The 57671-nt window shown below is 70.1% G+C and carries 43 protein-coding genes and 1 pseudogene (1 of these 44 running past the window's edge); 21 read left to right on the top strand and 23 right to left on the bottom strand.

Annotated elements, in window-relative coordinates; all coding sequences use genetic code 11:
* A partial coding sequence (locus tag KY572_RS37065) for a hypothetical protein (protein WP_224248436.1) occupies positions 1-363 on the bottom strand: 363 nt, incomplete at its 3' end.
* Positions 364-779: 416 nt separating this feature from the next.
* Between KY572_RS37065 and KY572_RS37070 the strand changes: the two genes are divergently transcribed.
* Entirely contained in the window at positions 780-2648 is a 1869-nt protein-coding gene (locus KY572_RS37070) for a cytochrome c3 family protein (protein ID WP_224248437.1), read from the top strand.
* 1 nt (position 2649) lies between these two features.
* Positions 2650-3102 (top strand): hypothetical protein, encoded by a 453-nt coding sequence (locus tag KY572_RS37075; protein WP_224248438.1) that lies wholly within the window; start codon positions 2650-2652, stop codon positions 3100-3102.
* Between the two features lie 6 nt (positions 3103-3108).
* On the opposite strand, the gene KY572_RS37080 is transcribed toward KY572_RS37075, so the two are convergent.
* The 3 genes from KY572_RS37080 to KY572_RS37090 form a co-directional block, all read right to left on the bottom strand.
* Positions 3109-3897: an amino acid ABC transporter ATP-binding protein gene (locus KY572_RS37080; protein WP_224248545.1), complete on the bottom strand. Its 789-nt coding sequence runs from the start codon at positions 3895-3897 to the stop codon at positions 3109-3111.
* Between the two features lie 2 nt (positions 3898-3899).
* Complete coding sequence (locus KY572_RS37085) at positions 3900-5387, bottom strand: ABC transporter substrate-binding protein/permease (RefSeq protein ID WP_224248439.1); 1488 nt, start codon at positions 5385-5387, stop codon at positions 3900-3902.
* 97 nt (positions 5388-5484) lie between these two features.
* Positions 5485-7182 carry a dipeptidase gene (locus tag KY572_RS37090; protein WP_224248440.1) on the bottom strand — a complete coding sequence of 566 codons (1698 nt, stop codon included), beginning with the start codon at positions 7180-7182 and terminating at the stop codon, positions 5485-5487.
* Positions 7183-7456: 274 nt separating this feature from the next.
* Here KY572_RS37090 and KY572_RS37095 point away from each other — a divergent pair, with 274 nt between their 5' ends.
* From KY572_RS37095 to KY572_RS37110, 4 genes are all read left to right on the top strand, one after another.
* On the top strand, positions 7457-10303 hold the full coding sequence (locus KY572_RS37095; protein WP_224248441.1) for a cation-translocating P-type ATPase: 2847 nt from the start codon (positions 7457-7459) through the stop codon (positions 10301-10303).
* Between the two features lie 342 nt (positions 10304-10645).
* A complete protein-coding gene (locus KY572_RS47940) occupies positions 10646-11596 on the top strand; it encodes a glycosyltransferase (RefSeq protein WP_224248442.1) in 951 nt (316 codons plus the stop codon).
* Positions 11597-11624: 28 nt separating this feature from the next.
* Positions 11625-12791 carry a glycosyltransferase gene (locus KY572_RS37105; protein ID WP_224248443.1) on the top strand — a complete coding sequence of 389 codons (1167 nt, stop codon included), beginning with the start codon at positions 11625-11627 and terminating at the stop codon, positions 12789-12791.
* On the top strand, positions 12779-13912 hold the full coding sequence (locus KY572_RS37110) for a glycosyltransferase (RefSeq protein ID WP_224248444.1): 1134 nt from the start codon (positions 12779-12781) through the stop codon (positions 13910-13912). The genes KY572_RS37105 and KY572_RS37110 overlap by 13 nt, the downstream gene beginning before the upstream one ends.
* On the opposite strand, the gene KY572_RS37115 is transcribed toward KY572_RS37110, so the two are convergent.
* The gene (locus KY572_RS37115; RefSeq protein WP_224248445.1) at positions 13849-15183 is read right to left on the bottom strand and encodes a glycosyltransferase family 4 protein; all 1335 of its coding nucleotides are present in this window, start codon (positions 15181-15183) and stop codon (positions 13849-13851) included. The genes KY572_RS37110 and KY572_RS37115 overlap by 64 nt on opposite strands.
* Positions 15184-15485: 302 nt before the next feature.
* On the opposite strand from KY572_RS37115, the gene KY572_RS37120 reads away from it, so the two are divergent.
* A complete protein-coding gene (locus KY572_RS37120; RefSeq protein WP_224248446.1) occupies positions 15486-17375 on the top strand; it encodes a PEP/pyruvate-binding domain-containing protein in 1890 nt (629 codons plus the stop codon).
* Positions 17376-17401: 26 nt separating this feature from the next.
* Here the strand turns inward: KY572_RS37120 and KY572_RS37125 are convergent, their stop codons facing one another.
* The 5 genes from KY572_RS37125 to KY572_RS37145 all read right to left on the bottom strand — a co-directional run bounded on the left by KY572_RS37125 (position 17402) and on the right by KY572_RS37145 (position 21837).
* Complete coding sequence (locus tag KY572_RS37125) at positions 17402-18751, bottom strand: FadR/GntR family transcriptional regulator (RefSeq protein WP_224248447.1); 1350 nt, start codon at positions 18749-18751, stop codon at positions 17402-17404.
* Positions 18752-18988: 237 nt separating this feature from the next.
* Entirely contained in the window at positions 18989-19276 is a 288-nt protein-coding gene (locus KY572_RS37130) for a hypothetical protein (RefSeq protein WP_224248448.1), read from the bottom strand.
* A gap of 23 nt (positions 19277-19299) precedes the next feature.
* Positions 19300-19605: a hypothetical protein gene (locus tag KY572_RS37135; protein WP_224248449.1), complete on the bottom strand. Its 306-nt coding sequence runs from the start codon at positions 19603-19605 to the stop codon at positions 19300-19302.
* An 88-nt stretch (positions 19606-19693) separates the two neighbouring features.
* Positions 19694-20635: a M28 family metallopeptidase gene (locus KY572_RS37140; protein WP_224248450.1), complete on the bottom strand. Its 942-nt coding sequence runs from the start codon at positions 20633-20635 to the stop codon at positions 19694-19696.
* Positions 20636-20745: 110 nt separating this feature from the next.
* Positions 20746-21837: an endonuclease/exonuclease/phosphatase family protein gene (locus tag KY572_RS37145; protein ID WP_224248451.1), complete on the bottom strand. Its 1092-nt coding sequence runs from the start codon at positions 21835-21837 to the stop codon at positions 20746-20748.
* A 276-nt stretch (positions 21838-22113) separates the two neighbouring features.
* On the opposite strand from KY572_RS37145, the gene KY572_RS37150 reads away from it, so the two are divergent.
* The 4 genes from KY572_RS37150 (at position 22114) to KY572_RS37165 (ending at position 29078) form a co-directional block, all read left to right on the top strand.
* Positions 22114-23592, top strand: coding sequence for a TolC family protein (locus KY572_RS37150; protein WP_224248452.1), 1479 nt, complete (start codon positions 22114-22116; stop codon positions 23590-23592).
* Complete coding sequence (locus KY572_RS37155) at positions 23580-24731, top strand: efflux RND transporter periplasmic adaptor subunit (RefSeq protein WP_224248453.1); 1152 nt, start codon at positions 23580-23582, stop codon at positions 24729-24731. Before KY572_RS37150 ends, KY572_RS37155 begins: the two co-directional genes overlap by 13 nt.
* A 9-nt stretch (positions 24732-24740) precedes the next feature.
* Entirely contained in the window at positions 24741-27896 is a 3156-nt protein-coding gene (locus tag KY572_RS37160; RefSeq protein ID WP_224248454.1) for an efflux RND transporter permease subunit, read from the top strand.
* Positions 27897-27977: 81 nt separating this feature from the next.
* Positions 27978-29078: a citrate synthase gene (locus KY572_RS37165; protein WP_224248455.1), complete on the top strand. Its 1101-nt coding sequence runs from the start codon at positions 27978-27980 to the stop codon at positions 29076-29078.
* A gap of 71 nt (positions 29079-29149) precedes the next feature.
* Here KY572_RS37165 and KY572_RS37170 read toward each other — a convergent pair whose 3' ends face one another.
* Positions 29150-29410 (bottom strand): hypothetical protein, encoded by a 261-nt coding sequence (locus KY572_RS37170; RefSeq protein ID WP_224248456.1) that lies wholly within the window; start codon positions 29408-29410, stop codon positions 29150-29152.
* Positions 29411-29667: 257 nt separating this feature from the next.
* On the opposite strand from KY572_RS37170, the gene KY572_RS37175 reads away from it, so the two are divergent.
* The 4 genes from KY572_RS37175 (at position 29668) to KY572_RS37190 (ending at position 34286) form a co-directional block, all read left to right on the top strand.
* The gene (locus KY572_RS37175; protein ID WP_224248457.1) at positions 29668-30726 is read left to right on the top strand and encodes a hypothetical protein; all 1059 of its coding nucleotides are present in this window, start codon (positions 29668-29670) and stop codon (positions 30724-30726) included.
* Between the two features lie 74 nt (positions 30727-30800).
* A complete protein-coding gene (locus KY572_RS37180) occupies positions 30801-32348 on the top strand; it encodes an AAA family ATPase (protein ID WP_224248458.1) in 1548 nt (515 codons plus the stop codon).
* A complete protein-coding gene (locus KY572_RS37185) occupies positions 32345-33046 on the top strand; it encodes a hypothetical protein (protein WP_224248459.1) in 702 nt (233 codons plus the stop codon). Before KY572_RS37180 ends, KY572_RS37185 begins: the two co-directional genes overlap by 4 nt.
* A 22-nt stretch (positions 33047-33068) precedes the next feature.
* Positions 33069-34286 (top strand): type II secretion system F family protein, encoded by a 1218-nt coding sequence (locus KY572_RS37190; protein ID WP_224248460.1) that lies wholly within the window; start codon positions 33069-33071, stop codon positions 34284-34286.
* Here the strand turns inward: KY572_RS37190 and KY572_RS37195 are convergent.
* From KY572_RS37195 to amrB, 8 genes are all read right to left on the bottom strand, one after another.
* On the bottom strand, positions 34283-35278 hold the full coding sequence (locus tag KY572_RS37195) for a carbohydrate binding domain-containing protein (RefSeq protein WP_224248461.1): 996 nt from the start codon (positions 35276-35278) through the stop codon (positions 34283-34285). The genes KY572_RS37190 and KY572_RS37195 overlap by 4 nt on opposite strands.
* Positions 35279-35348: 70 nt before the next feature.
* A complete protein-coding gene (locus KY572_RS37200; protein ID WP_224248462.1) occupies positions 35349-35924 on the bottom strand; it encodes an ester cyclase in 576 nt (191 codons plus the stop codon).
* Entirely contained in the window at positions 35908-37989 is a 2082-nt protein-coding gene (locus KY572_RS37205) for a sensor histidine kinase (RefSeq protein WP_224248463.1), read from the bottom strand. The genes KY572_RS37200 and KY572_RS37205 overlap by 17 nt, the downstream gene beginning before the upstream one ends.
* A complete protein-coding gene (locus KY572_RS37210; RefSeq protein ID WP_224248464.1) occupies positions 37990-39408 on the bottom strand; it encodes a sigma-54-dependent transcriptional regulator in 1419 nt (472 codons plus the stop codon).
* Positions 39409-39469: 61 nt separating this feature from the next.
* The gene (locus KY572_RS37215) at positions 39470-40843 is read right to left on the bottom strand and encodes a PKD domain-containing protein (RefSeq protein WP_224248465.1); all 1374 of its coding nucleotides are present in this window, start codon (positions 40841-40843) and stop codon (positions 39470-39472) included.
* 26 nt (positions 40844-40869) lie between these two features.
* A complete protein-coding gene (locus KY572_RS37220) occupies positions 40870-41898 on the bottom strand; it encodes a hypothetical protein (protein WP_224248466.1) in 1029 nt (342 codons plus the stop codon).
* Between the two features lie 173 nt (positions 41899-42071).
* Positions 42072-42620, bottom strand: coding sequence for an AmmeMemoRadiSam system protein A (gene amrA / locus KY572_RS37225; protein WP_224248467.1), 549 nt, complete (start codon positions 42618-42620; stop codon positions 42072-42074).
* Positions 42620-43426 carry an AmmeMemoRadiSam system protein B gene (amrB, locus tag KY572_RS37230; RefSeq protein ID WP_224248468.1) on the bottom strand — a complete coding sequence of 269 codons (807 nt, stop codon included), beginning with the start codon at positions 43424-43426 and terminating at the stop codon, positions 42620-42622. Before amrB ends, amrA begins: the two co-directional genes overlap by 1 nt.
* Before the next feature lie 133 nt (positions 43427-43559).
* Between amrB and KY572_RS37235 the strand changes: the two genes are divergently transcribed.
* From KY572_RS37235 to KY572_RS37245, 3 genes are all read left to right on the top strand, one after another.
* Complete coding sequence (locus tag KY572_RS37235; RefSeq protein ID WP_224248469.1) at positions 43560-44474, top strand: hypothetical protein; 915 nt, start codon at positions 43560-43562, stop codon at positions 44472-44474.
* Positions 44475-44613: 139 nt separating this feature from the next.
* Complete coding sequence (locus KY572_RS37240) at positions 44614-47214, top strand: peroxisomal multifunctional enzyme type 2 (RefSeq protein WP_224248470.1); 2601 nt, start codon at positions 44614-44616, stop codon at positions 47212-47214.
* 26 nt (positions 47215-47240) lie between these two features.
* Positions 47241-48419 carry a lipid-transfer protein gene (locus KY572_RS37245; protein ID WP_224248471.1) on the top strand — a complete coding sequence of 393 codons (1179 nt, stop codon included), beginning with the start codon at positions 47241-47243 and terminating at the stop codon, positions 48417-48419.
* A 30-nt stretch (positions 48420-48449) separates the two neighbouring features.
* On the opposite strand, the gene KY572_RS37250 is transcribed toward KY572_RS37245, so the two are convergent.
* Entirely contained in the window at positions 48450-50633 is a 2184-nt protein-coding gene (locus KY572_RS37250) for a hypothetical protein (protein WP_224248472.1), read from the bottom strand.
* Between the two features lie 130 nt (positions 50634-50763).
* Between KY572_RS37250 and KY572_RS37255 the strand changes: the two genes are divergently transcribed.
* Positions 50764-51642, top strand: a complete 879-nt coding sequence (locus KY572_RS37255; protein WP_224248473.1) for a tetratricopeptide repeat protein — start codon at positions 50764-50766, stop codon at positions 51640-51642.
* 10 nt (positions 51643-51652) lie between these two features.
* Here KY572_RS37255 and KY572_RS37260 read toward each other — a convergent pair whose 3' ends face one another.
* On the bottom strand, positions 51653-52669 hold the full coding sequence (locus KY572_RS37260; protein ID WP_224248474.1) for an SMP-30/gluconolactonase/LRE family protein: 1017 nt from the start codon (positions 52667-52669) through the stop codon (positions 51653-51655).
* Between the two features lie 200 nt (positions 52670-52869).
* Positions 52870-53448 (bottom strand): annotated as a pseudogene (locus tag KY572_RS37265) (peptide-methionine (S)-S-oxide reductase MsrA); the annotation flags it as partial.
* Between the two features lie 281 nt (positions 53449-53729).
* Between KY572_RS37265 and KY572_RS37270 the strand changes: the two are divergent.
* Positions 53730-55445, top strand: a complete 1716-nt coding sequence (locus KY572_RS37270) for a flavin monoamine oxidase family protein (RefSeq protein ID WP_224248475.1) — start codon at positions 53730-53732, stop codon at positions 55443-55445.
* A gap of 63 nt (positions 55446-55508) precedes the next feature.
* A complete protein-coding gene (locus tag KY572_RS37275; RefSeq protein ID WP_224248476.1) occupies positions 55509-56846 on the top strand; it encodes a cytochrome P450 in 1338 nt (445 codons plus the stop codon).
* 9 nt (positions 56847-56855) lie between these two features.
* Here the strand turns inward: KY572_RS37275 and KY572_RS37280 are convergent, their stop codons facing one another.
* A protein-coding gene (locus KY572_RS37280) for an alanine/glycine:cation symporter family protein (RefSeq protein WP_224248477.1) crosses the window boundary here: on the bottom strand, positions 56856-57671 show its 3' portion. The gene runs 564 nt beyond the window's last position; only the last 816 of its 1380 coding nucleotides appear in the window; its start codon lies off the right edge, out of view; it ends in the stop codon at positions 56856-56858.

Below are 57671 nucleotides of genomic sequence, written 5' to 3' on the forward strand. Positions count from 1 at the left end.
CTGCACGATGTGCAGGGCCTTGCCGGAGGCCGGCAGCTTCATCCCACGCAGGGACTGGCCGTGGGGCGACGCGGTGTCGATGGTGCCCGCGTTGAGGAGGATGTCGTTGAAGTCGTCGCGCGGCTCGGCACCCTCGGGCAGGGCGGCCATCGCGTTCTCATCGACCTGGACGATCTTGAACGCGCCGTAGTCCGCGATGACCTGGACGTTGGCGCCGCTCTTCTCGAGCAGCTTCGCCTGCTCCGCGGACAGCTGCACCTTGTGCGTCGCGAGAGCCGGACGAACCACCTCGCGCTGCTGCTCGGCCTCGTTGCTCGAGCCCTCGCAACCCAGCATCGACAACATTCCGACCAGCCCGAGCACGCGGGTGCTCTTGGCTCGCAGCCCCATTCTGGGGAGTCGGCTTACTCGTTGTGCCATTGTGTATTGCCCCGACATCCGAGCGCGCCGGTATTGCGAACCCTCACGCGCTCAATGCGGGTTCGAAGGAATCGAGCCTCGCATCTGACGAGAACTGTCTTCCGGGAGCGGAAACAGGTATCACATCGACACACTGAGTTTCAAATCGCCAACAAATCTTCGGGGTCACCAGAAGAAAGGGAAAACCAGATTCTTGACGGGCGCGTTTCACTGCCAGTGGAGCGCTCGGCGGGGACATGGTGGTAGTGACACCCAGTTGCATCTACGGGGCGACGGGGGCGGAGGGTGTCTTTCTCCCCTGAGCAGCCGGGCGGCCTCGCCCCGGGGGACAGGGATCGACTCGACAGCCTGAAGCGCCTATGCATCGAGCCATGAAGTCGGTGGGAGCGCGCCTCCGCAGCCCATATCTCGCCTGGGGGCTCGGGCTCGGGGTCCTGGCCTTCGTGGCCGGCCTCGCGCTCCGGGCCACCGCCGTCGAGGTGCGCACGCCGGTGCAACTGAGCGCGGTGGAGTACTCGGGCGCCTCGTCGTGCCAGCCGTGCCACCCGGACCACTTCGAGAGCTGGCGGCGCACCTTCCACCGGACGATGACGCAGGAGGCGTCACCGGGCGCGGTGCAGGGGGACTTCAGCGGGGTGAGCTTCACCTACGAGGGCGTCACCTCCCGCTTCCTGCGCGACGGCGAGCGCTTCGTCATCGAGACGCTGGACGGACAGGGCCGCATGCGGCGCCAGGAGGTGGCGCGCACGGTGGGCTCGCGGCGCGTGCAGCAGTACCTGGTGCGCGAGGGGGACCGGTACATCCGGCTGCCTGTCGCGTGGGACATCGAGGGCCGGCGCTGGTTCCACCTGGCGGGCGGCTTCCTGGATCCGGACGGGATGGACTTCAACACCCACCGCGCGCTGTGGGACGCCAACTGCATCTTCTGTCACAACGTGAAGGCGCAGCCCCGCTACGACTGGGAGCGGGGCAGGTTCGACAGCCACGTGGCGGAGCTGGGCATCGCCTGCGAGGCCTGCCACGGGCCGGGCACGGAGCACGCGGCGCGCAACCGGATGCCGCTGCGCCGCTACTACCTGCACTACTCCGAGGCGCCGGATCGCTCCATCGTCAACCCCACGCGGCTGGAGCCGCTGCGGCGGATCCAGGTCTGCGGCCACTGCCACGGCCAGCGCCTGCCCTCGCCCATCGATCGCATCCGCCAGTTCCTCTCCGAGGGAGATCCGTACACGGCGGGGGAGGACCTGTCCGCGTACACGCGGCCGCTGTATCGCGAGAGCCACCTGGAGGGGGTGGATGTGACGCTGCGCTTCTGGAAGGACGGGACGCCGCGCCTCAGCGCGTACGAGTACCAGGGGCTGCTGATGTCCCGGGACTTCCAGCGCGGCGGGCTGACGTGCCAGCACTGCCACTCGATGCACGGCGGGGACCCGAAGGGGATGATCACGCAGGAGAAGCGCGGGCCCGCGGCGTGCCAGGAGTGCCACGGAGACATCGTGGCGAAGGCCGCCGAGCACAGCCGGCACCGCGAGGGCTCCTCGGGCACGGACTGCTATGCCTGCCACATGCCGAAGATCGCGTACGGCATCATGCGGCTGCACCCCACGCACCGCATCCAGTCGCCGGATCCCTCGCGGGCCTGGCGCCACGAGATGCCGGAGGCGTGCACGCTGTGCCACACGGACCGGAGCGCGCGGTGGGCGGCGGAGACGCTGCGCGGGCAGCAGGGCCAGCCGCCTCCGGAGGACCTGCCCTCGGAGCCGGCCTTCGCGGTGGCGGAGATGGTCCGGACGCTGCTGTCGGGGGACGTGGTGCAGCGCGCGGTGGCGGCGTCGGCGCTGGGAGATGCGCGGAGCTACACGGCGCAGCCATTGGCGCGGCTGTGGGCGGTGCCCTTCCTGCTCCAGGGGATGGAGGACAACTACTCCTCCATCCGACGGCTCTCGTGGCTGTCGCTCGAGGCGCTCGTGGCTCGGGCGGGGGAGGCGCGCCCGGCGCTGAAGGGCTCGGCGGGGCAGGTGCCGCGCTTCGAGCCCCAGGCCTCCGCCGAGGAGCGGGCTCGGGTGGTGCGCAGCTGGCGTCAGTGGTGGGCGGCCCTGGACAAGGGTGATATTCCCCGGCCCGACGCGTCGGTTCCGCTGGATGCCGCGATGGAGCCGATCCCCGCCGTGGTCGAGCAGCTCCTGGAGAGGCGCGCGGCGCAACCTCCCATCCAGATAGGGGAGTGACGTGACGAGCCAGAAGAAGACGGAGGCTTCCGCTGCCGAGGGCCGTGCCCGGGTGCACGCCCGGTTCGGCTGGACGCTGCTCTTCGTGTCGCTGGCGTTCGGCTCGGTGATGGAGGCGCTGGAGGGCTTCCGGTGGGTGTCGTTCGTGGCGGACGCCTGGAAGCAGCGGCTCTGGTCGCTGGCGCACTTCCATGGCGCGGCGCTGGGGCTGCTGAACCTCATCTATGTGCAGTGGGCGGACACGCCGACGCTGAGCGTGGGGCGTCGCACGTCCGCCTCCCGGGTGCTGATGGTGGGCAGCGTGGGGATGCCGCTGGGCTTCCTGCTCGGAGGCATTGCGCACCCGGAGGGAGATCCCTCGCTGGGCATCATCCTGGCGCCGGTGGGAGCCCTGCTGGTGCTCTACACCGTGGCCGTGCAGACGCTGGCGGTGTGGCGCCGCTCCGGGGAGTGACGGGGCTCAGCCCTCACCGCCAGGGGAGACATGGAGCACCTTGCGCAGGAACTCGCGGGTGCGCGGCTGCGAGGGCTGGGTGAAGATGCGCGAGGGCGGGCCCTGCTCCAGGACGGTGCCCGCGTCCAGGACGACCACGCGGTGGGCCACCTCTCGGGCGAAGGCCATCTCGTGCGTGACGACGAGCATGGTCATGCCTTCGCGGGCCAGGCCCTGCATCACCTGGAGCACCTCGTCGGCCAGCTCGGGGTCGAGCGCGGAGGTGGCCTCGTCGAAGAGCATCACCTCCGGCTCCATGGCGAGGGCGCGGGCGATGGCCACCCGCTGCTGCTGACCGCCCGAGAGCCGGGCCGGGTACTCGTCCTTCCGGTCGAGCAGCCCCACGCGCTCCAGGAGCCGCAGGCCGATGGTCTCCGCCTGGACGCGCGGCAGGCCCTTCACCCGGAGGGGGGCCTCGATGACGTTGCCCAGGGCCGTCATGTGGGGGAAGAGGTTGAAGCGCTGGAAGACCATGCCGATGTGGGTGCGCTGCCGATCCACCTCGGCCTCGGGCCGCGGCACGAGCCGGCCTTCCTTCTCCTGCCGTCCCAGCAGCTCGCCGCGCAGCCAGATGCGCCCTTGAGTTGGGGTCTCCAGGTAGTTGAGGCAGCGCAGCAGCGTGGACTTGCCGCAGCCGCTCGGGCCGATGATGACGACGACCTCGCCGGTGGCTACTTCCAGGTCGATGCCTCGGAGCACCTCGCGGTCACCGAAGGACTTGCGCAGTCCCTCCACGCGGATGATGGGGGCGCTCATGTTCATGTGCCTCGCGCCTCCAGGCGGCGCTCCAGTCGCTGGGCGAGAGCGGACAGCGCCACGACGATGATCAGGTAGCCGACGGCGGCCCAGGCGTACACCTCCGGGCGCAGGTAGGTGCCCGCGAGCTGCTTCGTCTCGTAGAGCATCTCCGGCAGGGCGATGACCATGACCAGCGAGGTGTCCTTGGAGAGCGCCGCCAGCTCGTTGACGAGCGGAGGGATGAGGCGGCGGAACGTCTGGGGCAGGATGACGCGGCGCATGGCCAGCTCGTGGCTCATGCCCAGGGCGCGGGCTGCCTCCATCTGTCCCTTGTCGATGGACTCGATGGCGGCCCGGAAGATCTCCGCGATGTAGGCCGCGGCGTTGAGCGAGAGCGCGACGAGCCCCGCGGCCATGGGGCCCAGGCGGACGCCCATCATCAAGGGCAGCGCGAAGAAGATGAAGAGGAGCTGGAGCAGGAGCGGAGTTCCGCGGAACAGGGTGATGTAGGCCGTGGCCACGCCACGGAAGACAGAGCGGCGGGAGATGCGCGCCAGCGCCACGAGCAGCCCCAGCGCGATGCCACAGGCCCCGGAGCCGAGCGTGAGCTGCAGCGTGACTCCGAGCCCCTGGAGCACGCGGGGCAGGACCACCTCGAGGGAGAAGGTCCAGAAGCCCTGGGGCTTCACGGCCTGCCCCAGCTCTCCGCCGAACCAGCGCTCGGAGAGGCGCTTCAGCTCGCCGCTGGCGCGGATGTCCTCGAAGGCCTGGCGGATGGCGGCGGTCAGGTCCGCGTCCTGCTTGTTGATGGCGATGCCGATGGGCTCGGGCTCGAGCGCCTGGCCGGTGATGACGAAGCTGTCATCCCGGCGGGAGAAGAAGCGGCCCACGGGCTCGTCGATGACGATGACGTCGGCCTGGCCGGACTTCACGGCGGCGAAGCACTCGGTGGCGCCAGGGAAGGGGCGGATCTCCTGGACGGCGACGCCACGTTGCTGGAGCTGCTCCACGAAGCGCTGCGAGGTGGTGTTCGTCTGCACGGCGACGCGGTGGCCGGCGAGCTCCTGCTCGGTGCGGATGGTGCGGCCCCGGGTGGTGACGAAGACCTGGGACATGCGCGCGTACTCGATGAAGTCGACCTGCTGCTGGCGCGCGGGGGTGATGTTCATCGACGACAGGATGATGTCGTAGCGCCCGGAGGTGAGCCCGGCGAGGATGCCGTCCCAGTCCATGACGACGAACTGCGCGGAGACACCGAGCCGGCGGGCAATCTCCCGAGCGAGATCGACGTCGAAGCCCACGGGCTGACCGCCCTCCAGGAACTCCATGGGAGGGTAGGTGGCGTCGATGGCCACGCGCAGCACCCCCGCGGCCTGGACCCGAGCGAGGGCTCCGCCCTGAGCGGCAACGGGAGGAGCGGTGGTACTCCTCGGCTCATCGCCACGGGCGAGGCTCGGGAGGAGGACCGCCAGCAGGAGACACCCGATGGTGAGGCTCCAGCGCTTCATGGGCCGAACGTACCGTTCTTTCGGCCTCGCAGCGCGACGGGACTGGGAGCTCGGTGCGTTTTTCGAGCTCCCAGGAGCCGTGTTACTCCAACCCGCCTCAGGGAGGCGGCGCGACCGTGGGCTTCTGCTCGGGCTTGGCCGCCGGGGCCGGAGTCGCGGCCGGGGCGGGCTTCTTCTCGGGCTCGGCGGGCATCTCCAGCCGCTTGCCCGTGTCCCGCGCGATGTGCCGGTACCACGCGTCCGGGTACTTGGGGTGGTTCACCTTGCCCTGCTCGTCCCGCACGTTGCCGTCGATGTACTTCACCAGCAGGTTCTCACCCAGCTTGCGCCAGCGCGTGTGGACCTTCTCGCCCTGCTGCATCGAGTACTGCGTCAGGTACTGGCGAGCCTCCTCGGGGTTGCGCTTGTACTGCTCCAGCGCCGTCTTCTCGATGTCCGCCTGATCCGCGACGAACTGGCCCTCCAGCGCGTCCTGCTCCTTCTGGACGTCCACCGAGATGTCGCTCCAGCGCGCGTACGTCTGGTTCGACACCCAGTTGAACACCCAGAACGCCGAGTCCCACGAGAACTTGCCGCGGCTGCCCACGCCCTGCGCGAAGTTCTTCGGAGCCTGCCGGATGCCCGCGTACATCGGCGTGTAGACCGTCAGCGCCGTGTCATCCACGCCGAACCAGAGCACGCCGCCCACGTGCGACGGCATCCAGTCGCGCATCTGCGCCACGAAGGAGAAGCCCGTCTGCTGCGTGGAGATGGCGCGCTCGTTCACGTACTTCTTCCCGTCCACCTCCCACGTCAGCGGGCGCCAGCGGTACGGCGCCGCATACGGCCCGGCCCCGATGTCCTTCGACATGTCCAGCGGCGTGCCCTGGAAGTGGTCTCGCATCAGCGCCATCGCGTCCTGCACGGACAGCTTCCGGTCCGGCTTCACCCACAGCGGCAGGCGCTTGCTCGGCGACGAGCCATCCGCGTACTCCACCCCCAGCTTCAGCGAGGGCGCCGCGCGCCGGAAGATGCTCCACACCCGGCCCTCGGCGAACCGCTGCCCCTCGAAGTCGAGCGGGTGGTACGTGTCCGCGAAGCTGAAGTCCTTGTCCGCGCCCTTGAACCAGCCCTTCTCCCGAGCGAAGGAGATGACGTCGGGCGAGTAGAGCGTGTCCGGATCGTTCAGCGGGAACTGGCGGATGCGCGCCTGGTTGGCATGCGCGGAGATGTAGCCCTCCGGCAGCTTGCGAGCCACCCACACCGCGCCCTTCTGCCCCGCGCCCTTGCCGATCATCTCCAGCAGCCACACCTCCTTCGGGTCGGCGATGGAGAACGACTCGCCGGTGGAGGCATAGCCGTGCTCGGCCACCAGGCGCGTCATGACCTGGATGGCCTCGCGAGCCGTCTTCGAGCGCTCCAGGGCGATGTAGATGAGCGAGCCGTAGTCGATGATGCCGGTGGGGGCCTCCAGCTCCTTGCGGCCCGTGAAGGTGGACTCGCCGATGGAGAGCTGGTGCTCGTTCATGTTGCCCACCACCGTGTAGGTGACGGGCGCCTCGGGGATCCGCCCGAGGAACTTCCCCGTGTCCCAGTCGTGGATGTCGCGCATGGCGTTGGGGCCATGGCGCCGCGCGGGCGTGTAGTACAGCTCGCCGTAGAGCTCGTGCGAGTCCGCGCTGTAGGTGATGAAGGTGGCGCCGTCCGCCGTGGCCCCCTTGGACACCAGCATGCTGGTGCACGCGAGGGCAGGGGGAGCGATCAGGGCCGCCGTGACGGGGAGCGCCGTGAGGAGGGACGTCATGCGTCGGGTCATGGCGGCGGATGCTATCAGTCCTCTGCCCGATGGGAACCGCGGTGTCCCTCGGGTGGGCCTTCACCGTCACTGGGAGGGACCGCGAGACGCGCCGGAGGCTGCCGCGGTGCGGCCCTGCGGCCGAGCGGCGCAGCGCACGTCTCCTCCAGTGAGCCGGCGTGTGCACCTCCCGGGCTGAAGGCCGCGCAAACCCTGCACGTGCGCCCAGGAGGTCGCAGGGTTTGCGGGAGGCAGCCCACTCCGGCGAACCGTCGCGACTGGCTTGGGAGGTGCAATGCGCTCCGTCGATCAGGGAAGCAGCCAGGAGACGCCCGTGGCGAATGACGCGCATGGCCAGGAGTCGAGCGGTGGAGGGGCGGCAGGCAGCGAGCCGCCCTGGCACGCGCTGCGGGTAGAGGAGGCGCTGAGACGCGCCGAGACGGATGCCGGGCGGGGCCTGTCCACTCAGGAGGCCGCTCTCCGCCTCGCCCGCCTGGGGCCCAATGCCCTGCCGGAGGGGGTGCGAAAGTCCATCGCCACCGTCTTCCTCCACCAGTTCAAGAGCCCTCTCATCTATCTGTTGATCGCCGCGGCTGGCATCGCCCTGGCGCTGGGGAAGGTAAGTGACTCCGCCGTCATCCTGGTGGTCGTCCTCATCAACGCCCTCATCGGGACGCTTCAGGAAGGGCGGGCGGAGCGCTCGCTCGACGCGCTGCGGCGTCTGGCGAGCCCCAAGGCGCACGTGCTGCGGGACGGCCAGGAGCAACAGATCGACGCTCGCGAGCTCGTGCGGGGCGATCTGCTGCTGCTCGCGGCGGGAGACGCGGTGGCCGCGGATGCCCGGCTCGTGGAGGGCGCGGGCCTGCAGCTCTCGGAGGCCGCGCTCACCGGCGAGTCCGCTCCGGTGGCCAAGGAGCCCTCGCCCCTGGGGCCGGAGACGGTCCTGGCCGACCGCAAGAACATGCTCTACGCGGGCACCTACGTCACCGCGGGCCGGGCCCGGGCGGTGGTCGTGGCCACCGGGCCCGGCTCGGAGATCGGCCGCATCGCCGCCCTCGCGGAGGCCGCCGAGGAGCCCAAGACGCCCCTGGAGCGGCGCATCGAGCAGTTCGGCCGCTACATCATGGGCGCCGCGCTGGTGCTGCTCATCACGGTGGTGACCATCGGGACCCTGCGGGGCGTGCCCTTCGGACAGATCGCCATGGTGGGCATCAGCCAGGTGGTCGGCATGGTCCCCGAGGGGCTCCCGGTCGCCATCACCATCGCGCTGGCCGTGGGTGTCCAGCGGATGGCGAAGCGGCGCTCGGTGGTCCGGAGGCTGGCCGCCGTCGAGACGTTGGGCTCAACCACGGTCATCTGCAGCGACAAGACGGGGACGCTGACGCGCAACGAGATGACCGTGACCACCGTCCATCTCCCCGGTGGCCGGGAGTTCTCGGTGTCTGGCGTGGGCTATGCGCCGGAGGGCGACTTCCTCGAGAAGGGTGGACAGGTGCGGCCCCTGGCCGAGGAGGACTTGAGGGGCCTGCTCGAGGCGGCGGTGCTCTGCAACGACGCGCAGCTCGTCGGTCCCGAGGCACAGGAGCCTCGCTGGAAGCCGATGGGTGATCCCACCGAGGTGGCCTTGGTGACGCTCGGGAAGAAGGCGGGCCTCGCGCTCGAGGAGGTGCGCAGCCACTTCCCCCGACAAGCGGAGATCCCGTTCGATGCGGCCACGAAGATGATGGCCACGCAGCACGCCGGGCCCGAGAGCACGTGGGTGGTGCTGAAGGGAGCGCCGGAGGTCCTGCTCGAGCTGTGTGGCGGCTCGAGGCAGGGCGGCGTCGTCATTCCCATGGACGAGCGCGGGCGCCAGGAGGCGCACGCCGCCGCGGAGTCCATGGCGCACCGCGCGCTGCGGGTGCTCGCGATCGCCATCGTCCCGGGAGCGAGCATCGATGACCGGGCGGACCCCTCCGCGTTCCGGGGGAAGGCGATCTGGCTGGGCCTGGTGGGGCAGATGGATCCGCCTCGCCCGGAGGTCGCCGACGCGGTGGCGCGGTGCAGGGCCGCTGGCATCCGCCCGGTCATCGTCACGGGGGACCACAAGGTGACGGGGCTGGCGGTGGCCCGCGCGCTCGGCATCGCGCGTGAGGGAGACATCGCCGTGGATGGCCGCGAGCTGGAGCAGCTCTCGGACGAGGCCCTGGCCGAGCGCATCGATCGCATCTCTGTCTTCGCGCGCGTCCACCCCGCGCAGAAGCTCCGCATCGTCCGGGCCTACCAGCGACGGCACGAGGTGGTCGCGATGACGGGCGATGGCGTGAACGATGCGCCGGCGCTCGCGCAGGCGGACGTGGGCATCGCCATGGGAGTCACCGGGACCGAGGTCGCCAAGGAGGCCTCGAAGATGGTCATCGCGGACGACAACTTCTCGACCATCGTCGCCGCCGTCGAGGAGGGCCGCGTCGTCTACCGCAACCTGAAGAAGGTCATCCTCTATCTGTTCTCGACCTCGATGGCCGAGGTGGCGGTGCTGCTGGCCGCGCTGGTGATGGGGTATCCGCCTCCGCTGGCGGCCGTGCAGATCCTCTGGATCAACCTGGTGACGGAGGGCGTGGTCACCATCAACCTCATCCTGGATCCCGCCGAGGGGGATGAGATGCGGCGCAGGCCCATTCCCACGGATGAGCCGCTCCTGACGCGGACCCTGCTGTCGCGCATGGCGTTCATGACTCCCGCCATCGCGATCTCCACCCTGGGTTGGTTCATCTACCGGCTCTCGACGGGGGCGCCCTTCGCCCAGGTCCAGACCGAGACGTTCACGGTGCTGGCGGTCTGCCAGTGGTTCAACGTCCTCAACTGCCGCTCGGAGGGCAGGTCCGTCTTCCGGATGAACCTGCTGAAGAACCCCTGGCTCATCGGAGGCCTGGTCCTGGGCAACCTGCTCCAGGCGATGGTGGTCTTCCTGCCGTTCATGAACGAGATCTTCCACACGGTGCCCTTCAGCCTGAAGGAGGTGGTAGCCATCGGTGTGGTCGCCAGCTTCGTCCTCTGGGTCGAGGAGCTGCGCAAGCTCCTCGTCCGCCGCAGGGAGCGAGGCGAGAGCCTGCGAGCCCCGCCCGCGCGGACTCACGGCGCCGAGGAGCGCGCGCACGCATGAGGGGAGCGGCCCCAGGGCCGACAGCCTCTCGAGCACCTTCGCATCCCCACCGCCTCCCGGGGAGGAGCCCGTGCCGGGCCGGAGCGCCACCGACTGGTATGCTTGTCATACCAGTTGGCGACAGGTCCGGCCGACAGGGGGGCCCCGGTCGAGGGAACTGTTCACTCGAGAAAGCCCGCTGCCTCGAAGAGGGGGGGGCGGGCTGCATCCCGGGAGGCCATCCCTATGTTGGGGTGCGGTCCGAGTCCGGGGGCGTTGCGCCTGTCGCGGAATGCCCGGCATGCGGCCGCGGGGTGGGAGATGCGGCGGCAGCTTCAGAACAGTCTGGAGAATCTTCAGCGTGTGACGGATGTGGTCCGGGAGCTCGGCTGGCAGGCCCAGGCGCAGGCGCGGCGCAACGTCCTCGCGCTGCGGACCCGAGGGACGGGACGCTGGGGCTCGGTCTCCGTGGCCTGGCCCCGCCAATACGACTGGGAGCTCGCTTCCAAGTGGGCGGACCACTTCAAGTGGGGCCTGGCCGAGCGCGCTCAATTGGAGGTGGTGGACCTTCCCCAGCCCCACGAGCGCATCGTCCTCTTCGAGGTGGGATACGCGGGCGGGCGCCTGCGTGCGGCCCTCGACTATGCGGACTCGCCGGAGCTCAACTCCACGTGCCTGCGTGAGGTGGGGCTCTACTTCAAGATGCAGTACCGCCAGTCGGGCTACTCCTCTCGCCGTGTGCTTCCGGCGGGGTATGTGCCGGGCAGCCTGCATCTGTACGACTACCTCGCGCCGGTGCGGGCGCTGCGGGACGCGCGCCACTTCACCTATGACGTGCTGGGGCGCTGCTCCCCGGACACCGCCTCGGACGCGCAGCGACAGGCCTTCGAGCAGCTGCAGGCGCAGACGCGCTTCCGCTTCCACGGTGGGGCTCCCACGGTGCGCTACAGCCGCTTGCTGCGCGAGGTGGCCCAGGCGCGCGTGTGCGTGGATCTGCCCGGAGTCGGCGGCTTCGGCTTCCCGCTCATGGATTGCCTCGCCGTGGGCAGCTGCGTCGTGACGGCCCGGCACGACCAGCGCCTCCCCGGAGGACTGGTGGATGGCGAGCACGTCATCTTCGTGCGGCCCGACTTGAGCGATCTCGTCGACACCTGCGCGCGCTACGTGGAAGACGCGCCGGCGTGTGAGCGCATCGCTCGCAACGCGCGCCACTTCTTCGATGCGTACCTGCATCGGCGAGCCCTGGCGGACAGCTGCCTGCGCGCGTGTGTCCAGGTCCTGGAAGCCCCTTCGAGCGCCTCGCTCTTCGACTGAGTGCCGTGTTTTTCGGAGCTCCGTGTCCATGTCACCCAAGACTTCGTCTTCCTCCGCTTCCTCGCGCTCCGCTCCCACCCGCCAGGCGCCCTTCGTCGGGCGCCGCCTGCGCGTCGTCCACCTGATGCATGGCCTCCAGCTGGGAGGGCTGGAGACGTTCGTCGTCCGGCTCGCGTCGGCCGGGCGCGAGCTGGGGCTGGAGCCGCTCGTGCTGGCACTGGGCGATGACGGGCCGGTGCGCGACCTGCTCTCGGAGCACGAGATTCCGTGCGTGTGGCTGGAGGGGCTGCCCGGGCTGTCTCCGGCTGCGCTCCGGCGCATCACCCAGGAGCTGCGTGCCTTCGAGGCGCACCTGGTCCATGGGCATGACATGGGGCCCTGGCTCAACGCGGCGGCGGCCTCGCTGCTCGCGGGCGGCGCGGCGCCCGTGGCCACCTTCCATCAGACGGCGCAGCCCGGCTCCAAGCTGCGGCCGCTGGCCTCGGTGGCCGCCAGCCTCTCCCCGGCGCTGATTGCCTGCGGCCGGGAGGTGGAGCGGGAGATCCGCGCCTGGGCGCCTCGCACCGCCAACGTCGTCACCATCGAGAATGGTGTTCCGCTGCCCGAGCCGGCTTCACCCCGGGAGCGCTCCGCCATCCGGGCCCGCCTCGGGTTGCCGGCGCGCGCCACCGTCTTCGGCTACCTGGGCCGGCTGCACCCGGAGAAGGGGGTGGAGACGCTGGTGGAGGCCTTCGCCCAGGCGTTCGCGCGCGATCCGCAGGCGCACCTGGTGCTCATCGGCACGGGGCCTCTGGAGAGCGCGCTGCGCGCGCGCAACGTGGAGCGCGTCCACTTCCTGGGCGAGGTGCCTCACGGGTCGCGGCTGCTCCCCGCCTTCGATGTCTACGTGCAGCCCTCCCTGCGCGAGGGGCGCTCGCTGGCGCTGCTCGAGGCGATGGCGGCGGGCCTGCCCACGGTCTCGTCGGACATCCCCGCCATCCGGGAGGTTCACGTAGGCGAGGAGACGGCGCTGCTCGCGCCTCCGGGTGACGCGCGCGCCCTGGCGGGAGCCCTGCGCACCCTGGCCGGGGATGCGGACCGGCGCGCCGCCATGGGTCGCAGGGCGCGGGAACGCTCTCGGGAGCACTCGCTGGACACCATGGTCCAGCGCTACGCGGCCCTCTATCGGGATGTGGTGAGCCGGTGGGAAAGCTGAAGCCTGTCCTCCATGTTCGCAGCTCCGGCGGCCTGTATGGCGCCGAGCGCTCCCTGATGTCGCTGGCGGCCCACACGCCGCCGCCCTTTGCTCCGCTCCTGCTCAGCCTGGTGCCTCCGGGGCGCGCGGATGCCCTCGTGCCCGAGGCGCGGCGGCTGGGGCTGAAGGCCCTGAGCATCCCCGCGCGCTCGGGCTTCGACGCCGAGGCGGTGCGCTCGCTGGCCGCGGAGGCACGGCGGCTCTCGGCCTGTCTGTTCCACGCGCATGACTTCAAGTCCCTGGCCCTGGCGCTGCCGGCGGCGCGCTGGGCCGGGCTGCCGGTGGTGGCGACCTTTCATGGGGACACCGGCGAGAACCTCCTCGTCCAGGCGTACGAGGCGAGTGCCCGCCTCCTGGCCAACGCCGTGCAGGGCGTGGCGGTCGTGTCCCGCGAGCTGGAGGCGCGCGTGCGCCGCTGGGCGCCACTCGCCCGGGTGATGCACCTTCCCAACGCCCTGGCCCTCCCTGCGCCGCTCACCGCCAACGAAGCGCGGGCGGCCCGGCATGAGCTCGGGCTGTCCGATGCGGAGCCCACCCTGGCGGTGCTGGGACGCCTGTCGCCCGAGAAGGGGCACGCCGTGCTCTTCGAGGCGCTGAGGCGCCTGCCCCGCCCGCCGCTCCTGCTCATCGCGGGGGAGGGGCCCGAGCGCGCTCGGCTGGAGGTGCTCGCGCGTGGGCTGCCGGTGCGCTGGCTGGGCTTCACCGCGTCGCGCCCCGTGTATGCCGCCGCGGATGCCGTGGTGATGCCCTCGCTCACGGAGGGGATGCCCATGGTGGCCCTGGAGACCATGGCCAGCGGGCGGCGCCTGGTGGCCAGCGCCGTGGGAGCGCTGCCGTACCTGCTCGCCCAGGGGCGCGGAGAGCTGGTTCCGCCCAGCCACCCGCACCTGCTGTCGCTCGCCCTGGCGCGCGTGCTGCGCGCGGTGGCCGACGAGGGCCGGGACTTCCTGGGGGCGCGGGCCCACGTCGAGCGGCGCTATGCGCCCGAGGCCGTGGGCCGGCGCTACGCCGACGAGCTCTACGCCGGAGCCGTGGAGCGGTACGCGCGCATCAGCTCCGCCCCCACCTCGCCCCAGGCGTAACGCTGGGCGAGGGTGGCGGCGCGCTGGGCCATGGCGCTCGCCTCCTCGGGGTTGTTCTTGAGGTAGCGGAGCGCGCTGGCGAACTCCGCCTCCGTATTGGCCAGCAGCGCCTCGCGGCCGTTCTGGAAGGGCAGCCCTTCGGCGGCCAGCGGGCTGGCGACGATCGGCACGCCGGCGGCCGCGGCCTCGAGCAGCTTGAGCCGCGTGCCCGAGCCGAGGCGCAAGGGAACGACCGTGGCCCAGGCCCCCTCGAGGTAGGGCGCCACGCTGGGCACCGTCCCCGTCACCACCAGGTTCTCGCGCTGGCAGGACTGCAGGCGCGAGGACGGATTGCGCCCGATGAGCATCAGCCGGCTGGGGGCGAGGTCCGCCTCCACGCGGGGCCACAGCTCCTTCGCCAGCCAGAGGGCGGCATCCCCGTTGGGCAGCCAGTCCATGGCTCCCACGAAGACGACATCCTTGCGGAGGGTCCTCGCGAGCGCCTGTCCCGGCGAGTTGTCGATGCGCACCCCGTTGGGGACGACATGGACGGCGCGGGCGCCCAGGCCTTCCAGCTGCTGGCCATCCACGGGCGAGCAGGCAAGCACCAGGTCCATCTGCTTCAGCAGGTGCGCCTCGAGCTGACGCACCTGGCGGTGCTGCCACCGCACCAGCGGCCTGAGCGGGAGCGGCGCGAGAGGTGCCAGCCGCTCGAAGAGGGCGGACTCGACGTTGTGCTCGTCGAGGACGAGCCGGGCCGTCGGGCAGAGGGAGCGCGCGAGGGGCGCCCACTGGGCGGTGTGCAGGTGATCGAAGTGGACCACATCCACGGGCCGCTGCGAGAGCAGCTCGGTGAAGGCGGTGAGCGCCTCAGGAGCCAGGTAAGGCAGATAGGAGGGAGGCACGCCTCGGGCGAGGCTGGCGAGCACACCGCCCGGGCGCCAGGGCGAGCGGTTCGAGCGAGGAACCGTCCGCACCGTGACGTGTCGCCCCAGCTGCTCCCGGAAGCCGTCCGCGTCCTCGCCGGGTCCCTGGAACGCGAGCACCGTCAGCTCTACCTGGCCCGCCAGTGTCCGCATCAGCTCCAGCGTCCGCTGGGTGCCGCCGCTGAAGGCGGGGAAGGGGACACCCGGCAGGACACAGAGCACTCGCAGCGGCCGGGAGAAGCCCTCTTCCAGGGCTTTGGCCAGGGTATTCGACGGCCGCGGACTCTGTTGAGGCTGGGCGCCCCCCTTGGAAGGATTCAGCTCCTGGTTCTTCCCCGACTGCGCCACCCTCGACCCCTGCAACATGATCAGTGCCTCCGTCGATTGCCTTACCCGTGAAATGCGCGGGCAGGGCAAAATGGACGAAGGATAATTTCGCGGCTCGAAACGGCTCGGCGGATGAGCGCCAGTGGACAGCACGCGAGCAGGGTGGCTGACGCAGTCCGGCAAGAGGTGTTCGCTACTGGAGAGCGGCGGACCTGGACTCGACGTATCGTCGGGTGGTGCACGCTCTGAATCACCGGCTCCTCTGGCTTCTCTCCGCAAGCCTTCTGGCTTGTGCACCGAAGATCATCACCGCGCAGCCCACGGACGGCGGGGCCGCGGCCATGCGAGAGGGGGACTATGCCCACACCATCGACACCCCTGAGGTGTGGCATGCGCTCGCCGCGCGTCCAGGCTCCGAGTTCCAGGCCAATATAGAGGTGGTGAAGGTCGTCCTCGACTCGATGGACGGCAACGTCTACTTCATGCAGAGCGAGCGCTGGCCGCTGCACCTGACCTTCGCGCGCAGGTTCCTCTTCACCTTCACCCACCCGGTTCCGCCGCCTTCCGTGTTCTACGAGAAGGAGTACCGCTCGAAGGAGCGCCGGTTCGTGCTGGGCACGCTGGCCCACTACGTGGACGCGGACGTGTGGGCCTTCGAGCTGAGCGCCAACGATACGTTGGACGTGGAGGCCACCGCGCGGGCGTTCTCCGAGGTGCGCAAGCGCGTCTTCTTCCGAGAGCAGCTGCGCTACCGGCCCGTTCCGCCCGCTCATGAGCGCGAGCTCGCACGTCTCCAGGCGCTGATGCCGGTGGTCACGGTGGATGCGATCGCGGGCAAGACGCGCTACCAGCCGCTGGAGATGGGCGAGGCCTACGGCTACCTGCGCGTCTTCCCCGTGGGCCGGAAGGTGGAGCCTCGGGAGCTGAGGCCGTACGACATCGTGGTGCTGGCGGAGCTGCCGGAGGAGCTGCCCGTGGTGGCCGGGGTGATGTCCGAGCAGCTCCAGGCGCCGCTGGGCCACATCAACGTGCTGTGCCACAACCGCCGCACGCCCAACATGTCGGCGAGGGGCTTGCTGGCGCATCCCTCCGTGAAGCAGCTGGAGAACCAGCTGGTGCACCTGGTGGTGGAGCCACGGGGCTTTCGCCTGGAGCCGGCGACACTCCCTCGGGCCGAGAGCGCGTGGGAGGCGCATCGGCCCGCGCGCCCGTTCACTCCCGAGCGAGACGACCGCGACGTGGGCATGCCGCTGCTCACCGAGATGGACCCGGACGATGTCTCTCTCTTCGGAGCGAAGGCCGCCCAGCTCGCGCGGGTGGCCCAGCTCTCCCCGAGCATCGAGGTGCCCAAGGGGTTCGGGTTGCCCTTCCACGCCTATGCACGCTTCCTCCGGGTCAACGGACTGGATGCGCGCATCGAGGCCATGCTCGCGGATCCGGAGTTCCAGCGCAGCCCGGACAAGCGCCAGCGGGACTTGCAGGCGTTGCGCGAGGCCATGGAGCGCGCGCCAGTGCCGCCGGACATCCTCCAGCCGCTGCTCGCTCGGATTCGAGCCGTGCTCCCGCCGGGAAAGGTGCGTCTGCGCTCGAGCACCAACGCCGAGGATCTCCCCGGCTTCAATGGGGCGGGGCTCTACCGCTCGCGCAGGGTGGACCCCACCAACGCCGAGCAGGTAGCGCAGGGGCTGCGAGAGGTCTGGTCCAGCGTCTGGCTGTGGAGCGCGTTCGAGGAGCGGTGGTACTACCGCATCGAGCCGCGCACGGTGGGCATGGCCATCCTGGTGCAGCAGTCGGTGGATGACACGGTGGCCAACGGAGTGGCCATCACGGCGAACCCGTTCCACCAGGGCCGGCCCGGCTTCCTCATCAATGCCCAGCTCTCGGGAGGCAGCGTCACGGGTGCGCGCGGCGACGAGCTCCCCGAGCAGATCCTCTATTACACCTTCGAGGAGGGCAGGGGCTTCGAGCGGCTCTCGCGCAGCTCGGGCTCGCCGGACGCCCCCATCCTCTCGGACGAGGATGTCGAGAAGCTGAGCACCGCGCTCGGCATCATCCACAATGCCTTCACCCAGGATGGGCTCGGCGTGAGTGGACGGGCAGTGGACGTGGAGTTCCTCCTCGTGCGTGAACCGCGCCGGGTGGTCATCGTCCAGGCCCGACCGTACACCGTCACCTGGGAAGGGGATCGCGTCTGGAGGGATGAGACCGGAAGGCCCGTGCTCCCGCCGTGAGCGTGATGGCAGCCGGTTACCCTTCTTCAGGGCAGTTGGGTGAGGGAGCAGGACGCGAAGCCAGGCGCCAGAGAAGACCTGAGCCAACACGCAGGCCGGTGGTGTTGTGGACCAGAGGGGGCCGTCTCCTCCAACCCGACGTGCCCACTTGTGTACTGGCGAGCGCTCACTCCTGCTGCTTCGCCCGGGCCCAGCGACGCAGGATTGCCCGCGTCCGCCGGCAGAGTGGCTTGTCGCTCGTTGGGGACGGGCTGCCTTACCACGGCCGTTGAAGCTTCCGGTGACGGAGCGGGTGGGCCTCCGGCGTCCACGGCCGAGACTGCCGAGAAGGAAGGAGGTGCCCAGGCAAGCATCAGGGTGGGCGCGGAACAGAAGCTGGCAGGAACACCGCCGGTGGTGGAGCGGAAGGCAGGTGGGGCCGCAATGGATTCGGAGCCGCAGGAATCCTCCTGCCACTCGCCAACGGGGAGCGGAGCGGGTGGGGCCGAGGGAGCGTTCCGGCTCGAAGTGGCACACACATCGGCGCCCTTCTCCGCGTGGAGAGGGCCCCTGCCTGTCGGCTCGATTGGTTGCGAACTGGTATGACAGGCAGACCAGTTGCTGGCGTTCTCGCCCGACACGGGCACCTCCCCGGAAGGCGGTAGGGGCACAGGCGCGGTGTGCGCATCACGCACCGGGGCCAGGCGGTCGAGCAGCGGCTCATCGGCGGCCTTCAGCAGCGCCGGCAGCTGTTGGCGAAGGGCCTGGGCGTCACGGTCGGCCAGGGAGTTGAACACGCACTGGGCCCACTGCTGGAGAGCCTCGGGTTGCAGTGCCGGCAGCAGCGCGTCCGCCAAGCCTCGGAAGGCCTTCTCCAACGACATCAGGAGCAGCAGGTGGCCGGGACGGTCCGCTGCTTGGGCCGCCAGCCGCAGCAGGTCGAACTCTCGCTCCACCCACCGGGTGCGCTTCTCCTGCCAGCGGGCCTCATCTCTCAGCGCGAAGCTGGCATTGAGCAGCAGTTCCACGTCCTGTTGGCTGGCGTGCTCGCAGCAGGCGGCCAGCAACTCCACCGTCACCTCGCGCTTGAGGGCGAAGAACCCTTCCAGCAGCGGCCGGCGGTCCATGTCTTTACGGCCCTCGGGCAGCAGCAGCTTCAGGTTCTCGAGCGACAGCGCTTCGCCCAGGGGCACCGTGCGGCTCTGTCTCCCGGGGTGTTGAACGATGAGTCCTCTGGCGGCCAGCCCCTGGAGGGCTCCTCGGATGGTGGTGCGCGACACGCCATAGCGCTGGGCCATCTGCCGCTCGGAAGGCAGCCTGCCTTTGGGCCACTGCCCCAGGGCAATCGTTTGCTCCAACTGCTCCGCCACTCTCGACACCAGCCCCTTGTGTTCCATCCCCGCCACCCTCCTCGTTGCACGCCTCCTCCATCCAAGCAGAGGCCTCTGACAACGCATGCGGCAGCTCGAGGGAGGGGCTGCGCTCATTTCCGGGAGCAGCGACGATGGCCTGAAGACGGTGGGCTGCCTCTGAGATTCGTTCGCACTGCTGGACTGCTGTCGGGCACGGCCCTCCTGCTGCTGACCGCTTGCCGTCCCAGGATCGAAGTGATGCTGGCCTCCCAGGAGGAGCGGCTACCAGCGCCTCGCTTCATGGTGGAGGATCCCGAGCATCCAGATCGTCCCCGCTACAGCACCATCCAGGTCTTCGACAGGCAAAGGCAGCTCTTGTGGCACCTGCGTGCCGAGCCGTTCGGTGAACAGCAGAGTGGTCGTCGGCTCTCGTATGGCGAGCGGGCCGAAGGCTTCGCGCTGGTGGAGGAACCTCGATCGCTCGAACCGGGCGGTCGCTACGTCCTCTTCGTCATCGGGGAGAACCGGGGCTCGCTCCACTTCGACGTGGACGAGGAGGGCTTCGTCCACGCCGTGCCCCCGTCGAGGCGGGCCTACTCGGGAGGAGCGGCCGGCCCAGGATGCTGCTTGCGCACCCGGATGCGCATCCGCGGGTTCCGTGGATCCTCATGCTCCTGCTGGCCCGCCTTCACGTGGCGCTTCACCTGGATCTGGTGCTTGCCCCCGACGCTCACGAGCGACTCGACCATCTTCTCCGCGTCCGGGAGCTCGCCGCTCGCCTCGGCGAGCCGGACGATGACGCGCGTGCCCGGCTCCTGGGCGTCCGGCGGAGAGGCCTGCACGGAGAGAGAGAAGAAGCTGAGGACGACGAGGACACGGCTCCACATGTTCGCGCGCATGGTGCGCCTCCTTTGGCGTTGAGTGCCGACAGGAGGTACGGACCCCGCGAAAAAGTGTGACAGCCCGTCTGCCTCGGGCGCCAGGCGCTCAGGCGAGCCCGCGCTCGAGCTGGCCGACCAGCATCAGGAGCCCCGCCCGCTCCGAGTCCCCGAGCCGGCCCGAGGCGTCGCACCGCTCCAGGAGCTGCTCGGCCGAGGCACGCCCCACCGCCGCCATGGGCGACAGCGTCTCGAGCTTCGCCAGCAGGTCGATCAGCGAGCGCAGCGTCGATGCGTCATCGCGAACCTCCGCCAGGAAGCGGACCCTCGGCTCGGGACGCGCGCAGGACTCGCGCACGAGCTGCTCCAGCCAGCGGGCGGTGGCCTCGATCTTGGGGTAGTCGAGCTTCTCCGGCGTGTCCTCCGGCGTGTGGTAGTGGCGCCAGCGTCCGTTGGTGAGGAAGAGGAAGGGCACGTTGCGGCGCCAGAAGCCCCAGTAGTCCGAGAGGGGAGGCACCGTCTCCGCGTCGAAGCGCCGGATGACCACTCCCGGCTCCATCCGGGCCATCCGCTCCACCAGCGCCCCGGTTCCCTCGCTGCGCTCCGCCCCGAGCGCGAACACGGACCGGCGGACATCGTCCGGTGCTCCCTCGGGCCCGATCGCGTGTCCGACCAGATCCATGCAGACCATCAGATCGATGGTGTCCAGGGGGACGGTCGGGTGACGCGCGAAGTGCTCCGAGCCCATCGCCTCCGAGAGGAAGTAAGGCGGCTCCTCGCCGTCGAACGCGGCGAAGAGGACGCCTCGCCCCTTGGGAGGGTTGCGTCGCAGGGCCCGGGCGACCTCCACCATGATCGCCACCGCCGCCGCGTTGTCGTCCGCGCCGTGGAAGGTGTGGCTGCCCTCCCGGCCCAGGTGATCGTAGTGGGCCGCCACGAGGACCCACCGATCCTGCTCACCCCGCAGCGGCGCGAGGATGTTCGCTCCGTTGCAGCCCGGCACGGGCTGCTCCACGGGCTCGAGCCCCGCCTCCCGGAACGCCTCCACCACGAGGGCTCGCGCGGCTCGACCCCCGGCACTTCCGGGGGCACGGCCGGCGCACTGGCTGGAACAGAGACTCTCGACGAAGGTTCTCAGGGTCATGGCGGCGTAGGGGAGCGTCAGCGCTCGATGCGGAAGGTGACCACGGTACCAGCATGGTCGGAAGGCCAGAGACTGGACGCCGTGCGGTCTCCCAGCTCGTCCCCGACGACCTCGGCCGAGACCGGCTGGAGCCGGTCACCCTTGTAGAGCACCAGGTCGATGCGCTCGTCCAGGGCCGCGGTGCTGGTGTCGTTCACCCGATCACTGAAGCAGCAGGTGAAGCCGGGGCCCGAGCCCGCCACCGTCCAGGCGTCGGTGTAGCCCGCGTCGCGGAGGATGCCGTAGCCCGGCGTCGGGCTGCCGGGACCGCTGTTGAGGTCGCCCACCACGATGACGGGCTGGGAGTAGCCCCCGAGGGCCGCCACCAGCTCGCGAGACTGCTGCTCGTTGGCGGGCATGATGCCCTCCACGTGGGAGTTGACGAAGGTGAACCTCGCGCCGTCCACGGTGGCGTCCACCTTGGTGAAGCCGCGCGTGAAGGTGACGGAGCCGCCCCCCGTGGCCACCTGCGCGTTGTTCACGTAGTTCCGCTCCACCACCTCGGAGGTCCGCACGTCTCCGCGCGCGAGGATCACGTCGTAGTCCGTCAGGCGGATGTCCGTGAGATCATTCGCGTTGCTGGAGAGCGCGGCCGGCAGCTCGGAGTCCGCGTTCCTCACCCGCGCCGCGATGCGGTAGTCGAGCCCCCGCTCCCGGAGCTGCTGCTGCAGGATGGCGACGAAGTCCGAGGCATCCACCAGCGCGTTCACCGCTCCGTTGGAGAAGAAGTCGCTGGGGTACTGCGTCCGGTAGAGGGACACCTCCTGGAGCCCCACCAGCGCCGGGTTCTTCTCGGCGATCTCGGCCGCGAGCGCCCCGGCGCGCTCCTGGAAGTTCGTCGCCTGCACCGTGGCGAACAGCTGCCCGGCGATGCCAGGAATCTCCTGCCGGGTCTTCGCCTGCGCGAGCAGGAAGATGTTGCCCCCCAGGTAGATGTTGCGCGTCATCACGGTCACGTCGACCGGTCCGGTCGGCGTCTTGTCGTCCTCACCGCAGCCGGTGAGGGTCAGGGTGGAGCCAGCGAGCAGGGCGGTCAGCAGGCGAGGCCCGCGACGAGAGAGGAGGCGCATGGATCTCGAGGTGGAAGGGGAGGCCCGCGAGGCGGGCGGGTGCGGAAGTGCACCCCGTTCGCGAATGTAACAGGAGCGTCACGAAGGGAGAATCGAGGCCCCGCTTCTCCAGGCCGAGGGGCTCCTGGCTTCTCGGGAGACGGGAAACTGGACCCGTGTCCACCCGCATCCATCCGCTGGTGAGCACCCGCACGCAGCGTCTGTTAGCCAGCAAGACGATCACCCTCATGGGCGTGGCCGGCAGCTCGCTTCCTTCCTACCTCTGGGCGTGCCCCTATGAACGCCCTGCTGCTCGCTGCATCGTTGTTGCCTGTCGGACTTCTTCCCGAGGGGGTGACGGCCCAGGTTGGCCCGAAGCCTGCCCAGGCTCCCGCCGCTGGTAGCCCGGCCACACCCGCGGCTCCCGCGCCGCAACCGCCCGCGGCTGCCACGCCTCCTCAGCCCCAGGTCTCGGATCCGCTGCTCGCCCCGGTGCCATCGGCGGCGCGCGAGCTGTCCTCCTGGGGAGAGGCGCTCGGGTTGCTGCGGCGGCGCTCCACGGATCTCCAGGTGGCGCTGGCCCAGGTGGAGGCCGCCGCGGGGCAGTGGCGCATCGCGCTCGCCGCGCTGCTTCCGACCCTTCAGGGGACGATCAATGTCCAGTACAACGTCCTCAATCCGGAGGCGACGAGCTTCATCGGAGGCGGCGGTGTGGGCGGCGGCGTCGGCGGCGGTGTGGGGGGAGGAGGAGGAGACAGGACGCCCACCTCGCCCCTGGGCGTGGGGCTGCTGAGCGCCACGGTGCCGCTGGTGAACCTGAGCGCGTTCACCGCGCTGGGCTCGGCCCGCGAGTCGCGGCGCGCGGCCACCTTGTCCCTGGCCGACATCCGCAGGCAGCTCACGGGGCGGCTCGCCAGCGCGCTCGTGTCGGTGGTGGCCTCGGAGCGGCTGTCCGAGGTGAACCGCGTCAACCTGCGCACCGCGCTGGAGCGGCTCGCCCTGGCCCAGCGCCGGCTGGAGCTGGGCGCCGGCACGCAGCTGGACGTGCTTCGCGTGCAGCAGGACGCGGAGAGCGCCCGCGACGCGGTGGTGACGGGCGACGAGTCCCTGCGGCAGGCACGTGAAACTCTCGGCCTGGCGCTCGGGGTGAAGGGGCCGGTGGGGCTGGCGTCCAACACGAACCTGGTGGCGCTGCTCTCCCAGGTCCGCCAGGACTGCCGGCCGCTCGACACGCTGGACAGCCGGCCGGACCTGGCCGCGGCGCGCGCCCGCCTCACCGTGGCCGAGCGCGCGGTGACGGAGGTGAAGACCGCCTACGCCCCGACGCTGGCGCTGCAGAGCACCACGGCGGCCCTCACGGTGGAGCCCGGCTTCGCGGAGGTGCCTGCCTGGAACATCGGCGCGGCGCTCGTGCTGCCCTTCTGGGATGGAGGCGTGCGAGAGGGCCGGCTGCGGCTGGCGCGGGCCCAGGCGGAGGTGGCTCGGCAGGAGGTGGCGGCGCGGGAGCTCTCCGTGACGGCGGAGGTGGCCCAGGCCCGGCGCGCGGTGGAGGTGGCCCAGGCGGCGCGAGACATCGCCTCCCGAGCCCGGCACCTGGCCGAGGAGAGTGATCGGCTCACCCGGCGCAGCTTCGAGGTGGGCACGGGGACGAGCCTGGAGCTCGTTCAGTCGGCGGGCGCGCTGCGGCAGGCGGAGCTGCAGCTGGTGCTGCGCGAGTTCCAGTTCCAGGACACCCAGGTGACGGCATTTCTCGCGGAGGCGGCATGCGACTGGTGAGCGTGGGCGGAGTGGGGCTGGCGATCCTGCTCCTGGCCGGGTGCGGCAAGAACAAGGCCTCGGAGGGACCGCAGCAGGGCCCACAAGGCGCCAACGGCGCCCTCCCGGTGGAGGTGCTGGCGCTGAAGCCGGGCGAGGTGCGAGACGCCCAGGAGTACCTGGGGCAGGTGCTCTCCCGGACCAGCGTGGAGCTCCGTCCGCAGGTGGCGGGCTCCGTCCAGGCCATCCGCGTGAAGCCCGGCGAGCGGGTGAAGCAGGGGCAGGTCCTGCTGGTGGTGGATGCCCGGCAGCAGCGCGCGGATCTGCGCGCGGCGGAGGCGCAGCGGGCCTCGGCGCTGGCCAACCGCGAGTTCGCGCGGAGCACGAGCGAGCGCGCCGCCCAGCTCCTGAAGGAAGGGCTGATGAGCCGTCAGGACTATGACCAGGCCGTGGCGCAGGCCGCGTCGGCCGAGGCCAGCGCCCGGGCCGCCGAGGCGCAGAGCCAGGCCCAGCAGGTCCAGCTCGGCTACCACGAGGTGAGCGCGCCCTTCGCGGGGGTGGTGGGCGACATCCCGGTGAACGTGGGCGACTACGTCACCCCGGAGATGGCGGTGACCAGCGTGGACCAGAGCCAGGCGCTGGAGGTGTCCGTGCAGGTGCCGGTGGAGAGCGCCGCGCGCATCGAGGTCGGGCGCACGGTGGTGGAGCTGCTGGACACGGAGGGAGAGCCGAACGTGAGCGCTCCCGTCTTCTTCGTGGCCCCCACGCCCACCGGCAACACCCAGCTGGTGGAGGTGAAGGCCGCCTTCGAGAACACGACGGGGCTTCGCTCCGGGCAGTTCGTGCGCGCGCGCGTGGTGTACCAGACGCGCCAGGCGCTGCTGCTGCCCACCTATGCGGTGTCGCGGCTCGGCAGCCAGGCGTTCGCCTTCACGGTGATTCCGGGGGATGGCGGCACCGTGGTGCAGCGCCAGCCGGTGACGCTGGGGCAGATCGAGGGCAACGCCTACGAGCTGGTGGGCGGGCTGGAGGAGGGCACCCGGGTGGCGGTCAGCGGCGTGCAGCTGCTCCGGGACGGGCAGCCGGTGCAGCCCAAGCCGGCGACACCCAGGGGCTCCCAGGAGACGGGCGTGGGCGGAGCCTCGGACGCGGGGCAGTGAGGGGCGCGCATGTTCACTGACTTCTTCATCCGCCGTCCCATCTTCGCGGCCGTCGTGTCTATCCTCATCACCCTGGTGGGGGCCATCACCATCCCCTCGCTGGCGGTGGAGCAGTACCCGGATCTGGCGCTCCCGCAGGTGACGGTGAACTCCACGTACCTGGGCGCGTCCGCCGAGGTGGTAGAGAGCGCCGTCACCACGGTGCTGGAGCGCGCGCTCAACGGCCTCAAGGGCATGCGCTACATCTCCTCGACGAGCACCAACGAGGGGAGCAGCAGCATCACCATCAGCTTCGAGCCCGGCTACGACGTGGACATCGCCGCGGTGGACGTGCAGAACCGGGTGGCCACCACGTCCGCGCGCCTGCCGGCGGCGGTCAACGCGCTGGGCATCACCGTCAACAAGACGCAGTCGCAGCTGCTGATGTCCTTCGGGCTGTACGACACCGAGAACCGGTATGACCGGGGCTTCATCAGCAACTACGCGGACGTGTACCTCCGGGACGCGCTGCTGCGCGTCAGGGGCGTGGGCGACGTGCGCATCTTCGGCGAGCGGCGCTTCGCCATGCGGCTGTGGTTGGATCCCACGCAGCTGGCGAGCCGGGGCCTCACCCCGCAGGACGTGGTGGCGGCGCTGCGCTCGCAGAACCTGCAGGTGGGCGCCGGACAGGTGGGCCAGCAGCCCGCGCCGCAGGGGCAGACATACCAGTTCACCGTGCGCGCGCTGGGCCAGCTCACCACGGCCGAGGAGTTCAACGACATCGTCGTGCAGCGAGGCGAGGACGGCTCGCTGGTTCGGCTGAAGGACGTGGGCCGCGCGGAGCTGGGCGCGGAGAACTACGGGCAGCTGCTGCGCTTCAACGGCCGCGAGGCGGTGGGCCTGGGCATCTTCCAGCTCCCGGGCTCCAACGCGCTGGAGGTGCGCGACGGAGTGGTGGCGGAGCTGGAGCGGCTCAAGGCCACCTTCCCGCCGGGGCTCACCTACGAGCCGGCCTTCGACACCACGCGCGCGGTGTCGGCCTCCATCGAGGAGGTGCTGACGACGCTGGCCGAGGCCATCCTGCTGGTGGTGCTGGTCGTCTTCGTCTTCCTGCACGGCTGGCGCAGCGTGCTGGTGGTGGCGACGACGCTGCCGGTGTCCCTGATCGGCACCTTCGCCTTCGTCAGCGCGTTCGGCTTCTCCATCAACACGCTGACGCTGTTCGGCCTGACGCTGGCCACGGGCCTGGTGGTGGATGACGCCATCGTCGTCATCGAGAACGTCGAGCGCATCATGGAGCAGGACAAGGTGAGCCCGCGCGAGGCCACGCACCGAGGCATGAAGCAGGTGGCCGGCGTGGTGGTGGCGGTGGCGCTGGTGCTGTCCGCGGTGTTCGTGCCGGTGTCCTTCTTCCCGGGCACCACGGGCGCCATCTATCAGCAGTTCGCGCTGACGCTCGCCTTCTCCATCGCCCTGTCGGCGCTGGTGGCGCTCACCCTGTCCCCGGCGCTGGCCGCGCGGCTGCTGCGCGGGCGCGAGGGGGAGAAGTGGCGGGCGGCCCGGTGGGTGGACCACACGCTGGACGCCTTCCGCAACGCCTACGGGCGGCTGCTGGGCAAGCTCCTGGGGCCTCTGCGGTGGGGGGTGGTGGCGGCCTTCGTGGCGTGCCTCATCGTGACGGCGCTGCTGTACCGCGCGACGCCCACTGGCTTCATCCCGGCCGAGGACCAGGGCTACCTCATCGTCGCGGTGCAGGGGCCGGAGGGCACGTCCCTGGACTACACCCGGCAGGTGCTGATCCAGACGGAGGAGGTGCTGCGCAAGCAGCCGGAGGTGGCGGACATCTTCACCGTGGGCGGCTTCTCGCTGCTGGGCGCCGGCCCCAACACCGGCACGCTCTTCGTCAACCTGAAGCCGTGGGAGGAGCGCGAGGGGGACAACCAGGGCGTGGGAGCGCTGGTGGATCGGCTGCGCGGGCAGCTGCTCTCCGTGGGCGGCGCGCGCGTGCTGCCCTTCCAGCCGCCATCGATTCGAGGCGTGGGCAGCGTGGGTGGCTTCGAGTTCGTCCTCGAGGATCAGCTCGGCACCCACACGCTGGAGGAGCTGGCGCAGGTGACGCAGCAGCTCGTCGCCCAGGCCAACCGCTCGCCCGGCTTGAGCGGGGTGTTCTCCTCCTTCACCACGAGCACGCCGCTCCTGGATGTGCAGGTGGACCGGCAGAAGGCGGAGGCGCTGGGCGTCTCGCTGGACTCGGTCTACTCCACGCTGTCGGTGTACCTGGGCAGCCAGTACGTCAATGACTTCACCTTCGCCAGCCGCGTGTACCGGGTGTACGTGCAGGCGGCGGTGCCGTTCCGCAACGAGCCCCAGGACATCAGCTCCTTCTATGTGCGCTCGGCGCAGGGGGAGATGGTGCCCCTGGAGTCCCTGGTGACGGTGCGTCCCGTCACCAGCGCGGCGAGCATCCAGCACTACAACCTGTTCCGCTCCGCGACCATCAACGGCCAGCAGGCGCCCGGAGCCAGCACGGGCGATGCGCTGACGGCCATGGAGCAGGTGGCGCGGCAGGGCCTGCCCGCGGGGTTCGCCTTCGAGTGGACGGGACTGTCCCGCGAGCAGAAGGAGGCCGGCGGCAAGGTGCTGATCATCTTCGGGCTGGGCGTCGTCTTCGTGTTCCTGGTGCTCGCGGCGCAGTACGAGAGCTTCGCCCTGCCGATGGTGGTGATGCTGGGCGTGCCGGTGGCGATCCTGGGGGCGCTGGGGCTACAGAACCTAAGAGGCCTGGCCAACGACGTCTTCTGTCAGGTGGGCCTGGTGATGCTGGTGGGCCTGTCGAGCAAGAACGCCATCCTCATCGTGGAGTTCGCCGAGCAGCTGCGCCAGGAGGGCAAGGGCGTGGTGGAGGCCGCCATCCAGTCGGCGCAGACACGCCTGCGCCCCATCCTGATGACGTCGTTCGCGTTCCTGCTGGGCGTGCTGCCGCTGGTGCTGGCCACTGGGGCGGGCGCCGCGTCGCGCAAGTCCCTGGGGACGGCGGTGTTCGGCGGCATGCTGCTGTCCACCTTCGTGAACCTCATCTTCATCCCGGTGCTGTACATGCTGGTGGAGTCGGCTCGCTCGCGGGTGCTCAAGCGCCGGGAGCACGGCCAGGGAGGCGGCGAGGGCGCGGCCCCGCGGGAGGCCTGAGCGGCTTCCCCATGTCGATTGTCGAATCGAGTTTCGGGACCCTTCGCTCTGCCTTAATCCTCCTGTTCGAGGAGGCCGAGCATGGGCACGACGCAGTCAGCAGTGCAGGCGGGACTCGAAGGAGTGGTGGTCGCCGAGACCCGGCTGAGCGAGGTGGATGGCGAGCAGGGCCGGCTGGTCATTGCCGGCAGTGACGTGGAGTCGCTCGCTGGAGCTGTCTCCTTCGAGGAGGTGTGCGCGAGGCTCTGGGCGCCGTACGCCAAGGAGCCGCTGCCCGCCTCGCTCCAGGCTGCGCTGGGCGAGGCTCGGGTGCGCGCCTTCGAGTGGCTCGAGGGGCTGGGGAGCGCGCTCGGCGCGGAGGATGGAATGGACGCGCTCCGGGCCTCGGTGGCGCATGTCTCCGCCGGGGCGGGCCGCGAGCTGGAGACCTCCCTCCTGCTCACGGGAGCTGTCGCCGTGTTCACGGGGGCCTGGGCGCGACGCGGGCGCGGGTTGGCGCCGGTACGGCCGGATCCGAAGCTGTCTCACGCCGCGGACCTGCTGCGCATGATGACGGGAGAGTCCCAGCCCGAGAGGGCGGCCGGGCTCGATGCCTATCTGGTCACCGTGTCCGACCACGGGCTGAATGCCTCCACGTTCACCGCGCGGGTGATTGCCTCGACGGGCTCGGATGCCGTGTCGGCGGTGGTGGGAGCCATCGGCGCGCTGAAGGGGCCGCTCCACGGTGGCGCGCCGGGGCCGGTGCTGGACATGCTCGACGGCGTCGGTCGGCCTGAGAAGGCCAGGCCGTGGCTCGAGGCGGAGCTGGAGGCGGGCCGTCGCATCATGGGCATGGGACACCGCATCTACCGCGTGAGGGACCCGCGCGCGGCCGTGCTGGAGCGCGCCATCGAGCGGCTCGAGCGGGGAGGGCTGAGGACCGAGCGGCTGGCCCTGGCGAGGGCGGTGGAGCGTGCGGCCGAGGAGCTGCTGCGCCAGCGCTACCCGGACCGTCCGCTGCGCGCCAACGTGGAGTTCTACACGGCGGTGCTGCTCGACGCGGTGGGGCTCGACCGGACGATGTTCTCGCCCACCTTCGCCTGCGGTCGTGTCGCCGGGTGGCTGGGGCACATCGCCGAGCAGCGGGCGACGGGCAAGCTCATCCGGCCCGCCTCGCGCTACGTGGGGACGATGCCGGGCTGAGGATGCGCCCACTGCCGTCACGGCAGCGCGTGGCGGCAGTGAGCGCGGGTGTGCCGGATGACGGCGGGAGATCAGCAGTTGTTGCCGGAGGGGCACTTACAGGCGCCCGACTTCACCTGCTCCTTGCGCGTCTTCTCCGCGTCCAGGCGGTAGTCATGGTGGCCCTTGCAGTTGTCCGTGCCGCGCTGGTTCTTCATCGCCGCATGGTCGCGCGTGTCGATCTCACACTCGCCGTTGGACGTCTTGTAGACGTGGTACTTGTCGCCGGCCAGGGCAGGGGTCGCCAGCAGCAGCACCGCGCCCGCCAGGGCCATCGTCATCTTGCGCAGCATCGTCTCTCCTTGTTGCTCGACTTGCCCGGACGACCGGATGCCGTCCGTGGCAGCCTGAGCTAAGACCAGGAGTGAAATGCGGGGAAGGACGTGGGGGGGAGAGGGCAGGTGAGCCGGCCCCGCGCGTCGCCCGGCTCCGTGTCGCTCCGGGAGCACGCCGTGCTTGCTGTCAGTGGAGTCCTGCCCCGAGACTGCCGCGAGTGAAGACCTGGCCCACGAAAGTCGCCTCTTTGGGGACTGCTCCCCCGAGCAGGCAGGTGGCGTTGGGGCTCACCGCGCTGATGCTGGCGCACCACTTCGCGCTCTGGGCGTGGACCGCGTTCCACCGGGGCTTCCCGCAGCTGGACGCCATCAATCGCTGGGACTCGCACCTCTATACCCGCATCATCACCGAGGGGTACGGGGACCCGGCGCTCCGGGCGTTTCTCCCGCTCTACCCAGGGTTGGTGTGGCTCGTGCGCGCCGTCCTGGGAGGAGGGCTGCCGCCCGCGGTGATCGGCTGCGTGCTGTCCTCGCTCTGCCTGCTGGCGTTCGTCGCCTGGGGCTCCTCGCGAGGAGCGCGGGGGCAGGACGCTTCTCCGCTCGAGCCGAGAACGGCGTGGGGCTGGTTCTTCTTCCTCTACAGCCCGGGCAGCTTCGCCCTGCACTCGCACCACACGGAGGGCCTGTTCCTGCTCCTGTCCCTGGGCGCCCTCGCCTGCGCCTGGGATGGGCGCGTGTGGCAGGCCGCCGTCTTCGTCGCGCTCTGCGTGTGGACGCGCAACCAGGGCGTCTTCGTGGCCGTCACCGCGGCGCTCCTGGTGGCGCAGGCTCCAGGGCCGTGGCCGGGCCGGCTCGGGCGGTTCGCGACGGTGGGAGGGGTGGCGCTCGCGTCGTTCGCGGGCTTCCTCCTGTACCAATGGCGCTCCGCGGGAGACCCGCTCGCGCACATGCATGCCCAGCAGAACTGGCACCACGTGGACTCGCTGTGGGGAGCGCTGCGCGGGCTCTGGTTCGGCAACGAGTGGCACCGGCCCGGGTGGTGGCTGGGCCTGAGGAACCTCTTCGGGGCGGTGTGGCTCGCGGGGAGCGTGGCGCTGATCCGCAGGAGCTGGCCCCTGGGCCTGTATGGCCTGGTGTCACTCGCGGTCATGCTGCCCCAGGGAGACCTGGGGAACGCGTTCCGCTTCGGCGCGGTGCTGTTCCCCGTGCTGTTCCGGGTGGGAGACTGGGTCGCCGAGCGACCCGCCTGGCTGCGCTGGTCCGTGGCGCTCCTGGCCCTGTGGCTCAACCACAAGGTGGCACACGCCTTCTCCATCGGGGCGTGGGCTTACTGAGCCCGGGCCTCGCCTGCTATATCTGAGCCATGGCTCCCCCGGCCGCTGGCTCTGCTTCCCCACGCTCTTCCTCCATGCCGTGGTTGGAGGAACTCGACATCCTCATCCGGGCTCGCTACCCGCTGCTCTACCTCGTCTCGTGGGAGGAGCACCGGGTGGACACCATCCTCGCCGAGCTCGCCCGCTCGCACGGCAAGGCGCTCTTCCACTGGTCCGTCATCCGTGGCCTGCGCAATGTGGGAGGAACGCGCACCACGACGCAGTCCGAGGAGACGCGCAACCCCATCGAGGCGCTGGCCGCCATCGAGAAGCTGAACGAGCCGGCGCTCGTGGTGCTCAAGGACTTCCATCCGTACCTCGAGGAGAAGGGCGTGGTCCGGGCCCTCCGCGAGCTGGCGCACTTCCTCAAGAGCACCTTCACCACCGTCATCCTCCTCTCGCCGTCGCTCACCATCCCCGTCGAGCTGGAGAAGGAGGTCTCCGTCATCGACGTGCCGCTGCCCGGGTACAACGATCTCATGCAGCTCTTGAAGGAGATCGTCGCCGTGGTGCGCAAGGGCAACAAGGCGACCGTCGACCTGTCGCGCGAGCACGCCGATCAGCTCATCAAGGCGGCGCTCGGGCTCACGCTCGCGGAGGCGGAGAACGCCTTCGCCAAGGCCATTGCCCACGACGGCAAGCTGGGCGTGGAGGACATCAAGCGCATCCAGGACGAGAAGCGCCAGGTGATCCGCAAGAACGGGCTGCTCGAGTACTACCCGCCCGACGAGACGCTGGGCAACGTGGGCGGCCTGCAGAACCTGAAGTCCTGGCTGAGCCAGCGCACCGCCGCCTTCGGGGAGCGAGCCCGCCAGTTCGGCCTGCCCGAGCCACGAGGCGTGCTGCTGCTGGGCGTGCAGGGCTGCGGCAAGAGCCTCACCGCCAAGGCCATCTCCGCGCACTGGAACCTGCCGCTGCTGCGGCTGGACATGGGGCGCATCTTCAGCGGGCTGATCGGCTCCTCGGAGGAGAACCTGCGCAAGGCCATCCGCGTGGCGGAGAGCGTGGCGCCCGTGGTGCTCTGGGTGGACGAGATCGAGAAGGGGCTGTCCGGAGTGGCCTCCTCGAGCACTGGGGACAGCGGCGTGTCCGCCCGCGTCTTCGGCACGCTGCTCACCTGGCTGCAGGAGAAGACGGCGCCGGTGTTCGTGGTGGCCACCGCCAACCGCATCGACGGCCTGCCTCCCGAGCTGCTGCGCAAGGGCCGCTTCGACGAGATCTTCTTCATCGATCTGCCCGAGCAGGCCGAGCGTCGGGAGATCCTCCGCATCCACCTGAACCGCCGGAAGCGGGAGCCCTCGCACTACGATCTGGAGGCGCTGGCCACCGCCACCGACGGCTTCAGCGGCGCGGAGATCGAGCAGGCGGTGATCGCGGGGCTGTACGAGGCCTTCGGCGAGAACGTGGACCTGGGGCAGCAGCACCTGGTGAAGGCCATTCGAGAGACGTTCCCGCTGTCCGTCACCATGAGGGATGAGATCTCCCGGCTGCGGAACTGGGCCAGGGGGCGCACCCGCCCGGCGTCGCCCGGAGGCCCGCCGGAGGGCCTGCAAGGGGCGGTGGCTCCAGGGGGCCGGAAATGAGCCCCAAGTTCTCTCGCTTCCTCCACCTGGAGCGCTCGCGCGGAGAGGGCGCGAAGCCCGAGGCGGCCACCCGGCTGCAGAGCGGCAACCGCTTCGAGAACCCGGTGGAGCGGGAGGCGGCGCCCCAGGCGGGGAGCGTCCCCGACGCGCACCTCGAGCGCTTCCGAGGCGAGGCGCCGCTGGCGCTGTCCGAGCCCCAGGCCGAGAAGGAGCGCTTTCCCCGCTGCGCCCGGTGCGAGTCCGACAACGGTCGCTTCGCCAGGGAGTGCACGGTGTGCGGCGCGGACCTGAACACGCCCCAGCAGCGCGCCTACAACGAGCAGCTCTGGGAGACCCGGAAGCAGGACCTGGCGCGGGAGCGTGAGGCGACCGAGGCGCTCGGGCAGCAGCGGCTCGCCGAGGAGAAGCAGAAGGACGATGCCCGCTACCGGCAGATGCTGGAGAAGCTGCGAGAGGAGGAGCAGCGCTCGAGCTTCAACTGGGACTTCTTCCTCGGTGACACGCCCATTGGCTGGCGGCTCCTGTCGCTCATCTCCAACCCGGTGACGCGCACCGGTGTCCTGATCCTGAGCATCCTCGTGCCCGTCGGCCTCTGGCGCTACGGGACGGGGCAGGTGCGGGCCGCGGGGATCATCATCGGGCTCATCGTCCTCATGCTGCTGCTCCCTACGCATCGGCGGAGCCGATGGTGGCGCTGAGCGCCGGGCGAGAGGGCCTGCCATGAACGAGCGGCGATCATCGCGGGTGGCCCCTGCGGCCTCGCAGGAGTCGCCTCGGGAGAGGCCTCGGAGCAGCGCGGCGTCGCCGAGGCCCGTCCGCCCGGCGCAGCGCTCCGCGCCTCCCAGCGGCATGGGAGAGCGGGTGGCTCGGGCCTGGAGCCGTCATCCGCTCGTGTCGATGGCGCGTCACCGCCAGCGCCTCGGCTTCTACGTCGGGCTGCACACCATGCTTCGCTCCGGCGTGGCCCTGTCGCTGGCCCTCACGGAGCTGTCGCGCGGGGCGGACAAGGACGCCTTCCGCCGTGCCGTGGCCGATGTTGGCGCGGCCATCGCCAGCGGCTCCGGTCTGGCCGAGGCCCTGCGCCGCCAGCCTTCCTGGTTCGAGCCGCACGTGGTGGCCGCGCTGGAGGCCGGCGAGTTCTCCGGAACGCTCGAGGCGGCACTGGCGGGTGTCATCGCCCGCATGGAGGCCATCCAGAAGCTGCGCTGGCGCACGCTCGCGCTGTGCCTCTACCCCGTCTATCTGCTGGGCGCGTTCATCATCGGAGGCTCGTTCCTGGATGCGGCCACCGGGGCCATGAGCTCCAGCGGGACGGATGGCATCATCGGGGGCGCCATCCTCGCGATCGTCGGGCGGATGCTCTCGGCGGCTACGGTCGGCTTCGCGCTCTTCGTGGCGCCGCTGGGCCTGGCGGCGCTCGGGCTCGAGGCGGGCTGGGAGCGGCTCCGCCTGCGTCTCCCGCTGCTGGGGACGTTCCACCGGCGGTTCCAGGCCAGCCGCTTCTGCGAGGTGCTGGGGACGTCCCTGGGCGCCGGGCTGGACGCGCCCCGCAGCCTCCAGGCAGCCATCGAGTCCACGGGCAACGCGGAGCTACAGGCGCGCGCCGGTCAGGCGGTCCAGCGGCTCCGGGACGGCGCCACCTTCACGGACGTGGTGGAGTGGCTGGGCGTGCTGGACGCGGAGTCGCTGCGTCAGGTCGGAATCGGTGAGCGCTCCGGCCGCATCGAGCCGCTCCTGCAACAGCAAGCCCGGGAGAACACCGAGGCCGCGCTGCGGGGGCTGCGCAACCTGGTGTTCGCGCTCATCGTCATGCTGGTGGTCTATCTCTTCGCCACCAACATCATGCGCATCTTCGAGTTCCAGTCGGACTACTTCCGCCGCATCGAGGATCTGAGCCACACCGGCGTGTCCGCGCCCCGGCAGGGAGGGAGACCCTAGTAGCCTCGCCGCGTCCGGACGACGATCACGTCGTCCACCATGACGGTGCCCTCGCTGCCCAGGGAGAGCACCGCGCCGACGCGCTCGTCGAACAGCGCCTCCTCGATGGCGATCTTCTTGGTGACGTGCTGCCACTCGGTGGTGGCGCTCACTGTCTCGCACGGTCCATCCCAGGGCTCGTCGTTCATCTGAAGGCACAGGTTCACCATCTCGCCTCCCTGGGTGCCACGGATACGGGCCTCGATGCGATACTCCTCCCGCTCGGCGACGGGATCCCGGAGGGGCTGCTTCACCGAGCTGATGGCGCCTTCGGCGCCTCGGGTCAGCACCATGCCCAGGAAGCCCGAGTGCCGCGCATCCGGTGACGTGGAGGCCGAGCCATCCGGCGAGTTCGTCCAGAAGTTCCACATCCCCAGGTCGCTCTCGAAGGAGCCGTTGCTCAGCAGGTTGTCCTCCTCCTCGTCGGCATCGCCCTTCTCCACGACGGCCTGGGCGATGGAGACCTCGTCCACATAGACGGTGGCCTCGTTCGTGGTGACGCTGATGAGGGCGGTGGCGTTGCTGTTGGCCTCGGGCAGGAGCAGCATCCGGGACACCGTCCGCCACCGGTTCTCGGCCACCACCTCGAAGCCCTGTCCGTGGAAGCTGAAGGTGACGCGTTCGCCTCCCGCGGCACCCTTGAGGCGGGCGTTCACCTGGAAGGTCTGCCCGGCGCGGTGCGCCAGCGTCTCCTGGCCCGCCATGCAGCCCCAGCCCTCGGTGCCCTTCTTGAGCTTGAGCCCCGCGCTGCCGAAGTCCGCCGCCTCGGCGCTGACGGAGGCCGTTCCCTCCTTCACGTTCGTCGTATGCCACCAGCCCTCGAGGCCAGCCTCGAACGAGCCGTTGACCACCAGGTTGGGCCCGATGAGCGGCGGCTGGGGCTCTCTACAGCCGGACCCCATGCCCAGGGCCAGCACGCCCAACCACCAGTGCTTTCGAAGTGCGAGGGTCATGGAGGTCTCCTTCCTGGGGCAGAGGTATGCCCTCGCATCGTAGTGCGTGGCGGAAGGAGAGGGCAGGTGGCTACGGCCGATCGCTCCCATGCCTGGCATCCCTCTCTCGGCTCGCGGGGCTGACCGCTCTTGCACGATGTAACGCCTGGCGTAGGAATGCCTTGCCCACCGTGACGGGGTGGTTCAGCGCCGTGGCCAGCCTGCCCTTGAGGGTCAGCGGGTCGTGGGCGATGCCGAGCTGCCGCAGGATGGTGTTCGCGTCGAAGTAGATGCGCTCGCAGGTGATGAGCTCTCCCTCGAAGAGGAAGATGGCGCTCATCCGCGCCTTGAAGGCTCGGCCCGTGGGGGGCAGTCCGCGGTAGTTGCCCAGGTGCGTCCCGTACAGCTCGAACTCGGTGATGATGGCGTCGTCCGCGTGGTGCATCGTCAGCAGGCGGTTGCGCTGATCCGGGAACGCGGTGCGTGACTCCTTGTAGTAGCGCCTCACCGCCTCGGCTCCTTCGTACACGTCGCCGGTGGCCATGAGCTCGTAGCGCGGGTGGCGGAACGTCGTCATCGTCGCCTCGAAGTCGTGGCGGTTCTCCGAGTCGAAGTGCTCACGGAGGATGGCTTCGCGGCGGGCTCTCAGGTCATCGGGAAGGGGCATGGGCCGATGTTGCCTCAACCGGAGGCTCCAGGGGCAGGGTGATGGAGAAGGTGGCGCCGCCCTCGCCGCTCACCAGGCGCAGCTCCCCGCCGTGACGGCTGACGATCTCGTGCGAGATGGACAGCCCCAGGCCCGTGCCCTCGCTGGGCGCGCGGGTGGTGAAGAACGGATCGAAGATGGCCTCGCGGTGCTCCGGGGCGATGCCCGGCCCCGTGTCCCGGAAGACGAGCTCCACCCGCCCATCGACGCGGCGGCCGGTGATGAAGATGTCTCCGCCGTCCGGCATGGCCTGGGCGCTGTTGAGCAGCAGGTTGGTGAAGACCTGGTTCAGCTCACCGGAGCGGCACGGCACCTTCGGCAGGGGCTGCAGGTCCCGGTGCACCCGGATGCCGCGCTCGTCCAGGCGCTTGCCCACCAGGGTGAGCGTCGCCTCCAGGTCCGCCGCCAGATCCGTGAGCTCCGGGGCGACGCTGCGCGCCGTCACGTAGTTGCGCAGGTTCTCCACGATGCGGTGGATGCGCTCGTTCCCCGTCTGCACCAGCTTCAGCGCCCGCTTCGCCCCCTCGAGCGCCTTGCGTGCCGCCGACAGCTCGGGCTGCCCCGCCTCCTGACTTCCCAGCACGCCCTCCAGCAGCTCCAGCCGGCGCCGCAGATCCTGGGCGCCTCCGCGCGTGAAGTTGAGCGGGTTGCCCACCTCGTGAGCCACCCCGGCCACCAGGTGGCCCAGCGAGGCGAGCCGGGCCTGCTGCACCATGCGCGCCTGGGCGGCCTTGAGCTGCTCCAGCGCCTGCATCAACTCGCGGGTGCGCTCCTCCACGCGCACCTCCAGCACGTGCGCCTGGGCGGTGCGCTCCTCCAGCAGCTCATCCTGCGCGCGCTTGTGCTCGCGCCGCAGGGCGCGGATGCGCTGGGCGAGGCCGAAGGAGAGCAGCGCCGCCTCCACCAGCGAGCCGACGCGCGGCAGGTAGGAGGCAGTCGTCGGGGGCACCAGGTAGCCGGTGGCCGCGAAGCCCGAGGCGAACGTCCCGCACAGCAGGGCCACCCAGCCCCCCAGGAAGAGCTGCGCGTGTGGGCTCCCCCGACGCCAGGCCACCACGCCCGCCAGGAGGATCAACGCGGCGCAGAACACCACCAGGACCATGCCTCCCTGCTGCACGAAGTGGTGGCTCGTCCAGAGGGCCACCACCCCGAGCACTCCGGCCAGCCCCATGACGATGGAGAGCAGCCGGTCTATCCAGGGGGCCACCCTGGCGAGCTCCAGGAAGTCGCGGGTGAAGCCCAGGGAGCCGAACAGCAGGATCGACGCGAAGAGGATCTCGCTGCGGGCGGCCCAGCTCGGGGACTCGGGCCACAGGTATCGGAAGGTCGTCTGATCCAGCGCCGCCTGCGTCAGCACCATGCCCAGCTGGAAGAACGAGTAGTAGAAGTAGGTGCGGTCCCGGGTGGACAGGAAGAGGAAGAGGTTGAACAGCAACATCGCCAGCAGCACGCCGAAGTAGAGGCCGTCCACCAGGTTCGCCCGGGAGGAGTCCGTGGCGAAGTCGTCGTCCGACCAGAGCGTGGGGGTGAGATCCAGCGTGTCCTCTCCCGCCATGCGCAGCCAGTAGAGCTGCGACTCGCCCGGATCCAGGGACACATTCAGGAGGAGCCGCTCGCCGCGCACCTCGCGCTGGGACATGGGCAGCATCTTCCCGGAGCGCCGGCCCACGAAGTGCCCGTCCTTGCCCCGGGTGTACAGCGTCGCCTCGTCGACCGGGCGCGGCAGCTCCAGCAGCCAGTGTCCCGGCTCCCGGCCCGCGTTCAGCAGCCGGAAGCGCAGCCAGAAGGCGCTGCGCTGATAGCCCACGTTGAGCTGCTCCAGATCGATCCGGGGCAGCTCCTGCTCGGCGCGCAGCTCCACCTGCTCCACCGTCAGCGCGCCGGACGTGTCCTCGAAGACCTCCAGCACGGGGATGAGGGTGGACGGCGACTGTCGGGGCGTCAGCGCCAGCACGGGCGCCGCCGAGGCGCTCAGGCTCCCGAGCAGCAGCAGGACGACTCCCAGGCGTGCCCGCGGGCCTCTCATTCAGAGCAGCCCGTACTTCTTGGCGCGGCTGATCAGCGTCGTACGCGGGATGCCCAACGCCCGCGCCGCGCTGGAGCAGTTGCCGCCATGCTGGACGAGCAGCTCGCGCAGCTGCTCGGTCTCGCTGCGGCGCACCTCCTCGCGGACTCCGCCCGAGGCGGGCTCGGAGCTGGGGGCTGGCTCGGCGCTCGAGGCCGGCTCCGCCGTCACCGGAGTCAGGGTGAGGCAGAAGTCGTCGAGCACCAGCTCGTCCCCCTGCGCCTGCACGAGCGCCCGCTGCACCAGGTTCTCCAGCTCGCGCACGTTGCCCGGCCAGCGGTAGCGCGCCAGCGCCTCCACCACGCCGGGCCCCACCCGCGCGCGGCGGTACGGCCCGCCGTGCTTGGCGATGAAGTGGGTGACGAGCGGCCCCAGATCCTGGGGGCGCTGGCGCAGCGGCGGCACGGTGAGCGGCAGCACGTTGAGGCGGTAGTAGAGATCCTCGCGGAAGCGCCCCTGCGCCACCTGCCGCGCGAGATCCCGGTGGGTGGCGGCGATGACGCGCACGTTCACCCGCAGCGTCTGGTTGCCGCCCACGCGCTCGAACTCGCGCTCCTGGAGCACGCGCAGCAGGCTCACCTGCAGCCGGGGAGAGATGTCGCCGATCTCGTCCAGGAAGATGGTGCCGCCGTGCGCCAGCTCGAAGCGCCCGCGCCGCGTCTTCACCGCGCCGGTGAAGGCGCCCTGCTCGTGGCCGAACAGCTCGCTCTCCAGCACGCCCTCGGCGAGCGCCGCGCAGTTGACGCGCACGAAGGGCCCCACCGCGCGCCGGCTCTCCTCGTGGATGAAGCGGGCGATCAGCTCCTTGCCCGTGCCCGTCTCTCCGTGGACGAGCACGGTGGCGTCGCTCTGCGCCGCGCGCCGGGCCTGCTGGAGCGTGCCCTGCAGGCCCCCGGAGGCGCCGACGATGTTCCCGGTGTCACGCTCCTCGCGCGCATCCTGCTCCAGCACCTCCGCCAGCTCGGCCCGCGAGGCCAGGCGCCGGCGGCTCTCCACCATGGCCAGGCCCCGCTCCACGCAGAAGCGCAGCTCCCTCGCGTCCCAGGGCTTGACGATGTACTCGTGGGCGTGGCCCCGGTTGATGGCCGCCAGCAGCCGGTCCGCGTCGCTGTAGGCGGAGACGATGACGCGCACCGTCTCCGGCCGCCGGGCCACCACCTGGGCGAGCAGCTCGATGCCGCTCATCCCCGGCATCCGCTCATCCGTGAGGATGAGGCCGATCCGCTCCTTCTCGATGAGGGCGAGTGCCTCCTGGCCGCTCGTGGCGGTGCGCACCTCGAAGTCCTCCTCGAAGTGGAGCCGGAAGAGCTCCAGGTTGTCAGGCTCGTCGTCCACATACAGCACGGGGGACTGTGAGAAGGGACCCGGTGCGACGCTCATGGTCACACTGTAGTCTCCCCCGAGTGCCAGGAGTGCGGCAACGCGGGTTCCTCCTCCGCGCTCAGCCTCCCTGGCGCCGCGAGCCCTGGGGCTGCAGGTCGTCGAACTTCCCCTCGGCCTCCAGCCGGTTCAGATCTTCACCTGTAACGAACTGCTGCTCGAGCAACTGCTGGGCGCGCTTGATCTTGGCGATGAGGAGCGGGTCGGTCACCGGGTTGTGCTTCTCCCGGGTGGGAGGATCCGGCGGGCGCATCACCGAGAACGAGCCCCGGGCCGTGTGGCCGTCCTCGCTGGTGCCCTCCAGCTCGTAGGTGATCATCGCGACGTCGGGCTCGGCCTTCGTGTTCAGCGTGACCTGGAGCTCCACGCCCTTGCCCGGGGGGACCACGTGCACCGCCAGTTCATTTGTCTCGTGGGCCTCCTCGCGCGGCGGCTCGGACTGGCGGTCTGGAGCCCCCATCCCATAGCGCACCGCGGTGACCCGGGTGATGCGCACCGGCCCCTTGGCGTAGTGGAAGAGGCGGAAGGTCTGCCGCACCACGCCATCGGCGCCCAGCATGGGGAAGCGCGGGGTGCCCTCGCCCATCACGGTGACGATGTTGCGGTAGACGAAGTTCTCGTAGGCGCTATTGAGGACCTGCAGGCCCTGGCGGCCCTTGACGCGCTCGCCGTCGGCGGCCACCGCCTCCACGGACACCAGGTACTGGAAGTACATCTTGTCCATCTCCTGGCCCGCGAAGCGGTGGGTGGCCACGGGCAGCTCCGTGGTCTCCGTGGCGCCGTCACCCCAGTCCCACACGTAGCGCACCGCCTTGAAGGGCTTCGCGTCCGCCAGCTTCCTGGCGGCCACGTCCACCACGCGCACCTGGAACTCGTACTCGCCGATGGTGTTGATCATCATCCGCGAGGTGACGAGCGCGTTGCGCATCGGCTCGCAGTCCTTCACCTTGTACGCCGGCAGGGGCACCTGGGTGGCGACGTTGTCGCGGCCGAACACGCTCACCGTGGGCACCTGGTAGGTGCCGTCCGAGTTCTTCCAGATGCGCACCGGCAGGCGCTGGCCGCCCTCGCTGCCCACCACGTAGTGGAGGTGATCATCCGTGCCGTCCACGGTGTGGGCGCGGATGGAGACGAGGTTCTCCTCGCCCGAGCACACCTCTGGCTTCTCCACGGTGATCTCGTCGATCACCGGGGCCGGGCGGGAGTCGGCCACCGGCGCGGCGACGGCCTGGGGAGCCGCCTTGGCGGGCGGCGGGGGCGTCGCCGTGGCGGTGGTGGCGGTGGCGGTGGGTGCGGCGGTGGGCCGTGGCTCCGAGAGGTCGGCGGCGGCTCCGGAAGGCAGGAGCCACCAGAGCAGCGCGACGGTGGCAAGGCCTGCTCCGGCCAGCAGGGGCTTCGTCGGGAAGCGGCGGGAGGCGGACGTGTGGGGGCTCATGGTGGGCTCCTTTCTTCCTTCCGCGCTCAGTGCCAGCAGCCGTAGACGGCGCCGCCCGAGTTGAACTGCAGGTTGTGGTTGTAGTCAGGGGCCCAGACGTTGTTCAGGTCACGCGTGCCCCAGTGCACGCCCCAGCCGCCAATGCGATCCGGGCTGATCGAGCGGGCCACGGAGACGGGGTCATTGCGCACGCCCTGCCAGATGTGGGGCTCGCTGCGGTCGCAGCTGTTGGTGGCCATGCAGTTGGCGACCTGGTGGGCCGCGTTGGCGCACACGTCAAAGAAGGGGCAGATGAAGGTGAGCGCCGCGCCACCCCAGAAGCCCTGCTCGTTGCGGCAGTCGTTGTTCACGTTGTTGAAGAGCGAGTCCGCCGCCGCGGCCAGCTGGCCGTGGGAGTAGGTGTAGGCGCTGATCTGGCCCTGGCCTCCGTAGGCGTGCGCGTGCGCCAGGTAGGTGGAGCACACCATGCCGTTGTTGGTGGACCAGGGCGCGGCCAGGTTCGCGCCCTGCAGATCGCGGAACTGGAAGAGCGAGTAGGGCACGCGACCGCCGTTGAGCACCGGGAAGTCGACGGGCGCGTTGGGGTCGGTGTCCGAGTGGCCGAAGATGACGGCGTGGTTCCACCACTGGGCGTTGGCGATGCCATCCGCGGCCGCCGCGTTGTAGCGCTGGTACCCCAGGAAGGTGCTCCCCTTGAGGTAGGTGTAGATGCCTCCGACGCCAACCTGCGACAGGCCGGGGTACCCGTAGCGGAGCTGATCGGCGTTGAGGGGCAGGCCGCACAGCAGGGGCCAGGCGTTCTCCGTCGGCATCTTCATGGTGGCGTGGGTGACGCCCGTGAGGCCGTGGGACAGCATGGAGTGCGAGCGGTACTCGCCCACCGCGGTGAGCACGGCGTCCACGGGGCCAGGGCCCTTGTTGAAGACGGCGGCGCCGTTGGGGGCGTTCCATCCCGCGGGAGCCCAGCCACAGGTCTCCGCGTGAGCGGTGGAGGACAGGGTCAGCGCCGCGGCGCCGAGGAGCATCGAGACAGAGGCTGCTGCTTTGGTCATCATCGAGAGGACTCCGGAAAGAGACGGAGCCCTCCCTTCGCAATGGCCGTGCCTGGAGGCCGACTACACCGTACTTCTGGAAAATCGAGGGGTTGCTGTAAGGCGAGGTGTCGAAGTGACGAGCGCTGACGACACCTGTCGAAAGGTGACGAAGCCTGTCGAAGTGTCGACGCCGCTCAGTTGCGCAGCTCGGGCTCGGACCAGTCCTCGGCGGTGAAGCGCCACAGCCGGGTGCCCGACAGCCACTCCCGGGACGGCAGCCCCGCCTTGCGCTGGAGGAAGGTGAGGAACTCCGCCGGAGCCGGCAGCTGCCTCCACATCTTCGGGATGAAGACGCCGCGGTGTGGGCCCCACTGCAGCAGCACGCCATCCACCCCGGGCCGCAGCTTCTCGAGCGCCTCCTGTCGAGAGTGCACCTCGAGCGGCTCCATCGGCGTCAGCAGGCTCACCTCGAAGCGGACGGCGTCCAGCTCGTTGCGCCGGAGCGGCGAGAAGCGGGGATCGCGGTGGGCGGCGCTCCGAGCGTTCTGGATGAGATCCTCGGACAGGGGGCGGTGGGCCTCGAGGCTGCCGATGCAGCCGCGCAGATCGCCATCCTTGCGCAGGGTGACGAAGCAGGCGCCGGGCGCGGCCAGCCAGGGCTCGTCGGGCACCTGGACGCGCGGGCCGTCCAGGGACTCCTCCACCGCCGCGCGGGCGAGGGCCAGCAGGGTGAGGCCGCGCATCAGAGGACCACCTGGGGAGAGGTGAAGGCAAACGCGCCGTAGCCCACCACCCGCGAGTGGTCCCCGGCGGTGTCGCCCGAGTTGCGCAGATCGAGCTCCTGGACGCGCAGGCCTCGGCGCCGGGCCGCGAGCAGCAGGCCCGTCAGGGGAATGGCACCACAGGCCTGCTCGGTGTCGAGGTGCTCCGCGTCGAGCGCGAGGATGCGGTCGGCCGTCTCGCGGTCCGCCGCGCGCGCCTTCTCATAGGGCAGGTAGTGCGAGAGATCCGAGCTGATGAGGATGAGCGTCTCGTCGCCGTCCCAGAGCTGCTCCAGCACCTCGGCGACCTGCTCGGCGCTGGCGGAGCCCACCACGAGCGGCACCACGGGCACTCCGGGCAGCACGCGCTGGAGGAAGGGAAGCTGCACCTCCAGGGAGTGCTCGTGCGCGTGGGCGCGGGCGGAGGAGGAGACCTGCGGGAGCCGGGCCGCGGCGGCGACTCCCTCCGCGCTCACCGGGAGGACGCCGAGCGGCGTCTCCAGCCCCTCCGCGTCGGGCAGCGCCAGGCCACGGAACGGGACACGGTGGGCGGGCCCCAGCAGCACCACGCGGCGGAAGTGGGGGGGCGTGCCGAGCAGCCGCGAATAGGCGGTGGCGGCGATGGGGCCCGAGTACACGTAGCCCGCGTGGGGCACGACGAGCGCCTTGGGGACCTGCCCGGGGCGGGAAGGAACCTCGGAGAGCAGGCGATCGACCGTCGCGGCGAGCTGCTCCCTGCTTTCAGGATAGAAGGCTCCGGCCACGGCTGCGGGGCGTACGTGAGGCATACGGCTTCCAACCTCCTGCGGGCTCGCATTCTTTCTCCCCAAGCATACCTACACGAGGCGAGGCGGAGGACCGTGAGACGTACCGCGGGGCAGAAGTCCGGAGGCCCCTCGAAAGGTCTATTGTCGAGCGACCATGCCCTGCTCCCCCCGTCTCCTCCTGTGCGCTGCCCTGCTGCTGGGGATGTGCTCGTGCACCACCTCCTCCTCGGCTCGGCGGGAACTGCCCGCCAACGCGGTGACCCTGCGCTTCGCCTGGCCCGAGGGGTTCTCCGGCCGCGTCGAACAGCACACCATCATCCAGATGTCCGGGCAGGGAGGAGCCATGGAGTCCCGTCGCTCCTACTGGCTGAGAGAGGAGCCGGGGGCGCGGGAGGACCAGCGGCGGCTGGTGGCGGTCAGCGACGGGGAGCCCTCCTCGGTGTTCGGGTCCTTCATGGACCCCGAGGTCACCATCATCTTCGATCGCGAGGGCAACTTCCTCGGGGCGGAGAATCCCCAGCAAGAGGCGGTGCGGGAGTTGCTGGAAGCCCTGCCGCTGCCCGCCGAGGAGAAGGAGCAGGCGCAGCAGGGGGCCGTGGCGGCCCTGGCGGGGGTGGCTCGGGACCGGTGGGAGCAGCGGGTGGGCGCCTGGCGCGGAGTGACGCTGGTGCCAGGGGAACCCATCCGCCGCAAGACGAAGCTGTGGCTGGGGCAGAGCTTCCTCGAGCGGGAGGAGGTGGAGGCCGAGGAGCGCATCTCCATCGAGCCCGCTGTGCCCTGCACGCCCGATGAGCAGGAGCGGCGCTGCGTGAAGTTGATCGTCGAGGTGGAGCCGCTGCGGGCCTACCACGAGTCCGAGCCGTGCGAGCGCGCGGAGGGCTTCTGGCACTTCATCCTCGTGACCGATCCCCAGAGGCTCCTGCCGTACTCCGTGCTGAAGGTGCGGCAGGATGAGATGAATGGCTGCCGCGAGGACGGGAGCCGCTACACCCGGCAGTCCCTGCAGGCGGAGGAGCTCACCTTCACCTATGGCGTAGCGCCGCCTGCTCCCGGCTCACGCACCCTGTGAGCAGAGGCGATACCGATAGCGAGGACGCGCTGCGCCATCCGGTTCGTACCCGGGGGGGAATCTCCGGCCGGGCGGCCGTGGGTTGACGTGTGCCGGGGCGCGCTGTCAGAACGGTGCCGACGCATTGACAGGAGAATCAATGTCCAACGAGCTTCGCTTCGACGGAAGGGTCGCCATCGTCACGGGTGCCGGCCAGGGGCTGGGTCGCGCGCATGCGCTGCTGCTGGCCAGCCGTGGCGCCAGGGTGGTCGTCAACGATCTGGGCGGCACCGCCACGGGGGGAGGGAAGAGCTCGGAGGCCGCTGACAGGGTGGTGGCCGAGATCAAGGCCGCCGGCGGCGAGGCGGTGGCCAACTACGACTCGGTGGAGGACGGGGCGAGGATCGTCCAGTCGGCGCTCGATCACTTCAAGCGGCTGGACATCGTCATCAACAACGCCGGCATCCTGCGCGACACCACTTTCCACAAGATGAGCGAGCAGGACTGGGAGCTCATCTACCGGGTGCACCTGCTCGGCGCCTTCCGCGTCACGCACGCCGCGTGGCCGCACCTGCGCGAGGCCGGCTACGGCCGCATCCTCTTCACCTCGTCCGCCGCGGGCATCTACGGCAACTTCGGCCAGGCCAACTACGGCATGGCCAAGCTGGGGCTGGTGGGCCTGGCCCGCACGCTGGCGCTCGAGGGCGCCAAGAAGAACATCCTCGTCAACGTGATCGCGCCCATCGCCGGCTCGCGCCTCACCGAGACGATCCTCCCCAAGGAAGTGACGGACGCGCTCAAGCCGGAGTACGTGAGCCCGCTGGTGGCCGTGCTGTGCCACGAGAGCTGCGAGGAGAACGGCGGCCTGTTCGAGGTGGGCGGCGGCTTCATGGCGAAGCTGCGCTGGCAGCGCACCGAGGGGACGCGCTTCAAGCTGGGGCGCAACCTCACCCCCGAGCTCGTCCAGGGCCAGTGGGCGGCCATCACCGACTTCGAGAAGGCCACCTTCCCTTCGGACGTCGCCTCCTCCATGCAGCCGGTGATGGAGAACCTGGAGAGCAAGAGCCGGGGGGGCAACGAGTTCATCGATGTGGACGCGGCGCTCGGCTACGAGTTCCCCGCCGTCTCGACGTCGTATGACGAGCGAGACCTCTCCCTGTACGCCCTGGGCGTGGGCGCGGCGCGCGATCCGCTGAACCCGAAGGAGCTGCGGTTCGTCTACGAGAACCACGGGGACGGCTTCCAGCCCCTGCCCAGCTACGCCGTCGTCCCGGCGGTGAACGCCGTGCTGAAGCTGGTGGCCGAGGGCAAGCAGGCCCCCGGGCTGAACTACGGGCTGGACCGGGTGCTGCACGGCGAGCAGTACACGGAGCTGCTCCGGCCGCTGCCTCCGCACGCGAAGCTGCGCCACCAGGGGCGCATCAAGGACATCTTCGACAAGGGCAAGAACGCGCTGGTCGTCACGGACATCCGCACCTTCGATGCGGCGACGGGCGAGGAGCTGGTCCGCAACGAGATGACCATCTTCGTGCGCGGCGCGGGCGGCTGGGGCGGGGACCGCGGGCCCTCGAGCGACGTCAACGTGCCGCCGGAGCGCGCGCCGGACGCCGTGGTCACCGAGAAGACGAGCGACAACCAGGCGCTGCTCTACCGGCTCTCCGGAGACTGGAACCCGCTGCACGCGGACCCCGAGTTCGCCAACGCGTTCGGCTTCCCCAAGCCCATCCTCCACGGCCTGTGCACCTTCGGCCACGTGGCGCGGCACGTGCTGGCGACGTACCGGGACAGTGACGCGCGCTACTTCAAGAGCATCAAGGTCCGCTTCGCCGATTCCGTGTTCCCCGGCGAGACGCTGCAGACCGAGATGTGGAAGGAGTCCGACTCGCGCATCGTCCTGCGCTGCAAGGTGGTCGAGCGGAACAAGGTGGTGATCAGCAACGCCGCCATCGAGCTGCACACGGAGCTGCCCAAGGCCAGCGCGGCGCCCAAGGCCGAGGCTCAGGCTCCCAAGGCCGCTCCAGCCGCGAGCCAGGGCAGCGCGAGCGCGGAGGTGTTTGGCGTCATCGGCCGCTACGTGGAGAAGCACCCGGAGCTGGTGGCCAAGGTGGGCAACGTCTACCTGTTCAAGCTCACCAGCCCCGAGAGCGCCTGGACGCTGGATCTCAAGAACGGGCAGGGCGGCGTGACGCAGGGCGCGGTGGGCAAGGCCGACTGCACCCTGGAGCTGACGGACGCCGACTTCATGGAGATGACGTCGGGCAAGGCCGACCCGCAGAAGCTCTACTTCGGCGGCAAGCTGAAGATCTCCGGCAACGTGATGGCGTCACAGAAGCTGAACTTCCTCACGAAGATCGATCCTCGCGAGGTGGGCGCAGCCTCCGGAGCCGCCGCGAAGGCCGAGGCTCCGAAGGCGGACGCCGCGAAGAGCAGCGGCCCGGCCTGCGCTCCGGCTGTCTTCAAGGCCCTTCAAGAGCGCCTGACGAAGAGCCCCGAGCTGGCTGCGGAAGTGGCCGCCCTGGTCCAGTTCAAGCTCACCGCGCCCGAGGGAGCATGGGTGGTGGACCTGCGCTCCTCGCCGGGCAGCGTGTCCGAGGGGACGCAGGCGGGCGCCACCGCGACGCTGACGCTGGCGGACGAGGATCTGCAGGCCCTGGCCAGGGGCACGGTGACGGCTCGGGAGCTGTTCCAGCGGAGCCGGCTGCGGGTGGATGGGGACGTCCGGGTCGCCCACCGGCTGGGGTTCCTCAAGAATCTGGTCTGACGCGCATCACGAAGGAGAGACGAGTCATGGGTCGTCGAGTCAATGTCGCCGGTGTCGGCATGATCAAGTTCGCCAAGCCGGGGGCGAGCGAGGAGTACGACGTGATGGCGTCCAAGGCCGCGACCGCGGCGCTGCGGGACGCCGGGGTGCGCTACGACGAGATCGAGCAGGCCTTTGTCGGGTACGTCTTCGGAGACAGCACCTGCGGCCAGCGCGCCGTGTACGGGCTGGGGCTGACGGGCATCCCGGTCATCAACGTGAACAACAACTGCTCCACGGGCTCCACGGCGCTGTACCTGGCGCGGCAGGCCATCGAGGGCGGGCTGGCCGAGTGCGTCCTGGCGCTCGGGTTCGAGAAGATGGAGAAGGGAGCGCTGGGGGCCAAGTACGACGACCGGGTGAATCCGGTGGAGCGGCACGTGGACGTGCTGAACCGGACGCAGGGCTTCGCCGGCGGGCCGCTGACGGCGCAGATGTTCGGCGGGGCGGGCCGCGAGTACCGGTGGAAGTACGGGACGAAGCGCGAGACGTTCGCGAAGATCTCGGAGAAGGCGCGCAAGCACGCCGCGAAGAACCCCTACGCGCTCTTCAGCCAGCCGCTCACCGTGGAGGAGATCCTCGCCTCCGAAGAGGTGTTCGATCCGCTGACGCGTTACCAGTGCTGCCCGCCGACCTGCGGCGCGGCGGCGGCGGTGCTGTGCTCGGATGAGTTCGCGCGCAAGCACAACCTCTCGCGGCCGGTGTACATCGCGGCGCAGTCGATGACGACGGATCTGCCCTCGAGCTTCGAGGACAGCATGATCAAGATGGTCGGCTACGACATGGCGGCGAAGGCCGCGAAGCAGCTCTACGAGCGCGCCGGCATCGGCCCCGAGGACGTGGACGTGGTGGAGCTGCACGACTGCTTCACGGCCAACGAGCTGCTCACCTACGAGGCCATCGGCCTGTGCAAGGAGGGCGAGGCCGAGAAGTTCATCTGGGACGGGGACAACACCTACGGGGGGAAGTTCGTCACCAACCCGTCCGGAGGGCTGCTCTCCAAGGGCCATCCGCTGGGCGCGACGGGCCTGGCGCAGTGCACCGAGCTGGTGTGGCACCTGCGCGGCCAGGCCGAGCAGCGCCAGGTGGAGGACGCGCGCGTCGCGCTCCAGCACAACCTGGGGCTGGGCGGCGCCTGCGTGATGACGCTCTACCGCCGCGACTGAGCGGCCGTCTCCGGCACCTCCGACGCGTGCTCAGTCGCAGGCCGCGTCGGAGTCCTTGCTCGTCAGCCCGCGGACACCGGTGGGGGTGGCCTCGAACACCTGGAAGCCATCACACCCCTCGTAGCAGGTGTTGTCCGCGAGGATGAAGAGGCGCTCGTCCCTCGTGAACACGAGGAAGGGTGGTGAGCCACCGCCGATGTCCTTCTCGTCGGTGTCGCAGTGGTGCGTCGTGGTGAGAGCGCGCGGTCCGGCGCCGCTGTCCACGGTCCAGACCTCGGAGACGCAGGTCCCCATGCACGCAGGGGCACCTTCCTCCGTCATGACGGCGTAGGTCCGGAACTTCCGGGTGTAGCAGAGCCGGCCGAAGCCGGGCTGCGCGGCCGTGCAGTTCTGGAGATTGCCTCCAGGGCTGGGAACCATGTCGGGACGTTCCTTCAGGGCCGCCACGAGCTCGGCGGTGCACTGCGACGCGTTCTTCTGCTGGAACTCCTTCCGAGCCCTCTGGAACACCTCGGCGTCCTGGTCCTCCAGGAGGCGCTGGAGAGCCTTCACCTGCGCGGGCGTCGCCGGCTCGAAGGGAGACAGGGTGATGTCCTGCGAGAACGCCAGCCGCGCGTCGGGGGCCTTCAGTGGCGCGCTCATCGGGAAGCCCCAGCCCTTGTTGCCGCAGTCGCTCGCGAACTCCACGGGCTTCGTCTTCGTCGGCAGGGCGCCGACACGCTTGATGCGCTTCGTCTCCCAGGAGCGCTCCAGGCCGTACCACTGCTTGGGCCCGGCCATGAACCGGGAGAGCGCCTGCTTCCACTGACCCTGGTGAAACTGCAGGAGGGGCTCGATGATTGCCCGCCCCTCCTCGGTTCCCACCGGTGTCCCGCCGGTGACGACGGCGATGACCAGCTGCTCGCTCGCATTCTCGGGAGGGAACTTCGCCAGCAGCTCCGCATAGCTGCGCTGGAGCTCCAGATCGGGCCGGCAGTGCATATAGCCCTCACTCAGGGCCCGCCGCGTCTTGTCCCCGCGATCCCCGGCCAGGGCGGTGACGGCCGCGGCCGCCTGGCGGACGTCCTCGGAGGGGTGCTCCAAGGCCCGCCGGGCCGCCTCGAGCGCCGCGGGCTCCTTCGCCGCCCGCTGGAGCCAGGCGCTCCGGGTGGCCACATGCTCGCAGGACACCAGACTGGCGGCAGTGGACGCGACCCGCTCCTCCTTCGCGTGCAGCAGCGGCAGGAGCCGCACGTAGCGCTCCTCTCGCGGCTCGATCAGATCGAACAGCTCCACGGCGACATGGCGATCCGCCGCGGGAGCCGCCAGGAGCGCGGGAGCCACCCCGGGCCCCATCGCCAGCAGTGCGCGTCGCTTCTGCAGGACGACATCCGAGTCCACGTCGTGAAAGCTCTCGATGAGGAGCGGCGCGAGCGGGAGCGCCTGGGGGCCCAGGACGCGCAGGGCTCGGGCCGTCGCCCCCCGCACCAGATCCGGCGAGGCGTACGCCGTCCGTGGCGTGCGCAGGTAGCGCTCGAAGACGGGGAGCGTCTGCTTCGGGTCGAGCTGCTTCACGGCCCCCGCGAGCGCCAGCACGGCGTCGAACTGGCGCCGCGCATCCTGCGACTCGTAGTCCTGGAGGACCACGAGCGGCGCGGGCTGAGAGCCCTTCAGCAGGGCCGCGAGCTGGGGAGGCAGCGGGCTCGGGGCAGGGGAGAAGGCAATCTCCTCCAGGAAGCCATCCTGGAAGGCAACGGACACCTTCCCCGGCCGGCCCTGGAAGGCCTGGCGCTCGGCTCCATCGGCGGAGACGTAGAGGGCGAGCTCCAGCCCCTTCGAGGGTGGCGCTTCCCTGCCGCCCGCCAGGGGCACGGAGTCCTGCAGGAACCGCTCGCGCGGCAACAGCCGCTCCGGTTCCTGCTGAGAGGCGATGAGGAGGTTCCAGGTCTCATTGTAGGAGGCGGACGTGTCCCACAGGAGCTTGCCGTCAGCGGAGGACACCTCCACGGACTTCAAGGGGCCTCCACGGCACGTGCGGACGGCGAGCACCAGATCGGGCACGCCATCTCCCCCCACGAGCTCCGAGGAGTCGGCGACGTCTCGCGTGCCGGTGCCGAGGACCAGCGCCTCGGATCTGCACGCTCCAGACGTCGCGGGCGCTCCACTCTTGGGTGGCTGTCCGAGGCTCGGGAGCGGGCTCATCACGCAGAGCAGCAGCGACAGAAGACGCGGCAAGGACATACCCCCAGTGTAGCCGCGCGGCGGAGGCCCCGGCAGTGGCCCCGATTTCGAGCGGCTCTTGTCCTATGCTCGCGGGCTCCATCGCTCTTGCTCGACGGGCCCTCGAGCCCGGGAGGTGTCGCACATGCTTCGCTCTGGAACCGGGGGAGGCCCGCGCTCGTGGATGGGCAGCCTGTCCCTGGCCCTCGTCCTGCTGGCCACGCGCGGAGCCGCGCAGGAGGCCTCCTCGAAGGCGGAGGGCTTCTTCGGCAAGGAGGAGCTCTCCCGCCAGGTGCAGCTCCACGACAAGGGCTGCAAGAAGGGCGACGCGGGCGAGTGCTTCAACCTGGCCCTGGCCTACCAGCAGGCCCTCGGGGGCCTGACGAAGGACGACGCTCGCGCCGCGTCCCTGTTCCAGAAGGCCTGTGACAAGGGACACCTGGAGGCGTGCAACAACCTGGGCATCGCCCATGCGGAGGGGCAGGGCGTCAAGCGCGACCCCAAGCAGGCCGTGGCCCTCTTCGAGAAGACCTGCAAGGCCAACGACGCGAAGGGGTGCTTCAACCTGGGCCTGGCCCACAGCACGGGCCTCGACGCGGCGCAGGACCCGGAGCGCGCCGCCACCTACTACGCGAAGGCCTGCGACAAGGGGCACGCGGATGGCTGCTTCAGCCTCGGGCTCGCGCACGCGCGAGGCAACGGCGTGGAGAAGAACGCCGAGCGCGCCGCCACCTACTTCGACAAGGCCTGCGAGAAGGGGAACATGTCCGGCTGCAGCAGCCTGGGAGTGGCCTTCATGACGGGCAACGGCGTGAAGGCGGATCCCAAGCGCGCCGTCTCCCTCTTCGAGAAGTCCTGCAATGCGGCCATGCCGGGAGGCTGTCTCAACCTCGGCTTCGCCCACCTGCAGGGCAACGGCACGGAGAAGAACGTGGAGCGCGCGAAGTCCCTCTTCCAGCGGGGCTGCGAGCTCGGGCTCCGCCCCGCCTGTGACGCGTACCGGCGCGCCTCGAAGGCGCCGTGAGCCGGCTCGGCTACGGCCGCAGCCAGACGCGCTTCACGCGGAAGGGAAGGTCCGGCGGGCTCGGATCGATGCCGAAGTAGTGGTCGAACTGGGACTCGACGATGAAGGCGTCCCCATCATGCAGGGCGAGCGTGGTGGGGTTGTCGAAGCCGCTGGCCAGGAGCGAGACATGGCCCGTGTCGCCGGACAGCTCCACGCGCAGGAACCGGCCGTTGTCGTTGTCCAGCACCAGGAGCACGCCCGGCGACTGCACGAGGATGCCGTCGGGGTAGCCGATGGGCGCGTCCGTGGTGATACGCGTGTGCGTACCGGCGGAGCCGTCGGCCTGGATGGGGATGCGGAACAGGTCCCCGCTGTCGTACTTCACGACGGCGATCGAGCCGCTGTCCCAGGCGATGCCGTTGAGGCCCGGGTAGCCCGGAGGCGCCATGAAGCTGGGGTCCGTAGCCCACGTCTCGAGCTGCGGGGCGCCCCTGCGCAGGCGGCGGATGGCTCCCAGGTACGCGTCCGTCGCGTAGACGTTGCCCCGCGGATCGAGCGTCAGATCGTTGCACCCTCCTCCGGGAGGAAACGGCCAGGAGCCTCGGGGCGCCCCCGTCCTCGCGTCATAGGCCCTCAGGGCGCTCGGAGAGGCCTGCGCGAGATCCACCTCGCACAGCCACAAGGTCCCGCTGGCGTCGTGCACCTTCATTCCCACGACGCCTCGCCCGCTCGTGCTCGCGGGCAGGAAGGGCTCCATGAAGAAGCGGCCCGGGCGCTGGCGTAGCACTCTGCCGGTGCTGTAGCTGCCCACGTAGAAGGTGCCGTCCGCCGCGTGAGCGATGCCCTCGGGGAAGAAGTCCGGGATGGGCATGTAGAGCTTGTCCGGATGGCGCGGAGCCTGGAGGGCCTGGGCGGACTGCTTGGGCGCGAAGGAACTCCCGGGCCCGGAGGTCTGCACGGGCCCCGCGGAGGAGCCTCCGTCGTTACAGCCGAGCAGCGAGCACACCACGACCAGTACAGCCTTGCTCCAGAAAGGCCGGTTCATGACGAGTCCTCAATCGTTTCGTGTGGGTGGGTTGCGCGCAGGAAACGCTCACCCCGAACGGGCATATCGGCGGTGATGGTTTCCCGGACCGGACGAGAACGACGCGAGGTGTCATCCATGAGTGAGACGACACAGAGGCGAGCCCAGGGGCGCGCTCGGGACGGGACTGAGCCCGTCCCGCTCGGCGCCCGCCTCCGTGCTCAGCGGCGGCGGTGCGCCAGGGCGGCCTGCACGAGCCCGCGCAGCCGTTGCCGGTCCGTCTCCCCCAGGCCGAGCCGCTCGAACTCCTCCTCCAGGGCTTCGCGCTTCAGCTGTCCGTCCACGCAGGCGTTGAGCCACATCGCGACGGTGGAGTCCGCGAACTCCCGCCCGTTGTAGGCGCTGAACTCGCGCATCACCTCCGCGTACCTGCGCAGGTAGTACTTCTGGTGGTAGTCCTCGGCCCGGTAGAAGGTGGCCAGGGGGAGGATGGGGGTGAGCATGGGGCCGCTCCTGCCCGCCATCGCCTGTCGAGCCGTCTCCAGCGCCAGCCGCTTCTGCTCCGCGCTCTCGTAGAACACCGCGGACATGTACTGGCGGCTGTAGGGGCGCTCGGTGGGATCGGCCTCCTTCCAGAAGTGCCTCAGCAGCGCCTCGTAGGAGATGCGCGTCGGCTCGTAGTCGATCTGGAATGACTCCGTGTGGTCGCCGAGCTGGCGGTACGTTGGATCCGGCTGACTTCCGCCGGTGTAGCCCACGCGCGTCCGGATGACTCCAGGTAGACGCCCGAACCGGGCGTCAGGGCCCCAGAATCAACCCAGCGCGAAGGTGGCCGTCTCCACGCGGGTGGGGGCCAGTGCGTCCACCGGCAGCAGCCGGGCGGAAGGAGCTTCGACGGTCGTGGCGGGCTTCATGGCGGTTCCTCCATCTCCCTCTACGGGAGAACCCATTTCCAGGTTACGTCTCTTCCCTGCGGGCCGGGACTGCTCGACACTCCCTGCGGCAAGTGGCCTCCCGGCCGATATGGCAAGTGTCACGAAGTGGCAGAGTGCGGAACTCCCCCCCCACCCCGAGGAAGTGAATGGCTCGAACGCACCTGATGAACGTCGTTGTACGCGCTCTGCGCACCGCTCGGCGGGCTGCCGCCGCGGGCCTGCCTGTCACCGAGTATGCCGCGCGGCAGCGCGGGCGCGCGATGCTCGGACGGCGTGCGCTCCTCCAGTTCACGGCGGGTGCGGCGGGTGCGGCGGTGCTCTCGGCCTGTGGGGGAGAGGAGGACTCGCAGAGCGTGGCCATCGTCGGGGGTGGCATGGCCGGGTTGCACTGCGCGTATCGGCTGAAGCAACTCGGTGTCACGGCGCGCGTCTACGAGGCCGCGACTCGCACCGGTGGAAGGATGTTCACGGAGCGCAGCCTCTTCCCCGAGGGCCAGAACTGCGAGCTCGGCGGCGAGTTCATCGACACCGGTCACCTGACGATGCACGACCTGGCGCGGGAGCTGGGCATCGAGCTGCTCGACTACACCCAGGATGATCAGAGCCTGTCCCGGCTGCGGGTCTCCTTGGACGGGCGGGTGCTCACCGAGGAGGAGATCCTCCGGGGCTTCGCGCCCATCGCGGAGCAGATCGACGTGGCGCTCCAGGCGCTGGAGGATCCCGAGGAGTACATCACCTACCAGACGCCCAATGGGGCCCAGGCGCTGGATCAGCTCTCGCTCTCGGCCTGGATGGATCAGGCAGGCATCGCGGCGAGCGACCCGGTGCGTCGGCTCATCGAGCTGGCCTACGTGGGCGAGTTCGGGCTCGAGGCGAACGAGTGCAACTGCCTCAACCTGCTGACCTTCATCTCCACGGACACCACGCGGCTCGAGCTGTTCGGCGAGTCCGACGAGCGCTTCCACGCCAAGGGTGGAAATGATCTCTTCACGCAGCGGCTGGCCGAGCGCCTGGAGCCGGGACAGATCCAGCTCGAGCACCGGCTGCTGAAGCTGGACGAGCTGTCCGACCAGCGCTACCGGCTGACGTTCGACACGCCGGAGGGCACCCGGGAGGTGAAGGCGGACCACGTGGTGCTGGCCCTGCCGTTCACCCTGCTGAGGCAGATCCCCATCGGGGTGTCGCTGCCCGAGGTGAAGCGCAAGGCCATCCAGGAGCTGGGGTACGGCACCAACGCGAAGCTGATGGTGGGCTTCTCCTCGCGGCCGTGGCGCGCCGAGCCGTACCGCTCGGATGGGAGCACGTACTCGGACGTGGGCTACCAGCAGACGTGGGAGACCAGTCGCCTGCAGCCAGGCACCGCGGGCATCCTCACGCAGTACGTCGGTGGGCAGAAGGGCCTGGCCATCGGCCAGGGCACGCCCGAGCAGCAGGCCGCCCTCTTCCTCGACGCCTTCGATCGCGTCATCCCCGGCGCGAAGGCCGCGGCCAACGGGCGGGTGGCGCGCATGCACTGGCCGAGCTACCCGCTGACCCTGGGCAGCTACTCCGCGTACAAGGTGGGGCAGTTCACGACGATCGCGGGCGCGGAGATCGAGCGGGTGGGCAACCTGCACTTCTGCGGCGAGCACACCAGCCTGGACGCGCAGGGCTTCATGGAAGGCGCCGCCCTCACCGGCGCCATGGCGGCGGACGAGGTGGCGGGGGATCTCGGCCTCGTTCAGGAGGAGCGGCTGGGACCGGGCGCGCGGATCCTGGCGCGGGCCCGCGCGGCCCGAGTCCATGGCCGCTGGGTGGACGCTCTGCGAGGGGCGCGGCGCGGGAGAGGGGCGGTTGTCGGAGCAGGGGGGCGCGTGCGATAGTGCGGCGAGCCATGGCGGCGAAGTGCCTCGCGCTGCAGACATGGACTCCATGGAGGTCTCAACATGTCCTTGACGCTCCGGGGGCCGCGGTTGCCCCTGCTGCCGACGTTGCGCGTCATCGTGAATCCCATCGGCGTGTACCAGGAGTGGTCGGCTCGCTATGGCGATCCGTTCCTCGCGAAGCTGCCGTCAGGGCTGCTCGCCATCACTGGGAACCCGGAGGGCATCAAGGAGTTCTTCACCGCCGACCCCAACATCTTCGTCCCCAACACCCATACGTTGATCGAGCCCCTGCTGGGGACCTACTCGCTGCTGCTACTCGCCGGGGAGCGTCACAAGCGTGAGCGCCAGCTGCTCATCCCCACCTTCCACGGTGAGCGGATGCGCTCCTACGGCAAGCTGATGCAGGAGATCACCCACCGGGCCATGGAGGGCGTGCGGCCCGGGGACCAGGTGCTGGGGCTGCACCTCACGCAGAACATCTCCATGGAGATCATCATCCGTGCGGTGTTCGGCGTCGAGGAGGCGGAGCGGGTGCGGAGCTTCGTCGTGGCGATCTCGGACCTGACGACCTCCTATGGCCCCGTGCTGGCCATGTGGAAGTCGACGCGGCGGTCCTTTGCCGGTCTCGGGCCCTGGGATCGCTTCCAGGAGCGGCTGGCGAGCTTCAACGTCATGTTGATGGATCAGATTCAGCGTCGGCGCGCCTCCAACGCGCCGGGAGAGGACATCCTCTCGCTGCTGCTCTCCGTCCGGGACGAGGACGGCCAGCCCATGACGGACGAGCAGATCAAGGACGAGCTGCGCACCTTCCTGCTCGCCGGGCACGAGACCTCGGCCATCACCATGGCGTGGGTGCTGCAGTGGCTCCACCTCTACCCCGAGGTCCGGGAGAAGCTGGCGCAGGAGCTGGCGCCGCTCGGCTCCCAGCCTGAGGCGGAGAAGCTGGCCAGGCTGCCCTACCTGTCCGCGGTGGTGGACGAGACGCTGCGGATGTGTCCGGTGTTCCCGCTGACGCCGCGCAGGCTCATCGCGCCCTTCACCCTGCTGGGCCACCAGCTGCCCCCGGGAATGGGGGTGGCGGCCGCCATCACCCTGGTGCACAACAACCCGACGCTCTATCCCGAGCCCCAGCGCTTCCGGCCGGAGCGCTTCCTGGAGCGCAAGTACTCGCCCTTCGAGTTCATCCCCTTCGGAGGCGGGGCGCGGCGCTGCATCGGCATGGCCTTCGCGAACTACGAGATCAAGATCGTGGTGGGCACGCTGATGGCGGCCTATCGCTTCTCGCTGGAGAACCCGCGGCCGGCGAAGGTCGTCCGTCGCAACCTGACGCTGGGGCCGAACACTCCCATCCCGATGCGTTACGAGGGAGAGGCGCGCAACGTCGCGGCCGCCGCCTGAGTCTCCGGCTCAGGGCTCCGAGGGGCCGGAGCGGGAGGCGCTGGGAACACCCGGCGCCTCCAGCCGGCCCTTCCGCTCGCGCAGGGCCTGCACCACCAGCCCCGACAGGCCGAGGATGCCGATCATGTTGGGGAAGATCTGCAGGCCGTTCATGAGGTCACCCCAGGCCCACACCGTCTCGGGCTTGCCCACGGCGCCGAAGTAGATGAGGCCGCAGTAGACCCAGCGGTAGGGCTTCGCGACCTTCCTGCCGACGATGTACTCGAGGAACTGCTCGCCGTAGTAGGCCCAGCCGATGAGCGTGGTGTAGCCGAAGAGGAAGGAGCAGAAGGCCACCACCCAGCCTCCCACGGGGATGGCGGTGTCGAAGGCCGCCGCGACCAGGGCCGTGCTCGTCTTCCCGGACTGCCACACGCCGCTCACCAGGATGGTGAGGGCGCTGATGGAGGAGGTGACGAAGGAGACGATGAAGACCTCCATCACGGCGTTGAGTCCCTGCTGGAGCGGCTGCTCGCTGCGCGCGCTGCCGTAGGCGACCGCCGCGGTGCCGTAGCCGGCCTCGTTGGCGTAGATGCCACGGGCCAGGCCATAGCGCATGGCCACCATCATGCCGATGCCCGCGCCGCCGCCCGCGACGGACTGCAGGGAGAAGGCCTCGCGGAAGATGAGCGCGAAGACCTCCGGCACGCGCCCGGCGTGGAAGAGGATGACCCAGAGGCCGCCGGCCAGATAGAGGCCCACCTTGAGCGGCGCGAGCTTCTCGGCCACGCTCCCGATGGAGCGGACGCCGCCGATGATGACGAGCCAGGCCAGCACGGCGATGCC

It is taken from the genome of Hyalangium gracile (assembly GCF_020103725.1).
GTDB classification, from domain to species: domain Bacteria; phylum Myxococcota; class Myxococcia; order Myxococcales; family Myxococcaceae; genus Hyalangium; species Hyalangium gracile.

Coding starts and splice junctions, on each gene's coding strand:
- KY572_RS37070 (WP_224248437.1), top strand. CDS start 780: ATGCATCGAGCCATGAAGTCGGTGGGAGCGCGCCTCCGCAGCCCATAT.
- KY572_RS37080 (WP_224248545.1), bottom strand. CDS start 3,897: ATGAGCGCCCCCATCATCCGCGTGGAGGGACTGCGCAAGTCCTTCGGT.
- KY572_RS37085 (WP_224248439.1), bottom strand. CDS start 5,387: ATGAAGCGCTGGAGCCTCACCATCGGGTGTCTCCTGCTGGCGGTCCTC.
- KY572_RS37090 (WP_224248440.1), bottom strand. CDS start 7,182: ATGACCCGACGCATGACGTCCCTCCTCACGGCGCTCCCCGTCACGGCG.
- KY572_RS37095 (WP_224248441.1), top strand. CDS start 7,457: ATGCGCTCCGTCGATCAGGGAAGCAGCCAGGAGACGCCCGTGGCGAAT.
- KY572_RS37105 (WP_224248443.1), top strand. CDS start 11,625: ATGTCACCCAAGACTTCGTCTTCCTCCGCTTCCTCGCGCTCCGCTCCC.
- KY572_RS37115 (WP_224248445.1), bottom strand. CDS start 15,183: ATGTTGCAGGGGTCGAGGGTGGCGCAGTCGGGGAAGAACCAGGAGCTG.
- KY572_RS37120 (WP_224248446.1), top strand. CDS start 15,486: ATGCGAGAGGGGGACTATGCCCACACCATCGACACCCCTGAGGTGTGG.
- KY572_RS37125 (WP_224248447.1), bottom strand. CDS start 18,751: ATGGAACACAAGGGGCTGGTGTCGAGAGTGGCGGAGCAGTTGGAGCAA.
- KY572_RS37135 (WP_224248449.1), bottom strand. CDS start 19,605: ATGCGCGCGAACATGTGGAGCCGTGTCCTCGTCGTCCTCAGCTTCTTC.
- KY572_RS37145 (WP_224248451.1), bottom strand. CDS start 21,837: ATGCGCCTCCTCTCTCGTCGCGGGCCTCGCCTGCTGACCGCCCTGCTC.
- KY572_RS37150 (WP_224248452.1), top strand. CDS start 22,114: ATGAACGCCCTGCTGCTCGCTGCATCGTTGTTGCCTGTCGGACTTCTT.
- KY572_RS37155 (WP_224248453.1), top strand. CDS start 23,580: ATGCGACTGGTGAGCGTGGGCGGAGTGGGGCTGGCGATCCTGCTCCTG.
- KY572_RS37160 (WP_224248454.1), top strand. CDS start 24,741: ATGTTCACTGACTTCTTCATCCGCCGTCCCATCTTCGCGGCCGTCGTG.
- KY572_RS37165 (WP_224248455.1), top strand. CDS start 27,978: ATGGGCACGACGCAGTCAGCAGTGCAGGCGGGACTCGAAGGAGTGGTG.
- KY572_RS37170 (WP_224248456.1), bottom strand. CDS start 29,410: ATGCTGCGCAAGATGACGATGGCCCTGGCGGGCGCGGTGCTGCTGCTG.
- KY572_RS37180 (WP_224248458.1), top strand. CDS start 30,801: ATGCCGTGGTTGGAGGAACTCGACATCCTCATCCGGGCTCGCTACCCG.
- KY572_RS37185 (WP_224248459.1), top strand. CDS start 32,345: ATGAGCCCCAAGTTCTCTCGCTTCCTCCACCTGGAGCGCTCGCGCGGA.
- KY572_RS37190 (WP_224248460.1), top strand. CDS start 33,069: ATGAACGAGCGGCGATCATCGCGGGTGGCCCCTGCGGCCTCGCAGGAG.
- KY572_RS37195 (WP_224248461.1), bottom strand. CDS start 35,278: ATGACCCTCGCACTTCGAAAGCACTGGTGGTTGGGCGTGCTGGCCCTG.
- KY572_RS37200 (WP_224248462.1), bottom strand. CDS start 35,924: ATGCCCCTTCCCGATGACCTGAGAGCCCGCCGCGAAGCCATCCTCCGT.
- KY572_RS37205 (WP_224248463.1), bottom strand. CDS start 37,989: ATGAGAGGCCCGCGGGCACGCCTGGGAGTCGTCCTGCTGCTGCTCGGG.
- KY572_RS37210 (WP_224248464.1), bottom strand. CDS start 39,408: ATGAGCGTCGCACCGGGTCCCTTCTCACAGTCCCCCGTGCTGTATGTG.
- KY572_RS37215 (WP_224248465.1), bottom strand. CDS start 40,843: ATGAGCCCCCACACGTCCGCCTCCCGCCGCTTCCCGACGAAGCCCCTG.
- KY572_RS37220 (WP_224248466.1), bottom strand. CDS start 41,898: ATGATGACCAAAGCAGCAGCCTCTGTCTCGATGCTCCTCGGCGCCGCG.
- amrA (WP_224248467.1), bottom strand. CDS start 42,620: ATGCGCGGCCTCACCCTGCTGGCCCTCGCCCGCGCGGCGGTGGAGGAG.
- amrB (WP_224248468.1), bottom strand. CDS start 43,426: ATGCCTCACGTACGCCCCGCAGCCGTGGCCGGAGCCTTCTATCCTGAA.
- KY572_RS37235 (WP_224248469.1), top strand. CDS start 43,560: ATGCCCTGCTCCCCCCGTCTCCTCCTGTGCGCTGCCCTGCTGCTGGGG.
- KY572_RS37240 (WP_224248470.1), top strand. CDS start 44,614: ATGTCCAACGAGCTTCGCTTCGACGGAAGGGTCGCCATCGTCACGGGT.
- KY572_RS37245 (WP_224248471.1), top strand. CDS start 47,241: ATGGGTCGTCGAGTCAATGTCGCCGGTGTCGGCATGATCAAGTTCGCC.
- KY572_RS37255 (WP_224248473.1), top strand. CDS start 50,764: ATGCTTCGCTCTGGAACCGGGGGAGGCCCGCGCTCGTGGATGGGCAGC.
- KY572_RS37260 (WP_224248474.1), bottom strand. CDS start 52,669: ATGAACCGGCCTTTCTGGAGCAAGGCTGTACTGGTCGTGGTGTGCTCG.
- KY572_RS37270 (WP_224248475.1), top strand. CDS start 53,730: ATGGCTCGAACGCACCTGATGAACGTCGTTGTACGCGCTCTGCGCACC.
- KY572_RS37275 (WP_224248476.1), top strand. CDS start 55,509: ATGTCCTTGACGCTCCGGGGGCCGCGGTTGCCCCTGCTGCCGACGTTG.